General features: G+C 42.0%; 41 protein-coding genes and 1 tRNA gene (1 of these 42 running past the window's edge). 28 read left to right on the forward strand and 14 right to left on the reverse strand.

Annotated features, from left to right (window positions below):
• The coding region (locus ACFO6W_RS04055; RefSeq protein WP_379994073.1) for a helix-turn-helix domain-containing protein at positions 1 to 643 on the reverse strand (643 nt) is incomplete at its 3' end.
• A 191-nt stretch (positions 644 to 834) separates the two neighbouring features.
• Here ACFO6W_RS04055 and ACFO6W_RS04060 point away from each other — a divergent pair.
• Complete coding sequence (locus ACFO6W_RS04060) at positions 835 to 3,138, forward strand: TonB-dependent receptor (RefSeq protein ID WP_379994074.1); 2,304 nt, start codon at positions 835 to 837, stop codon at positions 3,136 to 3,138.
• A 76-nt stretch (positions 3,139 to 3,214) separates the two neighbouring features.
• Here ACFO6W_RS04060 and ACFO6W_RS04065 read toward each other — a convergent pair whose 3' ends face one another.
• Together ACFO6W_RS04065 and ACFO6W_RS04070 are read right to left on the reverse strand one after the other, a co-directional pair.
• A complete protein-coding gene (locus ACFO6W_RS04065; protein ID WP_379994125.1) occupies positions 3,215 to 4,645 on the reverse strand; it encodes a TldD/PmbA family protein in 1,431 nt (476 codons plus the stop codon).
• A complete protein-coding gene (locus tag ACFO6W_RS04070; protein ID WP_379994075.1) occupies positions 4,645 to 6,012 on the reverse strand; it encodes an MATE family efflux transporter in 1,368 nt (455 codons plus the stop codon). The genes ACFO6W_RS04065 and ACFO6W_RS04070 overlap by 1 nt, the downstream gene beginning before the upstream one ends.
• Positions 6,013 to 6,287: 275 nt before the next feature.
• Between ACFO6W_RS04070 and lysS the strand changes: the two genes are divergently transcribed.
• From lysS to ACFO6W_RS04145, 15 genes are all read left to right on the forward strand, one after another.
• Positions 6,288 to 8,033, forward strand: coding sequence for a lysine--tRNA ligase (gene lysS / locus ACFO6W_RS04075; protein WP_379994076.1), 1,746 nt, complete (start codon positions 6,288 to 6,290; stop codon positions 8,031 to 8,033).
• Between the two features lie 93 nt (positions 8,034 to 8,126).
• Positions 8,127 to 9,125: an NAD(P)H-dependent glycerol-3-phosphate dehydrogenase gene (locus tag ACFO6W_RS04080; protein WP_379994077.1), complete on the forward strand. Its 999-nt coding sequence runs from the start codon at positions 8,127 to 8,129 to the stop codon at positions 9,123 to 9,125.
• 10 nt (positions 9,126 to 9,135) lie between these two features.
• The gene (locus tag ACFO6W_RS04085) at positions 9,136 to 10,482 is read left to right on the forward strand and encodes a glucose-6-phosphate isomerase (RefSeq protein ID WP_379994078.1); all 1,347 of its coding nucleotides are present in this window, start codon (positions 9,136 to 9,138) and stop codon (positions 10,480 to 10,482) included.
• A 90-nt stretch (positions 10,483 to 10,572) separates the two neighbouring features.
• On the forward strand, positions 10,573 to 11,607 hold the full coding sequence (gene rlmN / locus ACFO6W_RS04090) for a dual-specificity RNA methyltransferase RlmN (RefSeq protein WP_379994080.1): 1,035 nt from the start codon (positions 10,573 to 10,575) through the stop codon (positions 11,605 to 11,607).
• Positions 11,597 to 12,262, forward strand: coding sequence for a hypothetical protein (locus ACFO6W_RS04095; RefSeq protein WP_379994081.1), 666 nt, complete (start codon positions 11,597 to 11,599; stop codon positions 12,260 to 12,262). The genes rlmN and ACFO6W_RS04095 overlap by 11 nt, the downstream gene beginning before the upstream one ends.
• Positions 12,263 to 12,269: 7 nt before the next feature.
• Entirely contained in the window at positions 12,270 to 13,352 is a 1,083-nt protein-coding gene (gene pdxA / locus ACFO6W_RS04100) for a 4-hydroxythreonine-4-phosphate dehydrogenase PdxA (RefSeq protein ID WP_379994082.1), read from the forward strand.
• 60 nt (positions 13,353 to 13,412) lie between these two features.
• Complete coding sequence (locus ACFO6W_RS04105) at positions 13,413 to 14,123, forward strand: sugar phosphate nucleotidyltransferase (RefSeq protein WP_379994083.1); 711 nt, start codon at positions 13,413 to 13,415, stop codon at positions 14,121 to 14,123.
• Positions 14,110 to 14,973 carry a hypothetical protein gene (locus tag ACFO6W_RS04110; protein ID WP_379994084.1) on the forward strand — a complete coding sequence of 288 codons (864 nt, stop codon included), beginning with the start codon at positions 14,110 to 14,112 and terminating at the stop codon, positions 14,971 to 14,973. Before ACFO6W_RS04105 ends, ACFO6W_RS04110 begins: the two co-directional genes overlap by 14 nt.
• 128 nt (positions 14,974 to 15,101) lie before the next feature.
• Positions 15,102 to 15,575: a phosphatidylglycerophosphatase A family protein gene (locus tag ACFO6W_RS04115; RefSeq protein ID WP_379994085.1), complete on the forward strand. Its 474-nt coding sequence runs from the start codon at positions 15,102 to 15,104 to the stop codon at positions 15,573 to 15,575.
• Entirely contained in the window at positions 15,560 to 16,117 is a 558-nt protein-coding gene (locus ACFO6W_RS04120; protein WP_379994086.1) for a GtrA family protein, read from the forward strand. Before ACFO6W_RS04115 ends, ACFO6W_RS04120 begins: the two co-directional genes overlap by 16 nt.
• 54 nt (positions 16,118 to 16,171) lie before the next feature.
• Positions 16,172 to 16,918 (forward strand): CDP-alcohol phosphatidyltransferase family protein, encoded by a 747-nt coding sequence (locus tag ACFO6W_RS04125; protein WP_379994087.1) that lies wholly within the window; start codon positions 16,172 to 16,174, stop codon positions 16,916 to 16,918.
• On the forward strand, positions 16,919 to 17,854 hold the full coding sequence (locus ACFO6W_RS04130; RefSeq protein WP_379994088.1) for a phosphoinositol dihydroceramide synthase: 936 nt from the start codon (positions 16,919 to 16,921) through the stop codon (positions 17,852 to 17,854).
• Positions 17,855 to 17,925: 71 nt separating this feature from the next.
• The gene (locus ACFO6W_RS04135; RefSeq protein WP_379994089.1) at positions 17,926 to 18,753 is read left to right on the forward strand and encodes a lysophospholipid acyltransferase family protein; all 828 of its coding nucleotides are present in this window, start codon (positions 17,926 to 17,928) and stop codon (positions 18,751 to 18,753) included.
• A gap of 493 nt (positions 18,754 to 19,246) precedes the next feature.
• On the forward strand, positions 19,247 to 19,972 hold the full coding sequence (locus ACFO6W_RS04140) for an HAD family hydrolase (protein WP_379994091.1): 726 nt from the start codon (positions 19,247 to 19,249) through the stop codon (positions 19,970 to 19,972).
• 241 nt (positions 19,973 to 20,213) lie between these two features.
• A complete protein-coding gene (locus ACFO6W_RS04145) occupies positions 20,214 to 21,509 on the forward strand; it encodes an inositol-3-phosphate synthase (protein WP_379994093.1) in 1,296 nt (431 codons plus the stop codon).
• Between the two features lie 72 nt (positions 21,510 to 21,581).
• On the opposite strand, the gene coaA is transcribed toward ACFO6W_RS04145, so the two are convergent.
• Positions 21,582 to 22,523: a type I pantothenate kinase gene (gene coaA / locus ACFO6W_RS04150; RefSeq protein WP_379994095.1), complete on the reverse strand. Its 942-nt coding sequence runs from the start codon at positions 22,521 to 22,523 to the stop codon at positions 21,582 to 21,584.
• 403 nt (positions 22,524 to 22,926) lie between these two features.
• Between coaA and ACFO6W_RS04155 the strand changes: the two genes are divergently transcribed.
• The 5 genes from ACFO6W_RS04155 to ACFO6W_RS04175 all read left to right on the forward strand — a co-directional run bounded on the left by ACFO6W_RS04155 (position 22,927) and on the right by ACFO6W_RS04175 (position 32,943).
• Complete coding sequence (locus ACFO6W_RS04155) at positions 22,927 to 24,312, forward strand: sugar porter family MFS transporter (protein WP_379994126.1); 1,386 nt, start codon at positions 22,927 to 22,929, stop codon at positions 24,310 to 24,312.
• 110 nt (positions 24,313 to 24,422) lie between these two features.
• Positions 24,423 to 27,761 (forward strand): DUF5107 domain-containing protein, encoded by a 3,339-nt coding sequence (locus ACFO6W_RS04160; RefSeq protein WP_379994096.1) that lies wholly within the window; start codon positions 24,423 to 24,425, stop codon positions 27,759 to 27,761.
• A gap of 13 nt (positions 27,762 to 27,774) precedes the next feature.
• The gene (locus tag ACFO6W_RS04165) at positions 27,775 to 29,958 is read left to right on the forward strand and encodes an alpha-galactosidase (protein ID WP_379994097.1); all 2,184 of its coding nucleotides are present in this window, start codon (positions 27,775 to 27,777) and stop codon (positions 29,956 to 29,958) included.
• 57 nt (positions 29,959 to 30,015) lie between these two features.
• The gene (locus ACFO6W_RS04170) at positions 30,016 to 31,917 is read left to right on the forward strand and encodes a glycoside hydrolase family 97 protein (protein ID WP_379994099.1); all 1,902 of its coding nucleotides are present in this window, start codon (positions 30,016 to 30,018) and stop codon (positions 31,915 to 31,917) included.
• Between the two features lie 27 nt (positions 31,918 to 31,944).
• A complete protein-coding gene (locus ACFO6W_RS04175) occupies positions 31,945 to 32,943 on the forward strand; it encodes an aldose epimerase family protein (RefSeq protein ID WP_379994101.1) in 999 nt (332 codons plus the stop codon).
• 131 nt (positions 32,944 to 33,074) lie between these two features.
• Here the strand turns inward: ACFO6W_RS04175 and trhA are convergent, their stop codons facing one another.
• A complete protein-coding gene (gene trhA / locus ACFO6W_RS04180) occupies positions 33,075 to 33,728 on the reverse strand; it encodes a PAQR family membrane homeostasis protein TrhA (protein WP_379994103.1) in 654 nt (217 codons plus the stop codon).
• Positions 33,729 to 34,030: 302 nt separating this feature from the next.
• On the opposite strand from trhA, the gene sufB reads away from it, so the two are divergent.
• Both sufB and kdsB read left to right on the forward strand, forming a co-directional pair.
• On the forward strand, positions 34,031 to 35,488 hold the full coding sequence (sufB, locus tag ACFO6W_RS04185) for a Fe-S cluster assembly protein SufB (protein WP_379994104.1): 1,458 nt from the start codon (positions 34,031 to 34,033) through the stop codon (positions 35,486 to 35,488).
• 226 nt (positions 35,489 to 35,714) lie between these two features.
• Complete coding sequence (gene kdsB, locus ACFO6W_RS04190; protein ID WP_379994105.1) at positions 35,715 to 36,467, forward strand: 3-deoxy-manno-octulosonate cytidylyltransferase; 753 nt, start codon at positions 35,715 to 35,717, stop codon at positions 36,465 to 36,467.
• 1 nt (position 36,468) lies between these two features.
• On the opposite strand, the gene ACFO6W_RS04195 is transcribed toward kdsB, so the two are convergent.
• A complete protein-coding gene (locus ACFO6W_RS04195; protein WP_379994106.1) occupies positions 36,469 to 37,368 on the reverse strand; it encodes an SMP-30/gluconolactonase/LRE family protein in 900 nt (299 codons plus the stop codon).
• Between the two features lie 233 nt (positions 37,369 to 37,601).
• Here ACFO6W_RS04195 and ACFO6W_RS04200 point away from each other — a divergent pair, with 233 nt between their 5' ends.
• On the forward strand, positions 37,602 to 38,243 hold the full coding sequence (locus ACFO6W_RS04200; RefSeq protein WP_379994108.1) for a TetR/AcrR family transcriptional regulator: 642 nt from the start codon (positions 37,602 to 37,604) through the stop codon (positions 38,241 to 38,243).
• Between the two features lie 13 nt (positions 38,244 to 38,256).
• Positions 38,257 to 42,504: an acyl-CoA dehydratase activase gene (locus tag ACFO6W_RS04205; RefSeq protein ID WP_379994109.1), complete on the forward strand. Its 4,248-nt coding sequence runs from the start codon at positions 38,257 to 38,259 to the stop codon at positions 42,502 to 42,504.
• 101 nt (positions 42,505 to 42,605) lie between these two features.
• Here ACFO6W_RS04205 and ACFO6W_RS04210 read toward each other — a convergent pair whose 3' ends face one another.
• Positions 42,606 to 43,238, reverse strand: a complete 633-nt coding sequence (locus tag ACFO6W_RS04210) for an ExbD/TolR family protein (RefSeq protein WP_379994110.1) — start codon at positions 43,236 to 43,238, stop codon at positions 42,606 to 42,608.
• A 366-nt stretch (positions 43,239 to 43,604) separates the two neighbouring features.
• Here ACFO6W_RS04210 and ACFO6W_RS04215 point away from each other — a divergent pair, with 366 nt between their 5' ends.
• On the forward strand, positions 43,605 to 45,425 hold the full coding sequence (locus ACFO6W_RS04215; RefSeq protein ID WP_379994111.1) for an LTA synthase family protein: 1,821 nt from the start codon (positions 43,605 to 43,607) through the stop codon (positions 45,423 to 45,425).
• Positions 45,426 to 45,510: 85 nt separating this feature from the next.
• Positions 45,511 to 45,582 (forward strand) — tRNA-Arg (locus tag ACFO6W_RS04220).
• 239 nt (positions 45,583 to 45,821) lie between these two features.
• On the opposite strand, the gene ACFO6W_RS04225 is transcribed toward ACFO6W_RS04220, so the two are convergent.
• The 5 genes from ACFO6W_RS04225 to ACFO6W_RS04245 all read right to left on the reverse strand — a co-directional run bounded on the left by ACFO6W_RS04225 (position 45,822) and on the right by ACFO6W_RS04245 (position 54,111).
• Positions 45,822 to 45,950, reverse strand: a complete 129-nt coding sequence (locus tag ACFO6W_RS04225) for a hypothetical protein (protein ID WP_379994112.1) — start codon at positions 45,948 to 45,950, stop codon at positions 45,822 to 45,824.
• A 688-nt stretch (positions 45,951 to 46,638) separates the two neighbouring features.
• The gene (tyrS, locus tag ACFO6W_RS04230) at positions 46,639 to 47,931 is read right to left on the reverse strand and encodes a tyrosine--tRNA ligase (protein WP_379994114.1); all 1,293 of its coding nucleotides are present in this window, start codon (positions 47,929 to 47,931) and stop codon (positions 46,639 to 46,641) included.
• A gap of 619 nt (positions 47,932 to 48,550) precedes the next feature.
• Entirely contained in the window at positions 48,551 to 51,469 is a 2,919-nt protein-coding gene (locus tag ACFO6W_RS04235) for a calcium-translocating P-type ATPase, PMCA-type (protein WP_379994115.1), read from the reverse strand.
• Positions 51,470 to 51,662: 193 nt separating this feature from the next.
• The gene (locus tag ACFO6W_RS04240) at positions 51,663 to 53,510 is read right to left on the reverse strand and encodes a 4-hydroxy-3-methylbut-2-en-1-yl diphosphate synthase (RefSeq protein WP_379994116.1); all 1,848 of its coding nucleotides are present in this window, start codon (positions 53,508 to 53,510) and stop codon (positions 51,663 to 51,665) included.
• Positions 53,511 to 53,637: 127 nt separating this feature from the next.
• Complete coding sequence (locus tag ACFO6W_RS04245; RefSeq protein WP_379994117.1) at positions 53,638 to 54,111, reverse strand: PaaI family thioesterase; 474 nt, start codon at positions 54,109 to 54,111, stop codon at positions 53,638 to 53,640.
• Between the two features lie 164 nt (positions 54,112 to 54,275).
• Between ACFO6W_RS04245 and ACFO6W_RS04250 the strand changes: the two genes are divergently transcribed.
• Entirely contained in the window at positions 54,276 to 55,463 is a 1,188-nt protein-coding gene (locus ACFO6W_RS04250; protein WP_379994118.1) for a class I SAM-dependent rRNA methyltransferase, read from the forward strand.
• A 78-nt stretch (positions 55,464 to 55,541) separates the two neighbouring features.
• Here the strand turns inward: ACFO6W_RS04250 and glyA are convergent, their stop codons facing one another.
• Together glyA and ACFO6W_RS04260 are read right to left on the reverse strand one after the other, a co-directional pair.
• Positions 55,542 to 56,822 (reverse strand): serine hydroxymethyltransferase, encoded by a 1,281-nt coding sequence (gene glyA / locus ACFO6W_RS04255; protein ID WP_291109527.1) that lies wholly within the window; start codon positions 56,820 to 56,822, stop codon positions 55,542 to 55,544.
• Between the two features lie 372 nt (positions 56,823 to 57,194).
• Positions 57,195 to 57,671, reverse strand: partial view of a cation-transporting P-type ATPase gene (locus ACFO6W_RS04260; RefSeq protein ID WP_379994119.1) — the end only. Its footprint extends 2,235 nt past the window's final position; 477 of the gene's 2,712 nt are visible here — the last part of the coding sequence; the start codon falls outside the window, past its right edge — the gene reads right to left on this strand; the stop codon is at positions 57,195 to 57,197.

The raw sequence follows: 57,671 nt of genomic DNA on the forward strand, positions 1-57,671 counted from the left end.
CAGATGGTTGAGCGACAGGCGGCTGTTCCATAGCTTGCCCTTGCTCATTTTTCACTTTTAGTTCTTCACTTTTCACTTCCGGTTCTTCACTTTTCATTTTGCCTTCCTCTTCCAGTTCCTTATCCACGGCCGCCACTACCTCCGGATTGAGCGAGCCGCCCGGACGGAAGCCGTTCCCTTTCAATATCATCAACTGACGCCTGGTCTCTTCGTCCTGTACCTCGATGACCAGCGGATGGCGTTCCGATGCAAGCAAGCGGTCTCTGTCCTTCCTCCTTTCCTCCCGGTCGAGTACGTACTTTATCGCGCGGATGCTCGGCGGGCAGAATTTCTTTTCCACTACGCGGCATTTCTCCACCTCGTTCAGCGGATCGTTCTTATCGGGGATATAGGTGACCTTCTCTTTTTTCTGCACATAGCCTTCCAGCAGTTGTTTCAGTCCGATACGTGCCGAAGCTATGATCACCTCTTCGCGGTGGTCGATGGCTTCTTCCACCGCTTCGCCGAAATCGGGCTTTGCCTTTTTCCATTCATAAAATGTCTTGCGGCTTATTTTAAATGTTTTGCATATTTCGGAGATACTGCACAAGTCCTGTTCTATCATCCTGATAATCTCCGAGGCTGTTTTTTCTTTATACTTCATAAGATACTTAAATATTAATGTTAATAATTAGTTTCTTATATAGATAAAGATGTTTGGTTCTGATAAATTTTCAGTTATGCAGAAAATGATTCAACATTAAAAAAACAACTACTTATTCACATTAATTGTAACACCCCGTTTTTTCTTCCGTCATAATAATAAAATGGATGTTATATAAATTAAGCTTAATAATGAGAAGCCCGATCATTTTATTATTTATTTTCCTCTTTAGTATTTCTTTGCAAGCGATTGATGTAAAAGGCCGTATAATAGACATAAATACAAAGAAGCCTGTCGGGTTCGTAACGATGGTATTGCTAAAGGCCGACTCCACATATATTACCGGCTGTCAGACGGATACATTGGGATTATTTGCAATGGCCGGACAATTCCAGAAACAGGATTATCTTCTGAAAGCATCCTTTCTGGGATACAGGACTGCATTTATAAAGATAAGCAACCTGTCGTCCCATCTCGATTTAGGTGATATCGAACTGACAGAGGAATCGGAAGCACTGGGCGAAGTGACAGTGACAGCTAACAGAATAATAAATAAAGTGGACAGGCAGATAATCCTCCCCGATTCGATGCAGATAAAAAGTTCTGTCAATGCTTTCGACCTGCTAAGTAATATGTCGCTAGCCCGTTTGAATATCGACCCTGTAAATCAGACAATAAAAGTAGGTAACGAAGAAGTACAACTCCGGATCAACGGTGTACGTGCCACTGTACAGGAAGTTGCCGCTCTCCGCTCGAAAGATATCCTGCGAGTGGAATATTTTGAAGACCCCGGCGTGCGTTTCGGCAACGAAAATGTAGGCGCGGTCGTAAACCTGATCGTGGACAGGCAGAAGAACTATGGCGGATATGTATCCGTAGACGGGCGCAATTCTCCTTATGTAGGATTCGGAGACGATAATATTACGTTCAAGATGAATAATAAAGCATCGGAATTCGGGCTTAATTATTATATAAATTACAGGTCTTACGATAAACGATGGACAGAGCAAAGCGAATTACTGAATTTCCCGGCAAATCCGGTCTCCCGGGAACAAAGGGGAATAGAAGCCCCTATGGAATACCAGTATCATCGCTTCAACCTGACATATAACCTGACATCCGTAGATAAATATGTGTTTAATGTGGCTTTTAAGAATCAGCTTTATAATTACGATAATACAACAGACTTCAATAACTTCTACTCCGACAGGGTTATCCCGGCTTATTCCAGCGCGAGGCGGAATGGCTTCGAGTACACTCCGGTTCTGGATATATACTATAAGCAGGAATTGAAAGATAAGCAGTCGCTGGCTGTTAATATAGTGGGTACATATATCAATTCGGACAGTGAAAGCAATTATCTGGAATCGGAGGAATCCGTGCCGCAGACAGAAATCTACAACAAGGTGGACGGTAATAAATATTCAGTTATCGGTGAAGCTGTTTATGAAAAACAGTTCGAAAACCTGACCTTTAGCGCCGGGGCGAAACATACGCAGGGGTTTGCGGATAATACATACAGAGGGAATACTGATACAAAAACGGAAATGAAAAACTCTGATTCGTATGCTTTTGCCCAGGTGCAGGGTAAGATAGCCAAAAAGCTGGGTTATACTTTAGGTCTGGGCGGTTCGCGTATCTGGTTTAAAGAGGGGGAGAATGATGCGGCATTTTATACGATACGGCCTTCCGTGCAGTTGAATTATCCGTTCAATGATAATCTGTCGGTAAAGTATTCATTTGTAGTGAGCAACAGAACCCCGTCGTTAGGACAGCTCAGCAGTGTGGAGCAACAGGTGGATGCTTATCAGCTCAGCAGGGGCAATCCGGATCTGAAACTTACCAATACATATAACAACAAGCTGATATTTAATGTAAACAAAGGAATTTTTGACATCAGCACTACACTAGGATATATGTATTTCGATAAAGTTATTGTCAATACATACAGCATAGAGGGGGATAAGATCGTGTCGTATTCAGACAATCATAAAGGGCAGCATTACTTCTACTGGTCGGGAGATATTACCGCTAAAATAATAAAGGACATCTGGACTCTGACCGGCTGGTTTGGCCTGCAACGGGATATCTTCAACGCAAACACCGGGATAAACCATACTTATAATGCTATTTATGGAGGATTCCGCTCAAATGTACTGTATAAAAATCTCAGCTTTGTTATAGGGTTGAATTCCCGCTATAAGGAATTATGGGGAGAATCTATTTACTACGGGGAAGACTGGAACTATATAGAGGCCGGATATAAACACAAAGAGGCTAAATTATCGCTGGGGATGTCATATCCGTTCAAGGATTACTGGAGTGCCGGCAGTCGAAATATCTCATCTGTAAAGCCGACAAAATCGTGGTCGTACATAAAAGAGAACGGGCATATGCTTTACCTGCGCTTTTCATGGAATATGTCTTTCGGGCGTAAGCATGAGGCAGGGAAGAAGAGCCTGGATAATGCCGATACGGATAAGGGGATATTATAAGAATTTCAAGATTTCAGGTTTCAAGATTTCAAAATTCAGGAGAATAATCTTGAAACCTGAAATCTTGAAATAACAATCATTCCCCTCCCACAGTCAGTTTACTCACCAATACCGATGGTAAACCCTGTCCGACCGGAACACCCTGCCCGTCTTTGCCGCAGGTCCATGCACCTTCGTCTATTTTCAGGTTGTTGCCTGTCATGGTGATGTCGGCCAACGCTTTCGGGCCGTTACCTATGATGTTTATATCTTTTATCGGCCGGGTCAGTTTTCCGTTCTCTATCAGGTAGCCTGTTTTTACAAAGAATGTGAAGTCCCCGGCGCCGATCTGCACCTGTCCGTTTGTGAAATTATCCACATACACACCTTGTTTTACGGATGCTATAATATCGGCTTCCGGCGTATTCCCTTCTTCCATATAAGTTACCCGCATACGTGGTAATGGCGCGTACCGGAACGATTGACGCCGCCCGTTTCCCGTCGGTTCCACACCGTAATGCTTTGCGCTGATACGGTCGTGCAGGTAACTTTCGAGAATGCCGTCCTTTACTATATATGTCTTTTGGCTCTCCACGCCTTCATCGTCAAAATTGATTGCGCCACGGGCATGTTCTATCGTGCCGTCATCCACAATGTTGATACCGGGCATACAGATCCGTTTGCCGAACCGGTCGGAAAATATGGATACATTTTTCCTGTTAAAGTCAGCTTCGAAGGTATGTCCGATGGCTTCGTGCAGCAGGATACCCGAACTTCCGGCTCCCATAACCACAGGCATTTCGCCACCTTTAGGCTTTATGGCTTCGAACATGAGGGAGGTCTGTGCTACGGCTTCCCTGGCAATCGTTTCAATTAATTCTTCGTTCAGGAACTCAAATCCTTTCCGGTAAGCACGTGAACAATAGCCGTTTTCTATTTTGCCGTCCTGCTCCATCGTACAGGAGCCCGACATGATCGACATCGGGCGGTAATCCCAGGTCAATATACCTTCCGAGTTGAAAAAAAGGATATATGATGTAGCGTCATTCAGGCTGACTGAGGCTTTGATAACACGGGGATCGAGCTCGAATATCCTGTCATTCAGTTTCTGTACAAATAATTTTTTGTCGGCTACCGATACATCGAGCCAGGGCTTTTCTATTTTATAGTAGTTATGAAAATGGCGTTCTCTTATTTCAGCCGCGTTATTTGTCCCGACAGGCATTGACGCGATACTTGCCGCTGTGCGGGCCGCTTTCAGTAAATCCTTAATGTCGGTGTTCTCCACATAGGCATATCCGGTCTGGTCGCCCGATACTACCCTTACACCCGCACCATAATCGATATTCGAAGCGGCGCGGTTTACTTCCCCGTCCCGGAGCGAGATATTATTGCTGAATGTATGTTCAAAATATATATCGGCGTAATCCCCTCCTTTGCTCAGGGCTTCGGAGACCACTTTCAGTAAGTCATTTTCCGCAACGGAGAAATGTTGCAGTATATTCTGTCTGTTTATATTATCTATCATCATAATTCTGAGGCCTCCATTTTCTTGAATTTGTTTATCTGCCATATAAACATCGCCGCGGTCAACAATGTTGACAAACTATCCGCAACGGGCAATGAGAACCAGACACCATTCAGCCGGAAGAAGTGTGGCAATATAATCAGAGCAGGGATAAGCAGAAGGAATTGGCGAGTCAGACTAAGAAAGATCGATTTCGCCGCCATCCCTATGCACTGGAAGAAATTGGTAACCACAATCTGAAAGCCCACCAATGGCAGCATCACGGTTATGATGCGCAGAGCTTTCGATGCTTCGGCAGCCAGCGGGGCAGAAGGGTTGAACGGCTGTACGATAACATTCGGCAACAGCAGTCCTATTGCGCATCCTACAATACCTATACATACCCCTACTTTAATCGTATAATTGAGGGTTTCTTTCACCCTGCTTATCCTTCTGGCTCCATAGTTATACCCCACTATCGGCTGCATACCTTGTGTAAGTCCTACCAGTACCATGATAATGATCATTACCAGGGTATTGGCAATGGCATATGCCTCTATGGCCACATTGCCGCCATACACTTTCAGCTTGTTGTTGAGCATGAATACCACGACCGACGCAGCTACCTGAATAAAGAAAGGGGACAGACCGATGCTGGCGATCGCCCATACTATCTTCGGATTCAGCCCTATGTTTTTCCTGCGCAAACGCAGCATACTGTTTTGGTTCATAAAGTGATGCATAACGAAGCATAAGCCTATGAACATGGAAATGATAGTTGCGATGGCAGCTCCTTTAATCCCCCATTCCAGTACAAATATGAATATGGGTGCAATAATGATATTCGCTATCACCCCGATCAGCATAGTGTACATTGCCTTGGTCGGATAACCCGATGCACGCATCATACTGTTGAAGTTAAAGCACATGGTAAGGAAGATGTTTCCCGGCAAATAATACAAAAGGAATTCTTTTGCATAAGGGAAGGTTTCTTCCGTGGCTCCTATCCTCATCAGTATAGGATCAAGGAACATGAATAACAATGTTACAAGTGTTCCTGTAAATAAGACAGTCATCAGGAAAGAGTTGCCTATTATTTTTTCGGCGGTTTCCTTATCGCCCCTGCCCAGACAGATAGATATGCGGCTTGCCGAGCCGGCCCCAACCAGCATACCCACGGCAGCAGTCAGGTTCATGACAGGCAGGACGATTCCCAATCCTCCGATAGCATGGTCTCCCAGATCGGGACCATGGCCGATATATATACGGTCGATGATATTGTATAGCGCGTTGACCATTGTTCCCACGATAGCCGGAAGCGCGTATTGCCAGAGTAGTTTACTTATCTTTTTATTCTCTAATTCATCTATGTTTGCGGTTTTCAACATTTTTAATCTGTTCTAATACGGTTAAGGAGTGTAGCCCTCCCATCTTTGAGGGTGCAAAGGTACAATTTATATTACTTATTTCATGTGTAATGCACGCCGATTTTATTTATACCTGTTTCTGCTTTTTTGTTAAAAAAAGTACAGCTTTCAGGTCTGGTGTCTATTAAACCGGATACAAAATGTGTATTTGTGATTATATTTTTTAACTTTGCGTGGTTATTCGCATACGAACCAATTTTTATTTTTGAAATTAAAAATCTGAAGATAGATTGATAATGAATATACTAGAATTAAGCGAACAGGAAATCTTTCGCAGACAAAGTTTAGAAGAGTTGAGAGCGTTAGGGATAGAACCGTATCCGGCAGCGCTGTATGATGTAAATGCATATTCAAAAGAGATAAAAGAAAGCTTCGAAGACGGAGCAGAACGTCGTCCGGTAACCATTGCCGGCCGTATCATGGGGCGCCGTATCATGGGTAAAGCTTCATTTGTTGAGTTGCAGGATGCGGAAGGACGCATACAGGTCTATATATCACGTGACGATTTGTGCCCGGCTGAAGATAAGGAGCTTTATAATACAGTTTTCAAGAAATTACTGGATATTGGAGACTTTATCGGCGTTAAAGGATTTGTGTTCCGTACACAAATGGGTGAAATATCGGTGCATGCCGAAGAATTGACGGTGTTAGGAAAATCGCTTCGCCCGCTTCCCGTAGTGAAGGTGAAAGACGGGGTTACCTACGACGGATTTACCGACCCGGAACAGCGTTATCGCCAGCGTTATGTCGATCTGATCGTCAACGAGGGCGTAAAAGATACATTTATCAAGCGTACAAAAGTATTCAATTCGATGCGTGAATTCCTGAACGGACACGGTTATATAGAAGTGGATACTCCGGTATTGCAAAGCATACCGGGAGGAGCTACTGCCCGCCCGTTTATTACTCATCACAATGCACTGGATATTCCATTGTATCTGCGTATCGCAAACGAACTTTACCTGAAACGTCTGATAGTCGGAGGTTTCGATGGAGTGTATGAGTTTTCCCGTAACTTCCGCAACGAAGGTATGGACAGGACGCACAACCCGGAATTTACGGTAATGGAATTCTATGCAGCATACAAGGATTACAACTGGATGATGGATTTTACCGAGCGTATGCTGGAGAAAATCTGTATGGACGTGCATGGAACTACCAAAGTGAAAATGGGTAAAAATGAGATTGATTACAAAGCGCCTTACCCGCGCGTTACTATGATAGATTCCATCAGGCATTTTACAGGTGTAGACATTAGCGGAATGGACGAGGTTCAGCTTCGCGACGTTTGCAAGCAGCTTGGAGTGGAACAGGACGAAACAATGGGTAAAGGAAAGCTGATAGATGCCATTTTCGGAGACAAATGTGAAGGTAACTATATACAACCGACATTCATTATAGACTATCCTGTGGAAATGTCGCCGCTGACAAAGAAACACCGAAATAATCCGGAGCTTACAGAACGTTTCGAACTGATGGTAAACGGCAAGGAACTTGCGAATGCTTATTCGGAGCTGAATGACCCGATAGACCAGCGCGCCCGTTTCGAAGACCAGCTGAAATTATCGGAAAAAGGAGATGACGAAGCTATGTTTATCGACCAGGATTTCTTGCGTGCGCTGGAATACGGCATGCCGCCGACAAGCGGTATCGGCATCGGTATGGACCGTCTGGTAATGTTTATGACCGGACAGGAAAGTATTCAGGAAGTGATGTTCTTCCCTCAGATGCGCCCTGAAAAAGTGGCGAAGAAAGATCCTGTGGCAAAATATACGGAACTGGGAGTTTCGGAAGAACTGGTTCCTATCCTCCAAAAAGCCGGATACCTTACTGTGGAAGCAATGAAAGATGTAAATCCGCAGAAGATAAGACAGGATTTAGGAGACATCAACAAAAAGCATAAACTGGAGTTGTCTCTGCCATCGGTAGAGGTGATTGAGGGATGGTTCACCTCCCCAACCCCTCCAAAAGGAGGGGCTTAAGCAAGCCATGAGTCATGAATATTAAAAATAAATAAAATTCCTGCTTCCTTTTCCTCCCCTTTTGGGGGAGGTTAGGAGGGGGTGGTTAAAAATATGAGTTTTCCCGGTAAAATTGCAATTTTAGGTGGTGGAACATGGGCGACCGCATTAGCCAAGATTATGCTGAATCACGAAAAGCATATCAATTGGTACATGCGCCGTCCGGAACAGATACAGGATTTTAAAAAGACAGGGCATAACCCTTCTTATTTATCGACAGTTGAATTTAACCTGGACAGAATTTCATTTTATTCGGATATTACTCAGGTTGTTGAGGATTCCGATACGCTGATCTTAGCTGTTCCGTCCCCTTTTCTTAAAAGCCATCTGGATAAACTGAAAACTAAAATAAACGGAAAGTTTATTATTTCGGCCATCAAAGGGATCATCCCACCCGAAAACCTGCTGGTTACCGATTATCTGACGCAATTCTACGATATCCCTGCCGAAAATATGGCTATCGTCGGCGGGCCTTGCCATGCTGAGGAAATAGCCTTGGAGCGTCTCACATATCCTACGATTGCTTGTCCCGATATTGAAAAAGCACGTGCCATAGCCGGAATATTCAACAACAGGTTTGTAAGGGCATCCGTATCGAACGACGTATCAGGTATCGAACTGGCGGCTGTGCTGAAAAATGTATATGCCATTGCTTCGGGTATTTGCCACGGGCTGAAATATGGAGATAATTTTCAGGCGGTGCTGGTATCGAATGCAATATCCGAGATGGAACGTTTTGTAGATATTGTATCTCCGATAGAAAGACGGATTCAGGATTCGGCATATCTCGGAGATCTATTGGTTACGTGTTATTCAAGTTTCAGCCGTAACCGTACATTCGGTTCCATGATAGGAAAGGGTTATTCCGTAAAAGCAGCTCAGATAGAGATGGAAATGATTGCCGAAGGATATTATGGTACAAAATGTATCAGGGAAATGAACGAAAAATATAATGTGAATATCCCTATTGCAGACCTGGTGTATCACGTATTATATGAAAATGCATCAGCGCGGGAGGGTGTTAAGGTATTGAGAGAACAAATATTAAAATAAATAAAGAACAATGGATAAGGTTATCAAATTAGACATTAGCAAAACTTTAGGTTTTATTAATCAGGCTGACATCGACAATCAGGCTGCTTTGGCAAAGAAATGCAATGAGGCATTGCATGATGGTTCAGGTAAAGGAAACGACTTTTTGGGTTGGCTGAACTTGCCGTCATCGATTACAGATGCTGAATTAAAAGATATAGAAGATACAGCAAAAGCATTACAGGCCAAATGCGAAGTAATTGTACTTGTCGGCATCGGCGGCAGCTACCTTGGTTCAAGGGCTGTTATCGATTCTCTGTCGAATGCCTTCGATTGGTTGCAACGCGACCGTAAAACTCCTGTAATCCTTTATGCTGGGAACAATATCGGTGAAGACTATCTGGTGGAATTACTTGCATACCTGAAAGGTAAATCTTTCGGAATCATCAATATATCCAAATCGGGAACAACAACAGAACCTGCTTTGGCTTTCCGCATCCTTAAAGCCGAACTGGAAAAAACAATAGGTAAGGACGAAGCGAAACACCGTATCGTAGCTATTACAGATGCTGCGCGTGGAGCATTGTTTACACTGGCTACAAAAGAAGGGTTTAAGAAATATGTAATCCCTGATAATGTAGGAGGACGCTATTCTGTGTTGACCCCGGTAGGTTTGCTTCCTATCGCATTAGCAGGGATCGATATCCGCCAACTGGTTGCAGGTGCTGCATATATGGAGAAAGAAACCGCTCCGGCTGTGCCTTTCGAAAAGAATATCGCAGAAGTATATGCCGTTACACGTAATGAATTATACAAAAAAGGTAAGAAAATAGAAATCCTGGCCAACTTCAACCCTAAGTTGCACTACATCGCAGAATGGTGGAAACAACTTTACGGAGAGAGCGAAGGCAAGGAAAATAAAGGTATCTTCAATGCTGCGGTTGACTTTACCGCCGACCTTCACTCTATGGGACAATGGATACAGGAAGGTGAACGTTCTATCTTCGAAACTGTTATATCAGTGGCTCAACCGAATGAAACATTGACAGTGCCTACCGATGAAGAAAATCTTGACGGATTGAACTTCCTTGCAGGTAAACGTGTGGATTTTGTAAACAAAATGGCCGAACTGGGCACGCAATTGGCCCACGTTGACGGAGGTGTACCGAACATCAAAGTGGAAATGCCTAAACTGGATGCATACAGTATCGGACAGTTGTTGTACTTCTTCGAGAAAGCATGCGGTATCAGCGGGTATATCTTAGGTGTGAATCCATTCGACCAACCGGGAGTGGAAGCATATAAGAAAAATATGTTCGCTCTCCTTGACAAACCGGGTTTTGAAAAGGATAGCGAAGCTATTAAGAAAAGATTGTAAAAAATAGTTACAAGTTACAGGTTACGAGTTACAAGACTTATGATGTCCCACTCGCTCGTAACTTGTAACTCGTAATTCGTAACTAAAGGTATGATAGAAAAAAAACACTTACTGGGTATGATCATGGATGAATTCTATGGTGTGGCAGGTGAGTGCGGTCTACCCAGATTTGCAGCAAAGCAAATCGCCGATTGGGTATACAAGAAAAGAGTAACATCGATAGACCAGATGACAAATATCTCGGTCGCAAACAGGGCTTTGTTGTCGGAAAAATACGATGTGGGAAGATATATCCCGCTCGAATTCCAGCAATCTGTAGATGGCACTGTTAAATATTTATTCAAAACGGAGAACGATAAACTTATCGAGGCCGTGATGATCCCCGAAGACGACAGGGCTACGCTTTGTGTGTCTTCACAGGTTGGTTGTAAGATGAACTGCCTGTTTTGCATGACGGGGAAACAGGGATTTAACGGCAATCTTACTGCCAATGAAATATTGAATCAGCTCTATTCGGTTCGTGAAGCCGAAGATCTGACGAATGTTGTCTTTATGGGAATGGGTGAGCCTCTGGACAACTATGAGCAATTGAAAAAGACACTCGAAATTATGACGGCCGATTATGGCATGGCCTGGAGTCCCAAACGTATAACCGTTTCCACAACCGGTGTTACGCCCAAGTTGAAACGTTTTCTGGATGAAAGTAATGCCCATCTGGCAATCAGCATCCATAGCCCGGAGAAAGAACAGCGGTTATCTATTATGCCTGCCGAGAAGGCTTTCCCTATAGCCGGGGTGATGGACTTATTAAAAGAATATGACTGGACAAAGCAACGGCGCTTGTCTTTTGAATATATAATGTTTGATAATTTCAACGATTCGCTCGTGCATGCCAAAGAACTGGCGCAGATGCTCAGGGGAATCGAATGCAGGGTAAATCTTATACGTTTCCATGCGATACCGAATGTCAATCTGAAAACATCGACAAAGGAAAAGATGGAGGCATTCAGGGATTATCTGACAAGTAAAGGTGTCACTTCGACCATACGCGCGTCGCGCGGCGAAGATATATTCGCGGCTTGCGGAATGTTGTCGACAATGAAAAGTAAAAAAAATGAGGAATAATCAGGTTGTATTTAACGGGATTCATGATGGGAAGATGACTTTGCCGAAAGACTTTGCCGTTCTTTTCCCAAAAATGACCCGGTTATTGGATAAAGCATATAAAGTAGAATTTACACTGAACGGCAATCAGCGGTTCCGGCAGTATATATGGACGCTTAACGGTGGAAGTACCATCGGCTGGCTTTGTAAGCTGGAACATTGTGTGCCCCAGGGGCGTAATATTATACCCGAGCACATTCTGCTATCCCAAAATATGGGAGGGATTGTAGAATATTGGCTCGAAGACAATACTATGGAGGCGGAGAGTTTTATAGATGCCAATCAGTTTACATTCTCGCTGGTAGATTCCACGGTTGGTATCGGAGGATGGGAACAAAACTATGCGGATGAATGTAAGTCGCAGGGCATAGAACCTATGGATACGTCCGACTTTCTGACTTTTGCTCTCGAAGCGAATGGAAATACGACCTTCTATAATTATAAAACAAAAGAAGTTTTCGTTTATTTACATGATGACTATTCCCCGTTCGCGATCACGCCTCACAAAGGCCATCCGTTATGTACGATTTATCAATACGATAAAGCCCCGACTTTTGTTGACTTTGTCGAAACCCTGGCCGGACAATGGTTGCAGGTAATACAATCTAAAAACTAAATCAACTATGATAAAAGTAGGTATAACACAAGGTGATATAAACGGGATAGGATACGAAGTTATCCTGAAAACGTTTGCAGATATCCGGATGGCAGAGATGTGCATCCCTGTTATTTACGGATCGGCAAAGGTGGCGTCCTATCATCGGAAAGCGATGGAACTGCAACCGGTTTCTTTCAATCAGATCAATAATGTGAAGGATGCGGTGGTAAACAAAGTGAATATCATCAACTGTATCAATGAAGATACTAAAATTGAAATAGGGCAATCGACCGCAATAGCAGGGGAAGCGGCATATAAATCCCTTGAAAAGGCGGTTGCGGATCTCAAAAACGGGTTGATTGACGTCCTGGTGACAGCCCCTATCAATAAACATAATATCCAGCGTGAAGATTTCCACTTTCCCGGTCATACCGAATATCTTGAAGAGCGTTTCGGCAAAGACGGGGACAAAAGCCTGATGATTCTCATCAAGGATTCGCTTCGTATTGCCCTCGTAACGGGGCATATTCCGTTGGCAGATGTCCCAAAATCGCTGACTAAAGAAAAAATAACAGATGCGGCCATGCGTTTCGAAGCCAGCCTGAAACGTGATTTCAGAATAGGCAGGCCACGTATTGCGGTATTATCCCTCAATCCGCATGCCGGAGAGAACGGCTTGCTCGGAACAGAAGAAAATGATATTATTACTCCTGCCATAAAGGAATTACAAGATAAAAAGGTACTTTGTTTTGGACCTTACCCTGCCGATGGATTTTTCGGGGCAGGTGAATTCGCCAAATTCGACGGCATACTGGCAATGTATCACGATCAGGGTTTAGCTCCTTTTAAGACCTTAGCTATGGAAGACGGTGTTAACTTTACAGCCGGATTACAGATCGTCCGTACATCTCCGGCTCACGGGACAGCCTATGGTATAGCCGGAAAGAATGAAGCATCGGAAGAATCCTTCCGTCAGGCCGTTTATATGGCCATAGATACATTCGGCAACAGGATAGAATTTGATAAGGCTCATGCAAATCCGTTGAAAAAGCTATATGTTGAAAAAGGCGGCGATAATGAAGTCCTTGATCTGACTGCTGAAGAATAAATTTTTTTACTTCCGGATTAAACCTTTTTGGCTGGCTTTAGTCAAAAAATATTAATATTTATGAATTATGCTATAATAGCGGCGGGGGAAGGCTCCAGACTGGCTCAAGAAGGTGTTACTTTGCCGAAGCCTTTGGTAAAGCTGGAAGGAAAGGAAATGATTCGCCGGTTGATTGATATTTTTCTCAGGAATGATGCATCTTCGATAAGTGTTATTGTCAATGAGGAGATGGTGCAGGTTCAGGAATATATATCCGGGCTGAAACTGGATGTGCCATTTAATATTGTGGTGAAATCTACCCCGAGTTCTATGCATAGTTTCTTTGAATTACGAAATTTTCTGAGAGATGGAAAGTTCTGCCTGACAACAGTCGATACCATTTTCCAGGAAGGGGAGTTCAGAAATTTTATACGGGCTTTTGCCTCAGATGAGGATAATGACGGAGTAATGGCTGTAACAGATTATATCGACGATGAAAAACCATTGTATGTGGAAGTTGACAGTAAAATGAATATAAAGGGATTTCCGGATCATTCGGATAATTGTAAATATATATCGGGAGGAATTTACGGACTTACTCCCAGGGCAATAGATACATTAGAATCCTGTATCGAAGCAGGGCAGTCACGGATGCGTAATTTCCAGCGGCAGCTGGTAACTGATAACCTGAATCTGAAAGCATTTCCTTTTGCTAAGATCGTTGATGTTGACCATGCAGAGGATATAAAGAAAGCGGAGCAATTTGTAAAAAATAAAGATGTCAAAAGTTAGAATCGCAGGAATCAAAAGGAATACAAAGTTCTCTCCCAACCATATTGGAAACGATGGTATGATATTCAACCTTACCGCTGAATGCCTGCGGAGCATGGGATATGAGGTGAGGGAATATACGGAATCGGAGTTTGTGTTGAGTGAAGAAAATGAGAGGTATATTTTTAATATGGCCCGTGATAGAAGCACAATCAAGAGGCTGAAACAATGCGAGAAAAACGGTGCGATAATCCTGAATCCGGGAACAAGTATCGAAAACTGTACCCGTACTACCATGACACGTTTGCTGATAGACAATAATATTCCACACCCTGAAAGTATAATCATGGATGTAACTGACGACCCTACCGGAGAACTGGAAAAAATGAATGCCGGAGCTTTTTGGGTAAAGAGAGGCGATTCACATACCATTCACCGGGAGGATGTAGCTTATGCACGTAATATAGAGGAAGCTAAATCCATTTTACAGGAATTTGCATTACGCGATATACCTAATGCCGTGATAAATGAACATCTGGTCGGAGATTTAGTGAAGTTTTATGGAGTATACGGCACGGATTTCTTTTATTGGTTCTATCCGTTCGATCTGAGCCTTACCAAATTCGGGTTGGAAGCAGTAAACGGAGATGCAAAGGAATTCCCGTTCGATTTGGATGCATTGAAAAAGACCTGTAATAAAGCGGGGGAGGTACTGAATGTAGATATATACGGCGGTGATTGTATTGTCGCAGCGGATGGTTCATTTAAGATTATAGACTTTAATGACTGGCCTAGTTTTGCTCCTTGCCGCGAAGCATCTGTTCCGTATATAGCAGAACGCATATCACAGAAAATATCGGTAAATATGTAATATCGGCAAAATACCGGCAGGGTTGCTCAGGTAGCCATTTTAAGGAATTTAAATGTAAGTAAATTATATATTTTTAACCACTTTGATATCAATGCAATTTTTGATAACTTTGTGGCTTTATTGAAGAAATGAAACAAAAGAATCTCTTTTATATAATTATCGCATCAGGCTTTGGTACGGGCTTTTCCCCGTTTGCTCCCGGCACGGCGGGCGCAGCATTAGCTACTATTATATGGATTGCCCTTTCTTTTCTCGTTTTCCCTTTTTCCTTATTTCTGATAACTATTGCATTAATCATCATATTTACAGCTCTGGGCGTCTGGTCATCAAACGTTCTTGAACCTTCATGGGGAAAAGATCCTTCCCGTATCGTAGTAGACGAAATGGTGGGAGTTTGGATAACCTTACTTGCGGCTGATGCCGGCAATGTATATCACGCGCTGATTGCATTCGCCTTGTTTAGGCTATTCGATATCTGGAAACCCCTGGGAATTCGTAAAATGGAGAATCTGAAAGGCGGATGGGGCGTAATGATGGATGATGTGCTTGCAGGAGTGTATGGCTTTATAATATTATTGGGAGGAAAATGGCTGATTGGATAAAGAAGGTCACGAAAACCGTCTCTGAAAAAGGAGGGATTTTCATGTTTGTGCGGGCGCAGTTCTCCTCACAGATATCTAGTCTGACTGACTTTACAGTAACCATATTACTCACTAATATTTTTGGCGTCTTTTATGGTAATGCGACCCTTTTCGGCAATATTTCGGGAGGAGTGGTTAATTGTATTATAAACTATAAATGGACATTCAAGGCTCAGGATAGTAAGATACGCGATGTTGCTATTAAATATGTGATGGTTTGGCTGGTCAATCTGTTCCTTAACAGAGAAGGGACGGTATTGGTGACTGAACTGGTGATGAAATGGCTTCCTATGGAGAGCCTGCCGGAGATTATAGCGAATAATGTATTCCTGATACCGAAGATAATTGTCTCGTTGATCGTCGGGTTCGGATGGAATTACAACATGCAGCGTCTCTTTGTATATAAGAACAGGGATTTCAAAAAGTATTTTAAGAAAAATACGCAAAAAGATAATAAAGAAGAAGTTATAGAATGTGAAAAGGAACATGCAGATGACATATAGAAAGGTGTTGCTGTATACGATATATATAAATCTTAAAAAAGGGGAAGGATAAAAATGAAAGCTAGAGATATTGCTCAACAGATAATTTATAAAATTATTGACCCTCTTGTCAGGGGGATGGTAAAGATTGGTATTACACCCAATTTTATTACGGCCACAGGGTTGGTACTGAATGTTGTAGCTTGTATTATTTTTATTTGCGGAGCTATGCGGGGAAAAATCTTTTTCGGGCATACCTACGGCCATGAAGGCGATTTGTCGTTTGTCGGTTGGGGGGGATTCGTTATTTTATTTGCCGGATTGTTTGACATGATGGACGGGCAGGTTGCCCGCGTCGGTAAAATGAGTTCCCGTTATGGCGCACTGTTTGATTCGGTACTCGACCGTTATAGCGAGCTGATTGTGTTGTTCGGTATTTGCTATTATCTGATCCTGCAAGGATATTTCTTTAGCTCGTTATTTGCCTTTATCGCTCTTATCGGGTCCATGATGGTAAGTTATGTGCGTGCCCGTGCCGAAGGATTAGGGATAGAATGTAAAGGAGGGTTTATGCAGCGTCCCGAGCGTGTGGTGACTATTGCTGTGGGGTGTATACTCTGCGGCTTGTTCGGATATTTCTTTCCGTATTATCGTGTCGCTGTGCCTCACAAAGAGAGTATTCCTTTGTTTGAGCCGATATTAATTATGGTGGTACCGATTGCTTTCGTCGCCGTATTTTCCAATATTACAGCTATTAACCGCCTGAGACATTGCAAAAGGGTGTTGCAGGAACAAGACAGAAAAGAAAAAGCAGGAGAATAAATGAAGTTACAGATTTCTTTGCCGACTCTGAGAGAGAGCATTATTGTTGTAGGGATAACTATCCTGTTTTCGATATTGACAAGTATATTCGTAGGATTTCGTCCTGAGCATTTTCTTTTGATCGCACTTTTTCTCTTGTTGTTTTTTGTGAATGCCAAGACCCGGAAATTAGCCGTAGGATTATTGCCGTTTCTTATATTCGGTATTTCTTACGACTGGATGCGTGTATATCCTAATTATCTGGTGAATCCGATAGATGTGGAGGGATTATATAATCTGGAAAAAGCGTTATTCGGTATTACAGTAGATGGTGCAGTACTTATTCCTTGCGAATATTTCACCCTGCATACGAGCGCAATAGCCGATTTCTTAGCCGGTATTTTTTATTTGGGCTGGGTACCTGTTCCGGTGGCATTCGGTCTATACTTATATTTCAAGAAAGACAGGGATATGTTCCTTCGCTTTGCAATGGTTTTCCTCTTTGTCAATCTGCTCGGTTTCACTTGTTATTACATTCATCCCGCTGCACCGCCATGGTATGCGATGAATTACGGGTTTGAGCCGATATTGAATACACCCGGTAATATGGCCGGATTAGTTCGTTTCGATGAACTGATAGGCTTCCCGCTGTTCAATTCCATTTACGGGCGCAATGCCAATGTATTTGCCGCGGTTCCGTCCCTGCATTCGGCATATCTGGTAGTGGTGCTGTTCTATGTAGTAAAGAAGAAATGTAACCGGGGAATATTGTCCGTTGTTTTAATATTCTTGGTTGGTATATGGTTTACAGCAGTATATACGTCTCATCATTATATTATAGATGTACTGTTAGGCATTCTTTGCGCGGTTGTGGGCATCGCATTGTTCGAATTTGTATTGATGAGGCTGGGCTGGTTTAAATCATTTTACAGCAAATATCTTAATTATATTAAGTAGTTACGAGTTACAAGTTACGGGTAGACAAGATATGAATTGTAAACTCCTGACTGATAACTGAAAAAAGGCTTATGAAAGAAAAACTGATAAGCAGGGATATGATACAGAACCTGCATCCTGTATTCAGGGGGCGTTTTGGAAATACCCTTACGAATATTGTGTTCAGTGTAGGAGGCTTAAATAAGGTAAATGCTATTTACGATGCCTCCAAACAATATACAGGTCTTGAATTTGTGAATGATATGCTCGACAAAATGGGGATCATCCGCAAGTATGAGAATTACGAGGTTCTCGATCAGTTTAAAGAAGGGCCGTTCATCACAGTTTCGAACCATCCAATAGGCCATATAGATGGAATAATAGCTATCAGTACAGTGGCAAGCAAGCGTAAGGACTACAAGATGATGGTAAACTGGATGCTGAGCCAGATAGATACTATGGACGAGCATTTTATCGGAGTCAATCCTTATGCTAAAGGAAATAAGATGAAAGATCTGAAATCGAGTCTGGGAGGAGTAAAGCAATGCCTGGAACATTTGCATGACGGACATCCGTTGGGGCTGTTTCCGGCAGGAGGTGTATCAACCAATCATCTGACTAAGACCGAAGATCGTGAATGGCAACCAACTGTTCTTAAATTGATAAAGAAAGCAAAGGTCCCGGTCATTCCTATGTATATAGATGGAAGCAATTCGTGGATATATCGTACATTAGGATTTATAAGCTGGAAAATAAGGACTGTACGTCTATTGCATGAAACGACTAACAAAAGAGGTAAGACTATTTATGTACGTTTTGGTAAACCGATCTCAGTTGAGGAGCAAGCCAAATTCACAGATATAAAAGAGTTTGGCGAATTTCTGAAAGCACAGACTTATGCTATGAAGAAGAAAAGATAATCGGACGTATTCCGGTATACATTTCGACATTAAGATATAAGAGGCTGAATTTAAAAGGACAGCCTCTTTTAACGCTTGTGAAGTAGTCCGGACTCGAATAACAAAATAAATATCAGATTATCCGCTTTATTTTCCATCTATCTTTATCTATATTATCGAACAAGTAAAAGCAACGGGATTCACTAAAAAGTAACACTCTGAAAAGACTTTAATCATGTTACCTTTGTTACCTTTTTATATAGTGTCCCTGGTGTAAATCTTTGTGTCCCTTGTGGTAAAGAGTTTTAACCACCAAGTACACGAAGGAAATCACAAAGGGCACAAAGACTAAAAAAACTGTTACTTTTGTTACCTTTTGGAGAAAGATACGAGATACTGCGCCCTAGGGCAGTTACGAGTTACGAGTAGACAAGATACGAGTTGTTAACTGCTGACTGTTTACTGTTTACTGAAATAAGTGTTACCTTTGTTACCTTTTAAGATTTGAAAAAGAATGTTGGATATAAGTAAAATAAAAGGAATAATCTTCGACTACGGAGGTACTATCGACAGCAATGGGAAACATTGGGGCGAAGTGCTTTGGGATGCATATGTGGATAATGAAGTACCTGTTTCGAAAGAACAGTTTCGTGAAGCTTATGTGTATGCCGAGCGTTATCTTGCTACACACCCTGTTATTGAAGCAGAAGATAATTTTTTTATATTACTTGGAAAAAAGATAGATTTACAGGTAAATTACTTAATAAATAAAGGCTTTTTATCCGAAAATGATAAAACAAAGGGTTATAGCCTTGCTATTTCGACACAATGTTATACCTTTGTCAGAGATTTAATAGAAAAAGAGAAGCCTTTACTCAAAATATTGAAGAGCCGTTATCCCATGGTATTGGTTTCTAACTTTTATGGAAACATACAATCTGTGCTAACTGATTTCGGCTTGTCCGGATATTTCGACGATATTATAGAATCGGCTGTAGTAGGAGTAAGGAAGCCTGATCCGGCTATATTCGGTCTGGGCGTCCAGAATCTGGATTTACCTGCTTCTTCAGTTGTGGTTATCGGGGATTCTCATTCGAAAGATATTGTGCCTGCTTCACAAAACGGGTGTCAGACTATCTGGCTCAAAGGTCAGGGGTGGGGTGACGAGGAAGAGAATGCCACGGCAAATATCATTATTTCCGACTTCATGGAGTTGAAGTCTGTTTTTCAGATAGGCTGAAAAACGCGTACTTGATTTTTGGGTAATAATATGGAGTCAGTAAGGATTCCGGTTTTAATAATGGATACCGTTTGTATGGTAGAAAAGCCCGGGTTGGGAGAATAAAATAAGACTGGTTTTCGCTGAAGCTATACTATTATATAGGATTTTGCGGAAACAGGAGATAATATCCTGAAGAAACTTGATCCAGAGTTTAAAGGATTGCTGCGGGTTGCAGTGTATTTTAATTTAATTAAAAAAAATGGGAAAAGTACAATTAAAAGAAGCCAATGGAAAACTTGGTATTCTAACAGTTGGAGTTGGTGCAGTAGCAACAACATTCATGGCAGGAACGTTGCTAACACGTAAAGGACAGGGAGTTCCTGTAGGGTCAATCACTCAATTGGCTACAATGCGCTTAGGGAAAAGAGAAGAAAACCGCTTCCCTAAAATCAAAGATGCAGTGCCTTTGGCTGATCTTAATGATGTCGTATTCGGTGGATGGGACATTTTTGAAGAAGATGCATACGAGGCTGCAAAACATGCAGATGTTTTAACAAAAGATGACTTGGACAAAGTTAAAGATGAAATGCAGGCTATCAAACCGATGAGAGCAGTATTCGATCAGGACTTTGTAAAACGTTTGCATGGTACTTGGGTAAAATCGGCTCCTACAAAGTGGGAATTGATGGAACAAGTAAAACAAGACATCGAAAACTTCAAAAAAGAAAATAATTGCGATCGCATCGTAGTTATCTGGTGCGGTAGTACAGAAGTATTCACTCCGCTGGGTGAAGTACACAAAACACTTGCAGCTTTCGAAAAAGGACTGAAGGAAAACCACAAAGACATTGCTCCTTCAAACGTTTATGCATATGCAGCAGTATCTATGGGAATACCATACATCAATGGTGCTCCTAACCTGACTGTAGACATACCTGCAATGTGGGAACTGGCAGAGAAAACTCAGACTCCGATATGCGGAAAGGACTTCAAGACTGGTCAGACAATGTTGAAGACTGTATTGTCTCCAATGTTCAAGACCCGTATGCTCGGTCTTAACGGATGGTTCTCTACAAACATTCTTGGTAACCGCGACGGTGAGGTACTGGACGATCCGGGTTCATTCAAGACAAAAGAAGAATCGAAACTTTCGGTTATCGATAACATCCTTCAACCGGAACTTTATCCTGAACTTTACGGTAATGTTTACCACAAGGTTCGTATCAACTATTATCCACCCCGCAACGACGATAAAGAAGGATGGGATAACATCGACTTGTTCGGATGGTTAGGTTACAAAATGCAGATGAAGGTAGACTTCCTTTGTAAAGACTCTATTCTTGCGGCTCCACTTTGCCTGGACCTTGTTCTGTTTACAGACCTGGCTAAACGTGCGGGAATGAGCGGTATACAAGACTGGTTATCTTTCTACTTCAAGAGTCCTATGCATGAGCCTAGCAAGGTTGCAGAGCATGACTTGTTCATCCAATATGTGAAGTTGAAAAATACACTTCGCCAGATGATTGGAGAAGAAACAGTAGATTTTATCGACTAATTCTTACCCTGGATAAAATGAGAAGGAGACATCCCTACAGATGTCTCCTTTTTTATGTAACTATAATGGTACTTATTTCCTTAGCCTCACATAGTCCACGGCATGCCCTTCTCCTTTATGTAGTATCAGACTGGCCCGTTCACGTGTAGGGAGGATGTTTTTACGCAGATTCTTGCGGTTTATTTCTCTCCAGATGGTTTTTGCGGTATTGATCGCGTTCTTGTCAGCCAGTTTGGCAAAGCTGTGAAAATACGAATCGGGATTCGTAAATGCTCCTTTCCTGAACTTCATAAAACGGGAGATATACCACTCTTCCAGTTTCTGCTCATCGGCATCCACATAGATGGAAAAATCTACAAAATCGGAAACGAAAATACGGGGTTTTTCATCCGGATAATCCATTCCGCTCTGCAATACATTCAATCCTTCCAAAATAAGTATGTCCGGCTGGTCTATGACCTGATACTCGTTAGGGATAATATCATAAATGAGATGCGAATATTTGGGTACTCTTATATTTCTTTTCCCCGCTTTCAGGTCCGTAACGAACTTCAACAGTGTCTTTATATCATATGATTGAGGGAATCCTTTCTTGAGCATAATGCCTTTTTCTTCCAATGTAGCGTTTGGATACAGAAATCCATCGGTGGTTATCAGTGATACTCGCGTATCCTCTTTCCAACGGCTAAGTAATGCCTGTAATACACGTGCAGTTGTGCTCTTGCCTACCGACACGCTACCGGCAATCCCGACAATGAAGGGAACTTTCATCGATTTCTGATTGAGAAACTTTGTCAGTACCGACTGGCGGCTGGTACGCGCATTGAAGTAATAACTCAATAAACGGGAGAGAGGCAGATAGATGTCTTCTACTTCGTCGATAGAGAGTTCGTAGTCGATGCCCTGCAGCGTCAGCAACTCTTCATATGTGAGCGTCATCGGTTCCGAGTCGCGGAGAGCAGCCCATTGATTACGGGAAAACTGAATGTAAGGACTCGAAGGAAATGCTTCCATTCTTTCAATTTTAGAATACGAATGCTACAAAGGTAGAAAAACTTACAGGTTATGAGTTATTATAACATGAGTATTTTATCTATAGGTAAAGCTTATGGCTTTGGAGTCCTTTGAAGTATTGGTATAAGTAGTAAGTAATGAGCGGTAAGAGGGAAGTAAAGAATTGGAAGCGGCAGCTTTTTCTATTGTTGTCAAACTATGTTCTGGTATTTATAATTTCCAAGGAATTAAAAAATCAGAATCAGCCCAAAACAATAATTATATATTTTACAAGAAAGCCATATGTAGTTATGCAGAGGATCAAATTGTAATATTTTACATGTATTTAAAAAATCCTTACATCTTTAGCAGGGAAGAAACCTCTAATTTTGCTTCAGTAATAATCCAATATCTAACTAACATTATAATATCCATGAAAGAGCGAAGAAAAAACTATCTTTTACTTATCACTTTTGTTTCGGCTATGGGAGGCCTTCTTTTCGGCTATGACTGGGTTGTCATCGGAGGTGCTAAACCATTTTATGAAGTATATTTTAATATTGCCGATTCCCCGGTTATGCAAGGCTGGGTAATGGGAAGTGCTATTTTAGGATGTCTTGTGGGAGTGATGGTTTCGGGAAGTTTATCCGACAGGTACGGAAGGAAGCCGCTAATGATCGTTTCTTCCCTCATATTTATTATAGCTGCTATTGGTACAGGTATTTGTAATGATCTTTCATGGTTTATAGTGTACAGGGTATTGGGGGGCATTGGCATTGGCATGGCTTCAAATCTGTCTCCGATGTATATTGCAGAGGTTTCCCCGGCAAACGTAAGGGGTAAGTTTGTGTCGGTCAATCAACTGACAATTGTAATTGGTATACTCTCGGCTCAGATTGTAAACTGGCTTATAGCAGATCCCGTGATGCCGGGTGAAGATATCCTGGCCTCCTGGAACGGGCAGATGGGATGGCGCTATATGTTTTGGACAGGAGGTGTACCCGCCGTTGTATTCTTTCTGATGCTCTTTATCTTGCCGGAGAGTCCGCGCTGGTTAAGTACCCGTAATGAATTTACCAAATCGGAAAATATATTGAACCGCATCGGGGGAAAGGCTTATGCAGAAAACGAAATTGCGACTCTCAAAGCGGCAGTTTCGGAGGTGAAAGAGAACGTAAATTATAAACTACTATTCAAAGGAAAGATGCCTAAGATATTATTGATAGGTATTGTTATTGCAGCTTTCCAGCAATGGTGTGGTATTAATGTGATATTCAACTATGCTCAGGAGATATTTTCAGCAGCCGGATACGGAGTATCCGATATATTATTCAATATAGTTGTTACAGGGGTGACTAATGTTATATTCACGATAATTGGCATGTATACGGTAGATAAACTCGGACGCAGAGCGTTACTTTTATTCGGAGCAATAGGATTGGCGCTTATCTATGCGGCTCTGGGGGCATGCTACTATCTCGAAATATCCGGCATTGCCGTATTGTCGCTCGTTATGCTGGCTATCGGTTGTTATGCAATGAGCCTGGCTCCGATTACATGGGTGGTCATTTCCGAAATATTTCCCACACGTATCAGGGGGATGGCAATGGCGGTGTCAACATTCTCTTTGTGGACAGCATGTTTTATCCTTACATATACATTCCCTCTTCTTAATAGTGGATTAGGGGCATATGGCACATTCTGGCTATATGGAATAATCTGCCTATTAGGATTTATATTTATTAAAGCAAATTTACCTGAAACGAAAGGTAAATCACTTGAAGAAATAGAGAAAGAATTAACAAAATAAATAAAGTATTTAAAGGCCTTATCTTCAGTTGCGTAAGTAGATTTGTTATTTGCGGTACAGGGGATTGAATGCTAAAATGAATCTATAATAATATAAAACTGTATTAAGAAATGGAAGAAATTACAAGCTATCTTATTCAGTCTACAATTGATGAAAAAGGAGTTGTTAAAGCATGGGCGGAAGATATTATGCTTCCTACATATGAGATAGGAGAAGAAGAGAAGAACCCTATGTTTCTCGAAAAAAGAGTCTATCAGGGTAGTTCGGGAGTCGTATATCCTTATCCTGTGGTCGAAAAAGTATCTGATGAGAAAAAAGATAAACAATATAAGGCTCTGTTTATCGAGAATGAATTTCTCAAAGTGATGATATTGCCTGAACTTGGAGGACGTATTCACATGGCTTACGACAAGGTAAAGCGACGTCACTTTGTTTATTATAATCAGGTTGTCAAGCCGGCTTTGGTTGGTCTTACTGGTCCCTGGATTTCGGGAGGAATCGAATTTAACTGGCCTCAGCACCATCGGCCGAGTACGTTTCTACCAACAGATCACCTTATAGAAGAAAGTGCCGACGGAAGCGTTACCGTATGGTGTAACGAGGTTGAACGCATGTTCCGTACAAAAGGCATGCAGGGCTTTACCCTTTATCCGGGAAAAGCATATATTGAAATCAACGTGAAAGTATATAACAGAACAGCTTTCCCTCAGACTTTTCTTTGGTGGGCAAATCCGGCTGTTGTAGTAAATGACGGTTATCATTCTGTATTTCCTGCAGATGTGCATGCGGTATTCGATCATGGTAAACGTGCCGTATCCAATTTCCCGATAGCAACAGGGGAGTATTACAAGCAGGACTATTCCGCGGGAGTGGATATTTCCAAATATAAAAATGTACCTGTTCCTACATCCTATATGGCGATTCAGTCGAAATTCGACTTCGTAGGAGGTTATGAAGAAGATGTAAAAGGTGGACTGTTGCATGTTGCCAATCACAATGTATCACCAGGAAAAAAGCAATGGACATGGGGTAACGGGGACTTCGGGCAGGCATGGGACAGAAATCTGACTGATGAAGACGGGCCGTATATCGAGCTGATGACAGGCGTTTATACCGATAACCAGCCCGACTTTGCATGGCTGCAACCGAATGAAGAAAAGTCATGGGTACAATATTTTATGCCTTATGCGGAAGTTGGCTATGTTAAGAACGCTAATAAGGATGCGATAGCTAATATCGAAATCAAAGACGGTAAGGCTAAAATAATTATTTATACAACATCAGAATTCAAAAACCTCCGTGTGCTGTTAAGGGATAAAGAAGGAGAGGTATTTATTGATGAACAAGCTAATACTTCCCCGTCAGAATATTATATAAAAGAACTGTTTGTAGGTAATATACTTCCGGAAAACCTTATATTCGAACTATATACATCAGAAGGTAGAGAATTACTGACCTATCAGGCGGATAAACCTGAAATTAAACCAATCCCCGATCCTGCAAAAGCAGCAAAAAGGCCTAAGGATATTGCATCTATCGAGCAGTTATACCTTACAGGGCTTCATCTGGAACAGTACCGTCATGCAACGTACAATCCTTTTGATTACTATATGGAAGCATTGAACCGTGAACCCGGGGATATTCGTTGCAACAATGCTATGGGATTATTGATGATACGGAGAGGGCAGTTTGCCAATGCGGAACCATTCTTGCGTAAAGCAATAGAAACTCAGACAGAGCGTAACCCGAATCCGTATGATGGGGAGCCTCATTACAATTTAGGTTGGTGTTTGCATATGCAAGGTAAAAAAGACGAAGCATACAAAGCATTCTTTAAAGCGACATGGAATGCCGCATGGCAGGATTCAGGCTATTATGCACTGGCCAGGATAGATGCGGAAAGAGGTTTATACGAAGATGCTTTGGACCGGATCGACCGTAGTCTGGTAAGGAACTGGCATAACCATAAAGCCCGTCAGTTGAAAACTTCGATTCTCAGAAAACTGGAACGTAAAGATGAAGCTATGGCTTTGATAGGAGAATCATTGAAAATAGATAAATTCAATATGGGCTGCCGTTTCGAAAAGTACCTGTTGACAAATGATTTAAATGATTTGAATGAACTTAGAACCTTAATGCGCGGGGCACCCCATCCTTATATAGAATATGCCCTCGATTTTGCAGGAGCAGGCATGTATGACGAGGCGGGCCAATTGCTGTCGTATGTTGTTACCGGTGAGGATAATGTTTATCCGATGGTGTATTATACATTAGGTTATTTTGCTTCCCAATCAGGTGATAGAGCCAAAGCGAAAGAATATTATGTGAAAGCAGCGGGGATGAATCCGGACAAGTGTTTCCCTAACCGTATAGAGGAAGTAAATATCCTTCAGGATGCGATGAAGATAAATCCTTCGGATGCTTTAGCGCCATACTATCTGGGTAACTTCTGGTATGCTTTCCGTCAATATGACGAAGCAAAAGAGTGTTGGGAGAAATCTATGCAACTGAATGATAAATTTCCGACAGTATTGCGTAACCTGGCATTGGCGTATTACAACAAATACGACAGAAAGCAGGAGGCGAGGGAATTACTGGAAAGAGCGTTTGCTTCAGACCCGTCAGACTCACGTATGTTGATGGAACTGGATCAGCTATACAAGAAAATGGGAGTTTCACATAAAGAGCGTCTTGCCCTGTTAGATAAATATCCGGCACTTGTAGCCGAACGTGACGACCTGTGTATAGAACGCATCACCTTGTATAATCACTTGGGCAGATATGCAGAAGCAAAAGACCTGATTGCATCCCGCAAATTCCATCCGTGGGAAGGCGGCGAAGGCAAAATTACCAAACAATATACGGTTTGCCGTATCGAACTGGCCAAACAGGCTATCAACAGTAAGAAGTATGACGAAGCGGTAACACTTCTTCACGAGATAGATTCTTTTCCTCACAATCTCGGAGAAGGAAAACTGACGACTGCCGAAGAAAACGATATAGATTATTATAAAGGTATTGCTTACCGTGGATTGGGTAATGAGGAAAAAGCTATATTTTTCCTCCGGAAAGCGACAGTTGGTATAGCTGAACCGCAACAGGCATTTTATTATAACGATCAGCAACCGGATAAGATATTCTATCAGGGACTGGCTTGGCTGGCACTAGGCGACACGGACAAAGCCCGCGGACGTTTTCACAAGCTGATCGATCATGGAGAGAAACATCTGTTTGATAATTGCCAAATCGATTATTTTGCTGTATCATTGCCCGATCTTGCCATATGGGAGGACGACCTGAATACACGGAATAAGATACATTGTTACTATGTTATGGGATTAGGAAACCTTGGACTTGGCAACCTGGATAAAACAAAAGAATATCTGGGTAAGGTAGTACAATTGGACGTAAATCATATCGATAGCCAGTTAATATTAAGCAGTATATAACTTATAATAGAATATGATGAATTTAAAAAAGATAATGTTTATATTGAACATATTCCTGTTTACGACAGGGATATACGCGAACGATTTTGTCCCGCTGACGACAGATAATGTATGTTTATTGCTAAAAGTGAATGACCGTAACAAACTGGAACAGGTTTATTTTGGAAAGAAGATCAGTCAGATAAGTGAACTGGAAACTCTTGCTCCGGGAAATTTCAGCGCTTACTCTACCTTCGGAACAAATCATGTATTTGAAGCCGCATTGAGAGTTACGCATGCTGATGGTAATACCTCCACTGAACTGTCCTATGTGTCTTCAAAAGTTGAAAATAAATCCGGTAATATTATCCATACTATTATCTCCATGAAAGATGATTATTATGGCCTTTATGTAGATTTACACTATAATGCTTATCAGAAAGAAGATATTATTGAACAATGGACAGAGATAAAGAATAACGAAAATAAGAGTATTATGCTGGCAAATTTTGCGTCTTCCGATCTGTCTTTCTTTTCGCAGAAGTATTATATAAGCCAGTTCCACGGTGATTGGTCGGAAGAGATGAATATATCGGAAGACGAATTATCTGCGGGAATTAAAGTAATTGACTCCAAGCTTGGTGTACGGACAAACCAATATACACATCCATGCTTCCTGTTGGCGTTGGACAAACCGGCAGAGGAACAGAGTGGGGAAGTGATTGGAGGAACGTTGGCCTGGCCGGGTAATTTCCAGTTCAGTTTTGAAGTAGACAATGCAAAAAAACTGCGTATCCTGTCAGGGGCCAATCCTTATGCTTCTACTTATACACTGGAGAAAGGGCAGGTGTTTAAAACTCCGGCACTGCTCTATACCTACAGCAATGAGGGTACCGGGAAGATATCCCGCAATTTTCATCGCTGGGCAAGGCAATATGGTATAAAGAACGGCAATAAGGAAAGAAGTATTTTACTCAATAACTGGGAAGCTACATATTTTGATTTTGATGAGGCTAAACTGACTCAGATTATAGATGATGCCTCAAAAATGGGTTTTGAACTATTCCTCCTTGATGATGGCTGGTTCGGGAATAAATATCCCAGAAATGGGGACAATGCCGGTCTTGGCGACTGGCAGACAAATAAGAAGAAGTTACCGAGGGGAATACCATATCTTATAGAAGAGTGTAAAAAAAGAAACCTGAAGTTTGGGATATGGATAGAGCCCGAAATGGTAAATCCCAACAGTGAATTGTATGAAAAACACCCTGACTGGGTTATTGCGCAGCCACACAGGGAGAGAACGCTCCAGCGTAACCAGCTGATACTCGATATGAGCAATCCCGCAGTGAAGGATTTTGTATTCAATACTATAGATAATATATTGCAAGACAATCCGGGAATCGATTATGTAAAATGGGATTGCAACCGTTTTGTCCATAATCCGGGTTCATCGTATCTGTTTGCAGGTAAACAGTCTCATCTGTGGATTGACTATACCCGCGCGCTACTGGAAGTAATGGAAAAAGTAAGTGCTAAATATCCGGATGTAACATTTATGGCATGTTCGGGCGGCGGCGGCCGTATCGACTATGGATCGATGAGGTATTTTGATGAATATTGGATCAGTGACAACAATGATCCGTTGCAACGTATATTCACTCAATGGGGAACACAATATTTCTTCCCGGCTATAGGCCTTGCCAGTCATGTGGCAGTATCCCCCAATCATATATCGGGGCGAAGTACCCCTCTTAAATTCCGTTTCGATGTAGCTATGTCTGCAAAATTAGGAATGGATTTACAGCCGGTACAGATGACCGAAGACGAAAAAGCTTTTTCCAGAAATGCGATAGAAACATATAAGAAAATCAGGAAGACGGTATTAATGGGAGATCTTTATCGTATATTGTCGCCATATAAGGGCAACCGCACTGCATATATGTATGTGTCGGAAGATAAAGATGAAGCTATCCTGTTCAATTTCCTTGTAAGGAAAGAAGTCAAATCGAATCAACAAACTATTCTTTTACAGGGTCTTGACCCCAATAAGAAATATATCATAAAGGAAGTGAATAAAGACCCTGACGACTGGTCAAGGGTATCGGCGTATGAAGGTAAGGTGTTCAGTGGCGAATACCTGATGACTGCCGGAATGACTTTTGGAATGTATAATGAATATGAAAGCGTAGTACTTCAGTTAAATAGCGTAGAATAACAAATGAAACATATATTGGCAATTTTATTATGTTTATCTCATTTATTTTCAGTTAACGTGTCTGGAATAGAGGTCGTATCGCCTGATTCACACCTGAAAGTAAAGATAGATATCAAAGATGCGATCACTTACCAGGTATTTTTCAAGGGGAAGGAGATCATCGCAACCTCTGACATTGGTTTTCAACTGCAGGGAGAAGATCTTATGAAAAATCCCCGCGTAAAGAATACAATAAGAAGTTCCGCAGATGAAACTATACAACCTCTGTATGGAAAATTTAAGTCGTTGCAAGAGAAATATAATGAAGTAAGGCTTGATTTTCAGAAAGGGTATTCTTTAATATTCAGAGCTTACAATGAAGGTGTGGCATACCGTTTTGCAGCCGGACTGGATAAAGAGATGATTGTCAGTAATGAAATATTCAATGTCAATATTCTTAATGATCCGGCTGTTATATATCCCGAAACAGACAATTATACTGCATGGGAGTTGATGTATGTCGACTATGCGTCCCAATCGTCTATCAGAGACGGGAAAAAAGCCATAACCCCGGTTCTCTTTTCTATGCCTGGCAATGTCAAGGTGGTAATTGCTGAATCGGATGTAAGGGATTATCCCGGCATGTATCTGAAAAAAGGCGAAAAAGGGTTTTATGCCGATTTTGCCCAATATCCTGATAGTACAGCTTTGGGTAGCTGGGGATTTGTTTCCGTCGTACAACGAACCCGGGATTATATCGCCAAGATCAAAGGTCGACGCGATCTGCCCTGGCGTGTAATGATCGTCACCGATAATGATAAAGACCTGTTGACAAACGAATTGATCTATAAACTTGCAACACCTCAGTCATTAACTGATGTTTCGTGGATAAAACCGGGAAAGGCCGCCTGGGAATGGTGGCACGATGCCCTGCTGCCCGGTGTGGATATCCCGTCGGGAATGGATAACCGGAATACAGTTCTATATAAGTATTATATAGATTTTGCAGCCGAAAATAATCTGGAATACCTGATGATAGATGCCGGCTGGTCCGATATCTTCGATTTGTCGAAAGTGAATCCGAAAGTAGATATTCGGGAGATTATCGATTATGGTAAAAAGAAAAATGTAGGTGTATTTCTTTGGTGTGTGGCAATGGCGTTGACTGATAAAGCTGATGAATATCTGAAAATGGTTCATGATTGGGGGGCTGTGGGTATTAAGGTGGATTTTTTTGATCGTGATGACCAGTTGGCGATGGAGTGGTATGAAACGATTGCCCGTAAAGCGGCAGAATACAAACTGATGGTAAACTTTCATGGATGCAGTAAACCTACCGGAATGCAACGCATGTACCCTAATATTGTGAACTATGAGGCAGTAAGAGGCGGTGAATGTTCCAAATGGGATTTGACCGCTAATCCGAAGCATCATGTGACAATACCTTTCACCCGGATGCTGGGAGGCGCGCTTGATTATACTCCGGGTGCATTACGGAATTGTTCTCCCCAGTTGTTCCGGCCTGTCGATCCGGGATTGCCCTCGGCTCAGGGCACACGTTGCCATGAGTTGTCGATGTTTGTGCTCTATGATCAGTATTTTGCGATGCTCTGCGATTCCCCCTCCGAATATCGTAAAGACCCTGTTATCCTGAAGTTCCTTTCCAAAGTTCCTGTGGTATTTGACAATACCAAGGTACTGGATGCTAAGGTCGGAGAATATGCCCTCGTTGCAAAACAAAAGGGGAAAGACTGGTATGTAGGAGGTATGACCGATTGGACGGCAAGGAGTTTTACGGTTGATTTCTCATTCTTGCCAAAAAACGGGAAATACATGGCAGAGATATATCGCGATGGTGACGATGCCAGTTTATGGGCTACACACTATATTTATGAAGAAAAAGAAGTGGATGCGAGTTCCATACAAACATTTGCCGTATCGGCTGGCGGAGGATTGGTAATGAGGATTTACAAGAAGTAAGAATGTGGTAATAGATGTATTATGATTATGGTAGCAAGACAAAAGCCAATTATAAATCAGGGTAAAGAGGTTAAGTTGTTTCGTATAACGAACTCTTCAGGGGCTTATGTTGAAGTAATGAATTATGGCGCTACAATTGTTTCGGTTGTCGTACCCGGCAAGGACGGCTTGTTAGGGAATGTTGTTTTGAAATATGATGATATCACGGATTATTTCACGGATGAGTTTTATATTGGATGCACTGTAGGACGTTATGCTAATCGTATATCAAAGGCTCGATTCCCATTGAACGGAAAGACATATCATGTAGATAAAAATGACGGTATGAATTCCAATCATGGGGGCTTTAATGGGCTGAATAAGAAAGTGTTTGACTGCAATATTATGGGAGATAAGGTTGAGTTTATCTCCGAAAGCAGTGATGGGGAAGGCGGTTTTCCCGGAAATCTCAGGTTATCCGTCATATATGCTTTTTCCGAAGATAATGAGTTGGATATAGTTTACAGGGCTGTTTCGGATAAGGCTACTCCTGTGAGTTTTACCAATCATAGTTACTTTAATCTGGATAGTACAGCAGAAGGAGATGTATCTGCCCATAAGTTACGAATAGATACAGGCAACATCCTCGAAATGGATAATACTTTTTTGCCTACAGGAAAGATTCTTGCTGTAGACGGCTCCGCCTTTGACTTTCGCCTGCCTGGTATTATAAGAGAAAAAATGAAAGCGAAGAACGACAACCTGAAAGGGTATAATGCTTTCTATATAAAGGAGAAAAGGGGTATGGTCGATCCTTTCGCTACTGTGAGTAGCCAAGTGTCGGGCCGGCAAATGGATGTATATACAACTATGCCCGGAATTATGCTCTATACAGGCGATTTCCTGTCGGGCAGGTTCATGCCGATGGGAGGGTTGTGCATCGAAGCTCAGTATTATCCGGATGGTGTAAATCATCCATATTTTGTTTCCAATATATTAAAACCATTTGAAGAACAAACAGATATGGTCAGGTATCATTTTCGGTAACAGGATGTTCCTTTCAATTCCCGGATGTGGATACATATTCCTTTCCGGGCGGATTATCCGGATCATATATGCCCTTCGCTCAGTTACGGGTAAATAAGACAAGCGTTTTTAACTGCAAAAAGGGATACTTTTTACAACAGGAGATAGACTGCAATCATATGGCAGGCGCTTCCTCCCAATACAAAGAAATGGAAAACAGTGTGCATGTATTTCTTCTTTGTCCAGGAATAAAACAGTGCGCCAACGATGTAGGAAACCCCTCCTGCTATAAGCAGATAAAAGGATTCGATGCGTCCGTCGGCAGATAATACGTCTGCCAGAGGTTTGAAAGCTACGAGTATGGCGCAACCCATTAATACAAAACAGATGGTTTCGAGGTTGCTATGGTCTTTTAGTCTGGCAAAGCTAAGTATCAGTCCGGCTATAGCAGCTAACCAGATGAAAATAAAAAGCGACCATCCCCATGCGCCCTCATTGCGCAGTACCAGGAGAGTGAATGGAACATATGTGCCGGCTATGTGCAGGTAGATAGCTGCATGGTCGCATTTGCGGAGCATACTTTTTCTTTTGCCGTGTTTACAGCCATGATACCATGTAGATGTGATGTATGATGCCATCATGCCGGAAAGGTAAATGATAACGCCGCCGATAGCCCACCCGCTACCGTTTTCGATGGCTGCGGCAAGGAGGATATATCCGCCGGTGATACCGAGCAGAATACCTATCGCATGTGACATGCTGTTGGCTATTTCTTCCTCTTTTGTATAGAATTTACTTCTCTCCACTTTGTCTTGGATTACAGAATACAAAAGTACGGATAAAGTTTCTAAGAAGTTGTCAGAATTATACCGGAATAAATAAAAATAAGTTTTTAATACCTTTGCCTGCCTGCTTTAATAATATTATACAAAAAACGGAGGAGTCCTTATAAAAATGAAAAAGGATAAACAAAAGCCTGTTATATCTGTTCTATGAGTGATGCAAAATATTTATATATGTATTTTAAGTGCGTGGAATATCGTATCTTTGCAAACTGAAAGAGCTAACAGCCCGATAGCCGGACTATGGGCTTAACAATAAATTACTCATGCAAGAAACTCAAGATAAGATTTTAGAAGATGTTACCTCCGGTGATTATAAATACGGATTTGTAACAGACATAGAAACAGAGGTTATTCCGGTAGGACTCAATGAGGACGTTGTCCGTCTGATTTCGGCAAAGAAGAACGAGCCCACATGGCTGCTAGAATTCCGCCTGAAAGCATACCGTCACTGGCTGACAATGGACATGCCTGATTGGGCACACCTGAATATTCCTCCGATAGATTACCAAAGCATCAGCTACTTTGCCGCGCCGAAAAAGAAAGACGGTCCGAAGAGCCTCGATGAGGTAGATCCCGAACTGTTGAAGACATTCGACAAACTGGGGGTTCCTCTTCACGAACGTGAAATACTCGCAGGTGTAACGGGTATGGCTGTAGATGCGGTAGTGGATAGTGTTTCTGTAAAAACCACATTCAAAGAAGTATTGGGCGAAAAAGGGATTATATTCTGCTCGTTCAGTGAAGCAGTGCAGGAACATCCCGAGCTGGTGAAGAAATACCTCGGGTCAGTAGTACCATATCGTGATAATTTTTTCGCGACACTCAATTCGGCCGTATTCAGCGACGGGTCGTTCGTGTATATTCCCAAAGGCGTCCGCTGCCCGATGGAGTTGTCGACATATTTCCGCATCAATGCTGCTAATACGGGCCAGTTTGAACGCACGCTGATTGTTGCCGACGATGATTCGTATGTGAGTTACCTCGAAGGCTGTACAGCACCTATGCGTGACGAAAACCAGCTACATGCGGCTATTGTGGAGATTATCGCTCTCGACCATGCCGAAGTGAAATACTCGACTGTGCAGAACTGGTATCCGGGCGATAAGGAAGGCAAAGGTGGTATTTACAACTTCGTTACTAAACGGGGTGTTTGTAAAGGCCGTGGTTCTAAGATATCGTGGACGCAGGTGGAAACCGGCTCGGCCGTAACATGGAAATATCCTTCATGTATCCTTGCGGGGGATGATTCCATCGGTGAGTTCTATTCGGTAGCCGTAACGAACAATTTTCAGCAGGCCGATACAGGAACGAAAATGATTCATATAGGTAAGAATACCCGGAGCCGTATCGTATCGAAAGGTATTTCGGCAGGGCAAAGCCAGAATTCGTATCGTGGACTGGTAAAGGTATCTCCGAAAGCGGAAGGCGCCCGTAACCACTCACAATGCGACAGCTTATTGCTGGGCGATAAATGCGGTGCCCATACATTCCCATACTCGGATATTGCCAATCCAAGCGCAATTATCGAGCATGAGGCTACAACGTCGAAGATCAGTGAAGACCAGATATTATACTGTAATCAACGAGGTATCGGGACAGAAGAAGCTGTCGGGCTGATTGTAAACGGATATGCAAAAGAAGTGATGCAAAACCTGCCTATGGAGTTTGCAGTAGAAGCCCAAAAGCTATTGCAGATAAGCCTGGAAGGCAGCGTGGGATAAACTGATATTATTCTACGGAATCTAAATATAAGAGACAGCTGATATGGCTGTCTTTTTTTTGTGGAGAATATTCTATGAAATGTATTTTTCAGGGATAACTTTATCTATACATACGGAATGCTGCTATTTTATCAAGAGGCAGTAAATAATATTTTACAGATTCTTATTGGTAATTAATAACAAGTTTATTTCTTAAATTTGTATATTATTATATGATAAATTCAATATGAAATTTATAGCTATTATTCCCGCGCGCTACGCCTCTACCCGCTTTCCGGGAAAACCTCTCGCCGATATGGGCGGGAAACCGATGATACAACGTGTCTACGAGCAGGTAAAGAAGGCTGTTGAAGATGTATGGGTGGCTACGGACGATTCGCGTATTTTCGAAACGGTGGAATCTTTCGGAGGCAAAGCCGTAATGACATCACCGGATCATAAAAGCGGTACGGACCGGATACAAGAGGCGTATGCTAAAATAGGCGGAGGGTTTGATGTGATAATCAATGTGCAAGGTGATGAGCCGTTTATTCAGCCCGGACAGATTGAAGCGCTTAAAAACTGCTTCGATAGTAAAGAGGTTGAACTGGCAACTTTGGTAAAACCATTTAAAAAGGAAGATGGTTTCGATGTGCTGTTTAATCCCAATTCGCCTAAAGTAGTTATAAATAAGATGGATGAAGCGATCTACTTCAGCCGTTCCATTGTTCCTTATATCCGGGACGTACATCATACCGAATGGCCGGGTAGGCATACTTTTTATAAGCACATTGGTATGTATGCTTACCGCTCCGATATTCTGAATGAAATAACCGGATTGCCCCAATCTTCATTAGAGAAAGCGGAATCGTTGGAGCAGCTTCGCTGGATAGAAAACGGATATCGCATTCGTGTGGGATATACAGATGTGGAGACCATCGGCATAGATACGCCGGAAGACATGGAGAAAGCGCTGGCTTTCCTTCATAACAGGGGATGAGCTATCTGACGCCCTTTACATTCATCCGCAAACTATATAAATACCGGGAGGCCGTAATAAAGAGGGTTTTCATATCCTTGCCTCCGAAACAGACGTTTGCTGTCCAGTTTGCTTCCACAGGAATATGTTCTATCTGTTTTCCTTCAGGGTTGAAGACTGTGACACCCTGCCCAGTCAGGTAAATATTCCCTTCTCTGTCTATGGTCATTCCATCCGAACCTAACGAAGTGAAGAGTTTCTTATTTGCAAGAGAACCATCGGGAAGGATGTCATAAACATATGTTTTATTTGCCCCGATATCAGCAATATATAATTGTTTCCCGTCAGGAGTGCCGATTATTCCGTTTGGCTTTTTCAAATCTGTGGCAACCTTTATTACACTGTCGCGATCGGGAGAAAGGAAATACACATATTCACCCTCCTGCTGCATTCCGGGGTTCCTGGTCCAGTAATCGCGCTTATACAGAGGATCGGTAAAATAGATGCCGCCGGCGGGGTGCACCCATAGGTCGTTCGGGCCATTTAGTTTATAACCATTGAAGTCAGCGACCAGAACCGTGTGATTGCCATTCATATCGATGCTCCATAATTCATTATCCATATCGGAGCACGAAAGCAGATTTCCGTTCCGGTCGAAATAAAGGCCATTTGCCCGTCCGGTATTTTCCATGAATGTGGATAGCCGGCCATCTGTCGACCATATTAGGATCTTGTCGTTTGGCTGGTCTGTGAAATATATATTTCCTTTTTTATCTACGGCAGGCCCTTCGGTAAAGCTGAAGCCATCGGCCAGTTTCTCTGCTTTTGCTTCAGGGGCAATGAGTGTCTTCGGCTTCTGGGCAAAGGCCGAAGAACCGAATGAAATGAGTAAGAGGAGAAGGACGGTTTTACTTGTTATCATACTTGGTAAATATTCTCAGATGCTGAAATGTAATATCTGTTGCAATTAAGTCATTTTTCTTGGAATAATAGATAGAAGATGGAGAAAGAGTTGTTACCTGTCATTTGAATAAGTAATGAATATGACGATTTTTAAGGTGTAAATTATTGTATTAAAATACTATTGAATACTTAAACACTTGTTTAGTCCGATAATCTTTTTTATTTTTGCGATTAAACGATCGTTTAGAACACATGTTTAATAATGAAGATTCTTCGGAAGTAAGGAAACGTATCCTGAAAGAAGCACAAGTGCTTTTTATCAAAAACGGCTTTAAGGGAACCAGTGTCAGGGATATAGCGAAAGCATCGGGCACAAATGTGGCCATGGTAAATTATTACTTCCAATCGAAGTATAATTTATTTGAGATCATATTTGAAGATGCCCTCGATGTATTCACTAAAAGAATATTTGAGACGGTGACATCCGACCTTCCTTTTTTTGAATTAATAGAAACATGGATTCATACCTACTATGAAATCCTTTTCGAATATCCGCAAATCGCGGCGTTTATACTGAATGAAGTAAGCCTTAATCCGGCCGGTCTGACTAATCGGATTAAAGCCCGTAATCCATATATATCTTTCAGTAAGGTTGAGGAACGCATAGAAGAAGAGATCAAAAAAGGTACGATAAGAGAGACTCCGGCCGCCGATTTTTTACTGAATATATTATCGCTGTGTATGTTCCCTTTTATGTTTGGAAATCTGGCTATGACATTGATGGAAATTCCCCGGAATATATATGATGAGCTGATTGCCAATCATGAGAAATACGTAATAGAATTTACGATAAACGCATTGAAACCGTGCGATGGAGAGTTCAAAAAAAACTAAACTACATTATAATATGAATAAAAGACAACAATATAAAATGGGAGTTGACGTAGGTTCGACAACTGTGAAGATTGTCGTTTTGGATAATAATAAGCAAATTATACACAAGTCCTATTGTCGCCACCAGGCTAATATACAACAAACTCTTGTAGCTGAACTGCAAAAGGTAGTTGAATTATATCCCGGTACCGCATTCAATATCAATATCTCAGGCTCTGCCGGTATGGGTATCGGAGAGCGTGTAGGAATACCGTTTGTACAGGAAGTAGTTGCAGCTGTTGAGGTAGTAAAGAATGTTTATCCTGCCGCCCATACGCTCATCGATTTGGGTGGAGAAGACGCCAAGATGGTGTTCTTTAGTGAAGGCCGTCATCCGGATATCCGTATGAATGGAAGTTGTGCCGGAGGTACAGGCGCTTTTATCGACCAGATGGCCAGTCTGATGAACATACCGGTAAATGAACTGGGCGAAAAGGCTTTGACTTATGATAAAATATACCCTATTGCATCCCGTTGCGGTGTTTTTGCTAAAACAGATGTGCAGAACCTGATAAGTCGTAATATACCTGTTTCGGATATTTCCGCTTCTATTTTGCATGCCGTGGCCTTGCAGTCGGTTACGACTCTTTCCCGTGGATGTGATGTTGTGCCCAAAGTGATCTGTATCGGCGGGCCGTTGACATTTATCCCTGCACTTCGAAATTCTTTCCGCGACGTATTAAAGATTGAAACTACGGATATTATTGTACCTGAGAATGGGGAATATTTCCCTGCCTGGGGTGCAGCCTTATATGAAGAAGACGGTGTGAAGGCTTTTGACCTGAACAGTCTGATAGAAAAACTGAACGAGTCCACATCGTCCAACCACAGTGAGGCATTACCGGCTCTGTTCAAAGACGAACTGGAGTATATAGAATGGGACGCTAACCGCAATGTAAAGGCTTTGCAGTTTAAAGCATTGGGTGACGAAAAGTATGTAGAATGCTTCTTAGGTATAGACTCAGGTTCCACAACCTCGAAAGTTGTAATAATGGATACTGATGCGAATATTATCTATAAATTTTACGGAAATAACGAAGGTAACCCTCTCAAGAAAGTGATGGAAGGGTTGGAGTTGTTCTATAAAGAAGCTGAAGAAAAAGGTGTTACGGTTAAATTCCTATCTTCCGCAGCTACCGGGTATGGTGAAGACCTGATGAAGTCTGCACTCGGGCTTGATTATGGCATAGTGGAGACTATTGCCCATCTTTCCGGAGCACAGTATGTGGACCCTGATGTATCGTTTGTCCTCGATATCGGCGGTCAGGATATAAAATCGATATTTATCAGTAACGGGCTGATATCAAATATAGAACTGAACGAAGCATGTTCGGCCGGTTGCGGTTCATTCCTGCAGAATTTTGCGACCACAATGAATATGGAGTTGGCAGATTTTACCCGTGCTGCCTGCCTTGCCAGATATCCGAGCGATTTGGGATCACGCTGCACAGTCTTTATGAACTCGAAGGTGAAGCAGTCGCTTCGCGAGAATGCAGGAAATGATGATATCGCTGCGGGACTGGCTTATTCGGTGGTAAAGAATTGCCTGTTTAAAGTATTGAAAATATCCAATCTGAACCAGTTGGGCGATCATATTGTAGTGCAGGGCGGAACATTCCGCAACGATGCTGTTTACCGTGCACTGGAATTGTTGTCGGGTAAAACAGTAAGCTCTACCGATCATCCCGAACTGATGGGCGCTTTGGGTGCCGCGCTCTATTCTCAACGCTTGTGGCAGAAAGGCCATGCCCAAACGGCTTTTGCAGGGGAGGAGGCTCTGTTCGATGTAAACTCGATAGACTCGAAAGAATTAACCTGTAAAGGTTGTACAAATCTCTGCTCGGTACTTCGTTTCAAATTCAATAACGGAAATATCAGTTATGCAGGCAACAAGTGTGAGAAAGTATTTTACAACAGGAGCAATGACCGGAAAGAAGGTTACAATGCCTTTGACAAGAAAAACGAGATACTTTTCGCACGTCCGGTTAATGCAGGCAATATAGAAAAAGGAAAGACCATAGGTATTCCGCGTGTACTGAATATGTTCGACAATTATCCGTTCTGGCATACATTGTTATCAGAGTGCGGATTTAATGTACGTTTATCGCCCGAATCTACATTTCCACTTTATCAGAAAGGGGTAGGAGGTGTGATGTCCGATAACATATGCTTCCCTGCCAAACTGGTGCACGGTCATATACTTGCTTTGATAGAACAGAAAGTGGACAGGATATTTTATCCGATAGTACCAAAGGAAGAAAAGGAATTCGGACAGGCCTCCAATTCATTCAACTGTCCTGTTGTCAGCGGTTATCCGGATGTGATTCAAAGCTCAATTGATCCTTCGGGCCGTCATGGTATCCCATTCGATGAGCCTGTGATCACTTTCAGTAAAGATAAAGCTCTGGCTAAAGGTTGTTACAATTATTTGTCAGGTCTAGGTGTATCCAGATCTGTTTTTGAAAAAGCCTTCCTAAAAGCCATGGAAGTAAAGACCGGATTGAAACAGGAATTGTATGGCTACCAGAAAGAACTTCTGGACAAGGCTCTTGAAACTGGAGAACTGGTCTTCGTGGTAGCGGGCAGGCCGTATCATACGGACCCCCTGATACATCAGAAAGTAGGACAAATACTCTCCGACCTCGGGGTTATCGTACTGACGGATGATGTTTTTCGCAAGCCCGAAAGTCATGGTTTCGGGAAGCTGAATATCATATCCCAGTGGTCATATCCTAACCGCGTGGTACAGGCTGCTATGGAAGTAGCGAAATTACCGCAGAATGTACAATTGATACAGCTGAATTCGTTCGGTTGTGGCCCCGATTCATTCTTTATGGATGAGACACGGGATATACTGAAGGCTGTTGGTAAAAATATAACAGTGCTTCGGATAGATGAAATTGCCAGTCCGGGTTCTATCCGTTTGCGTCTCCGTTCCCTGGTAGAATCGCTGAAAGCCGTGAAGTCTTTTGATGTAACTGCCACGGAGGGATACAAGGGCTATTCTGTTCCTTACAAAAAGGCGAAGGATGGGAACAAGACAATCCTTATCCCATGGCTATGTGATTTTATATCTCCGTTTGCTCCTGCATTGGGTGAAATATTAGGATTAAAGGTAGAAAATCTGCCTAAATCGAATAAACTATCCGCCGACCTGGGTTTGATGTATGGCAATAATGAAGTTTGTTATCCTTCCACCCTTGTTCTGGGGGATATCATCAGCACCCTGCAATCCGGGAATTACGATGTAAAGGATGTTGTTCTGGCAATAACCCAAACCGGAGGGCAATGCCGTGCGACTAATTATATAGCGCAAATCAAGACCGGACTGCAAAATGCCGGGTTTAATGATATTCCTGTCATCGCTTTAAGTTCGGGAGATACCTATCAGAACGGAGAAAGCGAATTTACCCTTGAATGGAAAAAGATAGCTAAACTGGCTGTACCATTAGTGCTCTATGGCGACGGTTTGCAACAGATGCATGGATCTATATCTGTTCGCGAAAAGAAAGAAGGATCTTCACAGGAAGTATTTGATTTCTATATTGAAAGAGGTATAGATGCGGTCCGGGCAAAAGATGTGAAGACGTTGTTCCGCCTGCTGAAAGAAGCTGTTGAGGATTTCAATAATGTGGCGATTTATGATAAGGAATATTCGAAAGTAGGCCTTATCGGGGAAATCTTTGTGAAGTATAATAATTACGCGCAGGCAAATATATCGGAGTGGCTTCGCTCTAAGAATGTAGAAGTTTCCACACCTCCGCTTCTCGACTTCCTGATGCAGTTCTTTGTGAACAGTAAGGTGAATGTAGAGAATGGATTGGCTGAGGAAACTATTTTCTCAAAAACGTTGAAACCACTGATCTGGTGGTATATAAACGGCAAGGTGAGAAAATCGGAAAAAATACTGGGCAAATTCAAATTCTATGAAGCCTCAGAATCTATATACGCTAAAGCGGAAGCGGCATCCGAAGTGCTGAATCTTTCCAATCAGTTTGGAGAAGGCTGGTTGATACCGGGCGAGATTGCCCATTATGCCCGCAAGGGAGTGAATAAAGTGGTGTGTTTGCAGCCATTCGGTTGTATTGCGAATCATATTGTAGCCAAAGGAGTGGAAAAGCGTATAAAGGAAATTTATCCGAATATGAATATACTGTATCTGGATATTGATGGCGGTATAGCTGAAGTGAACTTACAGAACCGCCTGCACTTTATGATTTAGAAGGAAAATAATGTGTCAATAATTTAATGTGCTAATATGCCAATGTGCCAATGACGCAAGCGACAATAAGACATTGGCACATTGGCATATTGTCTCATTAATTATTTTGGTCTCTCGGCCATTGCGGTCAGCGCTCCCTTTTGTTTCAGGTTTTCCATCAGGAAGCTATCTCCTTCTTGCAGGTCTACGATAGTGTATTTATCCACCCCGCATATCTGCATCTCGTCGAGGGCATCAACAAGGTTTTTATAATTAGAGTCCTTAGTTGCCTTGATAACGACATTCAGTCCTTCATCAGATTTCTTTGCTTCAGAGATCAGGCTTTTCAGCTGATTTTCGTTTATTTCTTTTCTGTAATACTTCCTTTTCAAATCCTGGATTTTGGATGCAACAAAGCTGTTCCGTTCCAGAAGCATCTGACGTAAACCTTTATAATCGGTTTCTTTCAGCGATGTATAGTCATCGTAATTGGCAACGTCTGCATAATAGTAGATCTTGTCCTGTTCGCCCAGGATAACGGTAACAGATTTTGATCCGGGTATTTTTATCTCCCCTTTTTTTGCAGGCATCGCGATATCCATTACTTGTGGTATGCTGAGGGTGGTGCAAAACATGAAAAATGTAATAAGGAGCATATTCATATCCACCATCGGGGTGAAATCCACCCTTAAAGTTCTCCGTTGAGGTTTTCCTTTCTTATCATTTCCTCTGCTGTTTGTATCTATATTAGCCATAATATTTGATTTTTTAAAGATTGAACTTCTATTTTTACTTAATAGAGCAATATTGTGTTGAAATTTCATAAAAGGATCGTACTTTTTTCCGATAAATTTTATCTTTGTGTTTTGTAAGCGGTCAATAACAACTTTTTAGACGGGAAGTAAAGCCGTTTGTAACGTATATAGGAAATCTTTATCTATATAGGAGGTACTAATTGTATTCTTCAATATAAGGTCGAATAATTTAATAACCAGAGATAAGCGTGACAGTGGTAAGAATAGAGAAAAAAGTGTAACTTTTGTAACTTTTTTTTAACTATCGGGTAGCGTGCAATTATCAGCTAACTTTAACAATAATATATAATTATATAACCTAAACTAATGAAAAATAGGATATTACTTCTTGTCGCTATATTTGTATATTTTATATTTATATTTTGTTTAGAGAAGCTGGCTTTTATGTTGATGTATTCTGCTACCGCAGGAGGAATCACATCTTCTGAAATATTTCAAGTGCTGTATCATGGCTTACCGCTCGATATGTCTATGAGCGGATACCTTACGGCCATTCCTGCACTTATGCTTATTTTTTCTATCTGGATCAAACCTAAATTCATAGCCTGGGTATTGAATGTGTATTTTGGGATAATTCTTTCACTGGTAGTAATTATAGCAGTGGTTGACCTTATTATATATCCGTATTGGGGTTTCCATTTCGATTCCACAGTATTCCTTTATTTACAAAAACCGAAGGAAACTTTTGCAAGCGCTTCTGCTCTCGAAATTATCATCGGATTTTTAGCTGCGATAGTGTTTAGCCTGATTGTATATATTGGTTATGTAGCCATAATCCGTAAGCAGGTATTGAAATTGACCGTACCTAAATCTATATGGAAAGCCTGCCTGATAATGATAGTTTTGACTGCGGCTTTATTCTTACCAATACGAGGCGGGGTAACCGTTTCTACAATGAATGTGGGGAAGGCCTATTTCAGTGATAGCATGTTCCTTAATCATGCTGCAATTAATCCTCAGTTCAATTTAATGTATTCTTTCTTCAAATCGGATAACTTCGGTTCGCAATACCAGTTCTATGAAAATCCGGAAGCAGTGGCTATTTTTGATGCGTTAATGACACAACCGCCTACAGACAGTATTCCGCAGTTACTGAATACCGACCGGCCCAACATAATATTGTTTATTCTGGAGAGTTTCTCTGCTGAAGCGGCTTTGGATTCTGTTATTGCACCTAATATGAGCCGTTTTGCAAAAGAGGGTATCTTGTTTGATAATTTTTATGCAAATAGTTTCAGGACCGACAGGGGGTTGGTTTCTGTACTCAGTGGTTATCCGGCCCATCCAACAGTAGCCATTATGAAGTATCCGCAAAAAACAGAGAATCTGCCTACTATTCCAAAGACATTAAAGCAGGAGGGCTATAATAATCTTTCTTTCTATTATGGGGGTGATGCTGATTTTGCAAATATGCGGTCTTATTTTATAGGGGCGTGTGGAATAAAAGAAGTTGTTTCGGATAAGGACTTTCCGTTAAATGAACGTATGACCAAATGGGGTGCGCCTGATAAGTTTCTTATAGACAGGGTATATAAAGATTTAACTACAAAAAAGCAAGAGACTCCGTTTATGAAGACGGTGCTGACCCTCAGTAGCCACGAACCGTTTGATGTACCTGTGTATAAATTTGAAGAGCCTTTTCTGAATGCAGTATCATATACAGACGAATGCCTGGGTGACTTTGTAAAGCGGCTGAAAACAACTGATTTATGGAATAATACACTACTTATATTTATCGCGGATCATGCGATGCAGTCATATCCCGAAGGGCTGAGTAATAGCGATCCTAAAAGATTTCATATACCTATGCTTTGGCTGGGTGGAGCTGTGAAGAAACCGGAAGTTGTATCCGATTTCGGTTCACAGAATGATCTTGCTGCTACTTTACTTTCTCAGTTGAAATTGAAATATACCGATTTTAAATTTAGTACAGATATGATGAACCCGGATAGTAACAAATTCGCTTTTTACTCTTATGTAAACGGTTTTTGTATGACCGATTCTACCGGAACGCTTACATATGACAATGACAGACAGGAGATTATTCGCCAGTCTGGGAATCCGGGATTGGAAAAGAAAGCAAAAGCGTTTTTCCAGAATATGTATATGGATTTAGGAGAGAGGTAAAGTTTCAGTCTCGTTTGTGAATTGTTTTTACAAGTTATAATATAAAAGCTGAGAATATTTTTATATTTTTGTGTCGCCAATCAATGGCCCTGTAGTTTAATGGATAAAATAAAGGATTCCGGTTCCTTAGCTGTGGGTTCGATTCCCGCCAGGGTCACAGAGTATTGAAAAGATAGGCTGTGTATCAATCAGATATGCAGCTTTATTTATTTAAGGAGAGATATTCCGAATTCCATTTTTAAATACATTAGTTTCCCGATCAATCCAATGAACATGATTCCCGCCTCCGATACCTCTCCTGAATCCGGTAATTACACCGGATTTGTTCCTCACGGGCTTTATTATATCAGTGAAGTCCTCATTTATTAAATGTCGGATAAGCCGGATTATTTAGGTCTAATTCAGTTTTTTATTGGGAGAATCAATAATTTTTTGGAGTTTTGCTTTACTTATCGCATTTGCAACAATGCCTGCGGTAACTCCAATAATAAAAGATATTAAAATACTCATAAATGAATTTTTCATCTAGTTTTTCACTTAAAGCAATATAAATAACATCATTCTTAAGTCTGAATATATTATTTTTTCGTATTCGGTGTTAAACTTTACGCAATTATATAATCATATCCCATAAATCGACTGATAAAGTGATTAATTAAATCCATATTGAAAAATTTAACAGAATAATAATAAACGTTCAATTATATTGATCGTTTTGCGTGACTCGGCATAATCAAAATGAATTTTGCGTCTGCTTTCGCGACTTAAAACGTTCTATTGTTTTCAGTATAACTCCTATCCTTATCTATTTTCGAAAGTTTTTAACTCATACCCGTCGCGCCCTACCGGGCTTATTCTTTTTGCATTGCCTAGCAGGAAGCAAAAACGCTTTAGCACTCCGCTTCATAGGCTGCCCCGTAAGATAAAAAGACGAAACGGGAACAACTTAGCCGAAGCATAGGCGAGGCTAAAACTCGCAGAAAGATTGTATATTCGAATTAGAAGATAGGCTCAAACACATTCTCTGTCTGGAATTATATTTTATTCTTTAAGAGTGAGGCAAAAAAACAATAAGCCGCAACTATCTGATAGTTATGGCTTATTTCGTTGTCTCACTAGGACTCGAACCTAGACAGGCAGAACCAGAATCTGCAGTGCTACCATTACACCATGAGACAGTATTACTTTTGCGACTACAAAAGTAATAATAATTTTATTTAGCCACTAACAGGAAGTAATTTTTCTTTCCTTTTTGTGCAATAATATATTTTCCGGCGATTAGATGAGCATGACTGATGATATCATCGAAGTTCTCCAGCTTCTCTTTATTTATCATTACCCCGCCTGCCTGTACAGTTTTGCGCATTTCTCCTTTCGATGGAAATACAGATGCACTTTCGGTCAGCAAATCTACAGCTTTAATTCCGGCAGCCAGCTCATCTTTGGACATGTCAAATGTCGGAACACCTTCAAATACCTGTAGGAATGTCTCTTCATCCAGCTTTTTCAAAGCATCGGCAGTGGCATTACCAAACAAAATATTGGATGCCTCAACAGCCTGCTCATAATCTTCTTCGGAGTGGACCATAACAGTAACTTCCTTAGCCAGGCGCTTTTGCAGTGGGCGCAAATGTGCCGCAGTTTTTTGTTCTGCAACCAGTGCTTCTATTTCTTCTTTGCTGAGAGCTGTGAATATCTTGATATATTTCTCTGCATCTTCATCACTTACATTCAGCCAGAACTGGTAGAATTTGTAAGGAGAAGTATATTTTCTTTCGAGCCATACGTTACCCGATTCGGTCTTGCCGAACTTAGTTCCGTCTGCTTTTGTTATCAGCGGGCAAACAAGGGCAAAAGCCTCGCCGGCAGCCTTACGGCGTATAAGTTCCGTTCCTGTGGTGATATTTCCCCATTGGTCGGAACCGCCCATTTGAATGCGGCAACCTAATGTTTCGTATAAGTGGAGATAGTCGTATGCCTGCATCAGTTGATATGAAAACTCTGTAAACGACATGCCTTCCGAAGCTTCCCCGCTCAGGCGTTTCTTTACAGAATCCTTGGCCATCATATAGTTTACGGTAATGTGCTTTCCTATGTCGCGGATAAAATTCAGAAATGAGAAGTCTTTCATCCAGTCATAGTTGTTTACCAACAATGCCGCATTCGGCTTGTCAGACTCGAAATCGAGAAACTTGGCTAACTGCTTCTTAATCGATTCCTGATTGTGGCGAAGAGTAGCTTCGTCCAGCAGGTTACGTTCGGCCGACTTCATAGAAGGGTCTCCGATCATACCTGTTGCTCCGCCTACAAGAGCGATAGGACGATGCCCTGCACGCTGGAAATGTTTCAATATCATCACACTCACAAGGTGCCCGATATGCAACGAATCGGCAGTAGGGTCGATACCCACATAACCCGAAGTAAGTTCCTTTTGCAGTTGTTCTTCCGTACCCGGCATGATCTCCTGTATCATACCTCTCCATCTTAGTTCTTCAACAAAATTCATCGAATTAGTTTATTAATTGTAACTTTTTTAGTTAGTGTGCAAAAGTACGACCTTTTTCGAAAAGAAAAAACATATACCTTTATTTTAATGTGCCAATCCTATTAGAAACCTGAAGATTCGAAGATTTACAAATCCTCTTTTACTCACTGCTTAGAACTGATTTTTTGTTAAAAAGTAACAAAGGTAACATATATCAGTTAACAGTAATCAGTAAACAGTATCGTGGTTTGTCATGCTGAGAGAAACGAAGCATCTCGTCAGATAGCAGTTAACAACTTGTAACTCGTAACTGCCTAGGGCGAAGTAACTTGTAACTATTAAAAAAGGTAACAGTATTTACAGTCATCAGTTAACAGTCATCAGTCAACAACTCGTAAGATGTAAAACTTTGCGCCTTTGCGTCTTTGCGTGAAACAAAACAAAACGCCAGTCAACTTTGTAACCCGTAACTGCCCGCAGGGCGCAAAAATAACATTCGCCGAAGCCAAGGCGAGGCAAACCCGTAACTTAAAAACGATTTAGGCGGCCCGTTCAATATATCAAAGAACCCTGTAAACTGATTGCAATTACAATCAGTTTACAGGGTATAGATAAAGTTATTCTTAAATATTCCGTATTCTTACTTCTTTTTAAATAAGCGAACCAACTCCCCTATCCAAAGTACAAACGAAGTGCCGCCTATTATAATACCCCAGTCCTGTATAGTCAAAGGCATGGTACGGAATACTTCACCGCCGAAAGTCACTATTAATATCTGGCCTATAAGTATTATCAGCGCTACCATCTCAAATCCGGCGCTTTTATTTAAACCTGCAAAAGCAGATTTGCCTGTGGCGTATGCTTTTGCATTAAACATATTCCAGAATTGTAACAATACAAATACAGTGAAGAAATAGGATAAGAAATATCCGTTTCTGTCCGCTTCAGGTACATAACTAAAGAATGAATTGAGATGTTCCGGAGAAGAAAAATAATACATCATTCCCAACAACAGTATGACAAACAGGATGCCTGTGGTCAGAATATGTTTCCCGATAGAACTGGTTATAATAAAATCACTGTTCTTTCTTGGTTTACTGTTCATTACATTCGGATCGGGAGGGAGAGAGGCCAGAGCCCCGGCAGCGAATGTATCCATTATCAGATTCACCCAGAGCATCTGTGTTACTGTCAATGGTAACTCCTGACCGAATATAGAACCCAGGAATACGATTAATAAGGCAGCCACATTGATTGTCAACTGGAACAATATAAACCGCTGGATATTTTTGTAGAGCGAACGCCCCCACATTACGGCTGTAGCAATACTGCTGAACGAGTCGTCGAGAAGGGTTATATCGCTTGCCTCTTTGGCTACGGATGTTCCCGAACCCATCGACAGGCCTACATCAGCATAGTTGAGGGCGGGAGCATCGTTTGTTCCGTCGCCGGTAACAGCGACAATCTCGTTTCTTTGTTTCAGTAAATGAACGAGACGTTGTTTATCCGTAGGACGGGCACGGCACATTATTTTCAGGTCTTTTACCCTTTCATATGCTTCGTCATCAGGAAGATTTTCGAAATCGATACCGCCTATTATATTCAGGTCTGTATCCTCCTCATCTTTCCAGATTCCGATCTGACGCCCTATTTCTTTTGCGGTGCCATAAGTATCCCCTGTCACTATCTTAACTCCGATACCCGCATTCAGACAGCGCTCTACAGCTCCCGGCACATCGGTACGCACAGGGTCGGAAATACCCGCGATACCCAAGAATATTAAATCGCCTGAAGCCAGTCCTTCAACAGACTGATTGTTTCCTTCTTCAACATATTTATATGCAAACCCAAGCGTACGCATTGCCTGATTCTGGTACTGGAGTAGCTGTTCGTCTACTATATCCTTAAATTCCTCCACAGGAGCTTGTCCGTTTATGCCTGCTACATGTTTACTTTTTGCAAAGACGACTTCCGGCGCACCTTTTACATAAAGTACCTTTCTTTTCAGTTTCGGAGAATCGACAAGAGTCGCCATGAATTTCCGCTCGGTAGAGAACGGCAACTGATCCAGTACCTCTTCCTTATTGCGGATATTGCTATATAATATCTTGCTTTTGTTCAGCCATAATAAGAGCGCCCCTTCGGTAGGATTGCCCAATGCAGATACTTTTTCTTTATTTGAAAAATCGAGGAATGCTGTTGAATTTACCGATATATTCCCAATCACCAGCCTGCTCACTTCACTGTCTGTCAGGTTTTGATCTGCCACTCCGTAGAAATTTGTACTTGCTACCTGCATCTGGTTCTGGGTGAGCGTACCTGTTTTATCTGTACAAATAACAGTAGTGGCGCCCATCGTTTCCACTGCATGCATTTTACGCACAAGGTTATTCATCTTCAACATACGACGCATGCTCAGTGCCAGACTGAGCGTAACGCTCATCGGCAGACCTTCCGGCACCGCCACTACAACCAGCGTAACAGCCACCATAAACGCCTGAAGTATATTCGCTGCCACATCGATGCTGATCCATGAGTCATCATCCAGAGGATTTACCCCGAAGATATATCCCGAAAAAGCTAAAACGACAGTAACCAATGCCCCTGTAAGCAGCCACCTCAGCCAACTGCCTCTGGCTACGGCTTTCGGCAGTTTAATATCTTTTCCTGCAAGTTCAAGGCCGTCATATATAATAGGCAGCCATACTTTTACCATTGCTATGGCCACACCTATCATAACTGCTCCGAGGAGGCCGAGTTCGCCAAGTGAGACATATACAGTAGGGTCGTTGAATATATTTTTTATAAAGAGGACGGCAAAGGTAAGCATAGCCAATATAAGCCCTATAACCCCTATAAATTTGGCAAGGGAATCCAGTTGCCGGTTCAGAGGTGTTTCCCCTTCTACCTTTTCCGTGGATTTTTCTGCAACCTTACCGAATTCGGTGGCATCACCCACACGGGCTACTTCGAAAACTCCGTGTCCGTTTATTACTTTCGTGCCCCGGAGTACCCAGTTGGATGGGTAAGTCACACCCTCTTCGAAATGGTCGGGATCTATTGTTTTGTCTATACTAAGTTCTCCCGTAAGACAGGATTCGTCTATTTGCATGGATACGGCGTCGAACAGTTCTCCGTCGGCAGGAACTTCATTTCCCATTTCCAGGAACACGATGTCTCCTACCACAATATCTTTCTTAGGTACCTGCCGGATATTACCGTTACGCATCACGGTTATCATATCCTCATCATTTACCTGATTGAGTACATCGAATTTTTTATTGGCATCCATCTCGAACCAGAAAGATACTCCGGTAGCCAGCAGGATGGCGCAGAATATACCGATGGTTTCGATATATTCGTTGTGTATGATGGATATTCCCAGAGAGAGAAACGCTGCTATAAGCAGGATGCGGATAATAGGGTCTTCAAACTTTTGCAGGAAAAGCTTCCATAAAGGTTCCTTTTTAGGAGGAGTGAGTATATTCGCTCCGTGCTTTTGCCTGCTTTCTTTTACCTGACTGTCTGTAAGCCCCGTGTAATTCTTTTTTCCTTCCATTATTCTATTAATAAATATACTTCTTTAACAATAAGCAGTTTGTTCTTGTTTAAAAAAAGGGATAAAGTTAATGTTATCAGAGTACAAATATAACACCGGCCTGTTAATTAATTGTTACGATCATTAAGGCGTTCTTAAGAAAGTAAAGGAGCAGGTTTTTCTGAAATCCTGCTCCTTTAGTGCTTTATAACGATCAATTCTCCGGCTCCATCCAGTCGCCATTATCTTTGATGAGCTGGACAAGCCTTTCCACAGCCTCTTCCGAAGCAATATTCTTTTCTATCAGATGTTTCTTTTTATAAAGGGAAATTTTCCCTTTCTCAGCCCCGACATAACCGTAATCGGCATCCGCCATCTCTCCCGGTCCGTTAACGATGCAGCCCATAACACCTATTTTTAAGTGTTTAAGATGTGAGGTAGCTCCTTTTACCAGTGCAACAGTTGTTTGCAGGTCGAATAATGTACGTCCGCAGCTAGGGCAGGATATATATTCGGTTTTACTTGTACGGATGCGCGATGCCTGTAAGATTCCGAACATGTACGCATCTATATTTTTCAATGAAATGTTTCCTTTGTTTTCGAGCATAATACCGTTGCCGAAGCCGTCGAGATAAAGAGTACCGAAATCAGTCGCGGCTTTTATCTGCAGATCTTCCGTTTCATTCTCTTCATATCTGCGGTTGGGTATTACGGGAGTATCACAATCATTATTCATCAGGGTATGTATAAATGCGCGCTGTTCTCCTACACCGTTGATATGATTAGTAGTGAGAATAATAACAATGGATCTGTCTGTTTTCAGCAAAGAGATGATATTATTATCCAGTTCTGGATATGAAAGGCGCAGGAACTTGATTGCCGCATCATTGCCCCTTATCTTTTCCCAATTCGGTTTATCGAACAGTGGGTATGTATTCTTTTCCCCTTTCCATCCGTCTAAATCTATAATAGAAGGTATTGCACGTGGAGCGCTAAGGGGTAACTCTTTCCCGACATACAGATAATCGGGCAGGAAGTGGACGTTAAATTCAAAGTTGCCTTGCGAACGGTCTGAAATGACAACAGGCAGGCTATCGCCTCCAATATTACCTACCGTATATGTTTCCCTGCGGTCGGTAGAGAATGGAGAAAATTTATCGCTTGGGGCAGCTATTATTTCCGGATGATTTTCTTTCTGTTTGATATATGCAACAAGTTTTCGCGCCACAGGTACCTCATATTCCGGATCTTCGCTCAGGGACACACGGATGGTATCGCCGATACCGTCGGAAAGAAGTGAACCGATACCTACAGCCGATTTTATGCGCCCGTCTTCACCATCTCCCGCTTCGGTTACTCCAAGATGCAGAGGAAAGTTGAGACCTTCTTTTTCCATACGGGCAATAAGTAAGCGGACAGCTTTTGACATGACTACCGTATTGGAAGTCTTCATGGAAATTACAATATCCCTGAATCCTTCGGCGATGCAAATATGAAGGAACTCCATGCATGACTCCACCATGCCTTCGGGAGTGTCACCATAACGGCTCATAATACGGTCGGATAATGAACCGTGATTTACCCCGATGCGGATAGCTGTTTTGTGTTCTTTACATATATCAAGCAGAGGAATGAGTTTCGCCCGTATTTTCTCTATTTCCTGTGCATATTCTTCATCTGTATATTCGAATGTTTCGAAAGTTTTTACCCTGTCAACAAAATTTCCCGGATTGATTCGCACTTTCTCCACAATCTTTGCGGCAGCTTCAGCTGCACGCGGATTGAAGTGTATATCGGCAATCAGCGGAGTGTTGTATCCCTGCGCCCTTACCACTTCTTTTATATTCCTGAGATTCTCGGCTTCGCGTACTCCCTGTGCGGTGAGGCGTACATAGTCAGCCCCGGCCTTCACAATTCTTATAACTTGTGCTGCACTGGCTTCGGTATCGTTGGTGTTAGTGTTCGTCATCGACTGAATCCGTACAGGATTGCTGCCTCCGAGGGGAGTGTCGCCGATCCTGGTTTCGGAAGACAAACGCCTTTTATAATTGAAATAATTCATATCTGAATTTTTTTAGTTGTAATCAAAAAATATAACAAAGATAGAGTTTTTTTGTTGTGTTAAATCTGATAGCTGCTACATTGGCAAATACTATAGATAAACTACAATCATAAAAATAATTAAGAAATCATTCATCCTCCGTCTTGCATCCGCAAAAATGAAATTGCTCCATTGCCTGTTCTTGGCTCACAATGAAATAGACCATATCGGCACGCGCGCATAATTCGTTTTTTGAGTTATATATTTCAGCTTCGAGGAATACGGCATTTCGTTTCTGGTCTTTTATTCTTCCGCGGATTGTCAACAAGGGTTCATTGGTAGGTATACTCTTTATAAATCTGGCTTCGAGACGGGAGGTCACTCCTGTCGTCTGTAATTTACGGATGATAATCCAACCGCCGATTTCATCCATCAGGGTGCTTTGTATTCCACCATGAAGCGTGTTTAGCCAGCCTTGCATATACTTGTTTGGCTTCCAATGTGCAACTATATCATCTCCGTCTTCATAGAACTCCATATGGAGCCCTGACGGGTTAGCGGGCGAACAGGCAAAGCACATATAACCGTCCAGTCCTTCCCAAGGATTTATTATCTTTTTCATAGACACAAAGGAAATGATTCGGAATGTAGATAACAAGAAAAGATTGCATAAAAAGCTCTAAAGAGTCAGCCTGTCTTCTGATATATACAATACAGATAAACTTTATCTTTGAAAATAAAGTTGTAATTTTGTGCCGCTTCAACTCATCGCTGGAGCATCATGATATGGATTATAAGATAATAAAGCTAAAACCCAAGAAAGAAGAATCTTTGAGACGCTTTCACCCGTGGATATTTTCGGGAGCAGTACAAAAAAAAGATAATGACCTGACCGAAGGAGAGGTGGTTGCCGTCTATACAGCCAGTAACGAATTTATAGCCGTTGGGCATTATCAGGTCGGAAGTATCGAGGTCCGCGTCCTGTCTTTCGAAGAGGAAGAGATCAATCCTGATTTCTGGAAAAAGCGATTGAACTCCGCTTTGGAGCTGAGAAAATCGATAGGATTGCTGTCAGCAGATAATAATTCATACCGTCTTGTTCATGGCGAGGGTGATGGTCTTCCCGGGCTGATTATAGACATATATGCGGAGACTGCTGTCATACAGTCGCACTCTGTGGGTATGCACGAATCGCGGATGATGATCTGTGACGCGTTAAAGGCCGTAATGGGAACGACGTTGAAGAATATATACTATAAGTCTGAAACGACATTGCCATATAAAGCCAATCTGGGAGCGGAAAACGAATATCTTTTCGGAGGTAAGGATGTAGCCGAAATCGCTTCTGAAAACGGTTTGAAATTCTATCCCGACTGGGTAAAGGGACAAAAAACCGGTTTCTTTGTCGATCAGCGGGATAACAGGGCCTTACTGGAGCGCTATGCCAAAGACCGTTCGGTACTGAATATGTTTTGTTATACAGGCGGATTTTCGTTCTATGCCATGCGTGGAAACGCAAAGCTGGTGCATTCAGTCGATAGTTCCTCCAAAGCCGTGATGCTGACGAATAAGAATGTGGAGATTAACTTCCCGGATGATAAACGGCATGAGGCTTACGCAGAAGATGCATTCAAGTATCTCGGCAACATTAATAAAGGTGATTATGACCTGATAATACTTGATCCTCCTGCCTTTGCGAAACACCGTGGAGCGATCAAGAACGCGTTACAGGGATATAAACGCCTGAATGCCGTCGCCTTTGATAAGATAGCCCCGGGAGGAATTGTCTTTACCTTCTCCTGCTCGCAGGTAATAACTAAAGAGGCGTTTCGCCTGGCTGTATTCAGTGCGGCTGCCATGTCCGGCAGAAAAGTGCGGATACTGCATCAGTTGAGCCAACCAGCCGACCATCCGATCAATATATATCATCCGGAAGGGGAATACCTAAAAGGTTTGGTATTGTATGTGGAATAAATGATGACAAGACATATAAGAAATATAAAGGAGCCGGTTTATAGCCGGCTCCTTTATGTATATAATGATTGTTTCTTATTACCAGGCAAATAACGGATATTCTTTCATGATTGAATTTACCTTTTCACGGACGGCTTTTACTGTCTGTCCGTTTTCCGGATTTGAAAGAACAGTATCTATCATTTCCACGATCTCAGCCATCAGCGGTTCTTTCGCACCACGTGTAGTGATGGCAGGTGTACCGAAACGAAGTCCCGAAGTAAGGAAAGGACTACGGCTATCGAACGGAACCATGTTCTTATTCGTTGTGATATCCGCTTCTACAAGCGCTTTTTCAGCCAGCTTACCGGTCAGTTCGGGGAATTTAGGACGAAGGTCTATTAGCATAGAGTGATTATCCGTACCACCGGATACCACCTTATATCCTTTGTCTATAAATGCCTGAGCCATAGCGGCAGCATTTTTCTTCACCTGTGTCTGATATACTTTATATGAAGGGTCGAGTGCCTCTGCAAACGAAACGGCCTTAGCGGCAATAACGTGTTCCAGCGGACCACCCTGTATTCCCGGGAATACCGCAGAATCCAGCAAAGCGGACATCATACGTACTTCGCCTTTAGGCGTTTTCTTACCCCATGGATTTTCAAAATCTTTGCCCAGCATGATTGCTCCGCCACGAGGCCCACGAAGGGTCTTATGGGTGGTGGTAGTCACTATATGGGCATGAGGCAGCGGATTATTCAGTAATCCGGCGGCAACAAGCCCGGCAGGATGTGCCATATCTACCATAAAAATTGCGCCTACTTCATCAGCTATTTTACGGATTCGAGCATAATCCCAATCACGGGAATAAGCCGAGGCTCCGGCGATGATTACTTTCGGTTTTTCGGTACGGGCAACCTGTTCCATCTGTTCGTAGTCTACCTGTTCCGTATCCTGACGCACATTGTATTCAAGTGCGTGGAACATTAGTCCGGAAAAGTTTACGGGTGAACCGTGCGAAAGGTGACCGCCATGTGACAGGTTCAGTCCCAGAAACTTATCTCCGGCCTGCATACAGGCCAGGAAAACTGCCGCATTGGCCTGCGCCCCCGAATGAGGTTGCACATTAGCCCATTCTGCACCGAATATTTCTTTCAAACGGTCGATGGCTAGCTGTTCGCTAAGGTCTACAATTTCACACCCCCCATAATATCTTTTCCCCGGATAGCCTTCTGCATATTTGTTGGTAAGGCATGAACCCATAGCCTCCATTACCTGTTGGCTGACAAAGTTTTCCGATGCGATCAGTTCGATTCCTTTCAGTTGTCGTTGATACTCTCTTTCGATAATATCAAAAATGGCTGTGTCTCTTTTCATAAGCAAATGAAATTTTTATGAGGTGAAAAATTAAGGTCGCAGACCTGTTTATATTTTTGTAAGTGCAGGAAAAATACCGAAATAATACCTGCGTTTATTGTTTATAGTTTTAACGAGCACAAAGGTAACAAAAGTAACAGGAAACAATTAAGAATAAAGAATGAAAAATCCAAACATATTCTTAATTTAAATCGCTGCCTATAGATTACGCGCTATGCAAGGCATATATTTCCATAGAGGGCTGTAGGTATAATGCAGGCAGGCTTTAAGTTTTTGAACTCCGTCTATACGGTTTACATACAAACAAATGGTATGTCCACACAGAAGACAGGCTCTTTAATTCTGCTTTGTACCTTATATTTTATACGCGGTTTAAGACTTATTCGTTTTTATCCGTTTTCCGTCAATTAGTCTCATAATCCACTTTTCGATTTCTACTATTATGAAAATAATAAAACCAAAAACGAAAGGATATATCCAAAAATGAAGGGGAAGTCTAACGGTGCCGAATACTTCGTTCATAAACGGAATGTATGTTATTGATAATTGCAATAAGATAAGTAAGCCCGAAACTACGAATACTGCTTTGTTGCCGAAAAAGTCTCCATAGAAAGCAGACTGGCGGATACTACGGCTATTATACAGGTGAAACATTTGGGTAATTACGATCGTTTGTATTGTTACCGTTCTTACAATATCTTCGCTTACGCCATTATTCAACAGATACAGGTTCAATAGTAATGTACCTCCCCCAATAAGCACAGATACGAATAAGATACGCCATATAAAGTATCCGTTTAATAACGGGGTACGGGGAGAGCGCGGCCGTTGTTTCATTGTATCCGGCTC

The sequence above is a fragment of the Dysgonomonas termitidis genome (assembly GCF_042654545.1).
GTDB classification, from domain to species: Bacteria; Bacteroidota; Bacteroidia; order Bacteroidales; family Dysgonomonadaceae; genus Dysgonomonas; species Dysgonomonas termitidis.

Bases quoted from the DNA above. Each gene is read 5' to 3' on its own strand.
- ACFO6W_RS04060 (WP_379994074.1), top strand. From the start codon at position 835: ATGAGAAGCCCGATCATTTTATTATTTATTTTCCTCTTTAGTATTTCT.
- ACFO6W_RS04065 (WP_379994125.1), bottom strand. From the start codon at position 4,645: ATGATAGATAATATAAACAGACAGAATATACTGCAACATTTCTCCGTT.
- ACFO6W_RS04070 (WP_379994075.1), bottom strand. From the start codon at position 6,012: ATGTTGAAAACCGCAAACATAGATGAATTAGAGAATAAAAAGATAAGT.
- lysS (WP_379994076.1), top strand. From the start codon at position 6,288: ATGAATATACTAGAATTAAGCGAACAGGAAATCTTTCGCAGACAAAGT.
- ACFO6W_RS04080 (WP_379994077.1), top strand. From the start codon at position 8,127: ATGAGTTTTCCCGGTAAAATTGCAATTTTAGGTGGTGGAACATGGGCG.
- ACFO6W_RS04085 (WP_379994078.1), top strand. From the start codon at position 9,136: ATGGATAAGGTTATCAAATTAGACATTAGCAAAACTTTAGGTTTTATT.
- rlmN (WP_379994080.1), top strand. From the start codon at position 10,573: ATGATAGAAAAAAAACACTTACTGGGTATGATCATGGATGAATTCTAT.
- ACFO6W_RS04095 (WP_379994081.1), top strand. From the start codon at position 11,597: ATGAGGAATAATCAGGTTGTATTTAACGGGATTCATGATGGGAAGATG.
- pdxA (WP_379994082.1), top strand. From the start codon at position 12,270: ATGATAAAAGTAGGTATAACACAAGGTGATATAAACGGGATAGGATAC.
- ACFO6W_RS04105 (WP_379994083.1), top strand. From the start codon at position 13,413: ATGAATTATGCTATAATAGCGGCGGGGGAAGGCTCCAGACTGGCTCAA.
- ACFO6W_RS04110 (WP_379994084.1), top strand. From the start codon at position 14,110: ATGTCAAAAGTTAGAATCGCAGGAATCAAAAGGAATACAAAGTTCTCT.
- ACFO6W_RS04115 (WP_379994085.1), top strand. From the start codon at position 15,102: ATGAAACAAAAGAATCTCTTTTATATAATTATCGCATCAGGCTTTGGT.
- ACFO6W_RS04120 (WP_379994086.1), top strand. From the start codon at position 15,560: ATGGCTGATTGGATAAAGAAGGTCACGAAAACCGTCTCTGAAAAAGGA.
- ACFO6W_RS04125 (WP_379994087.1), top strand. From the start codon at position 16,172: ATGAAAGCTAGAGATATTGCTCAACAGATAATTTATAAAATTATTGAC.
- ACFO6W_RS04130 (WP_379994088.1), top strand. From the start codon at position 16,919: ATGAAGTTACAGATTTCTTTGCCGACTCTGAGAGAGAGCATTATTGTT.
- ACFO6W_RS04135 (WP_379994089.1), top strand. From the start codon at position 17,926: ATGAAAGAAAAACTGATAAGCAGGGATATGATACAGAACCTGCATCCT.
- ACFO6W_RS04140 (WP_379994091.1), top strand. From the start codon at position 19,247: ATGTTGGATATAAGTAAAATAAAAGGAATAATCTTCGACTACGGAGGT.
- ACFO6W_RS04145 (WP_379994093.1), top strand. From the start codon at position 20,214: ATGGGAAAAGTACAATTAAAAGAAGCCAATGGAAAACTTGGTATTCTA.
- coaA (WP_379994095.1), bottom strand. From the start codon at position 22,523: ATGGAAGCATTTCCTTCGAGTCCTTACATTCAGTTTTCCCGTAATCAA.
- ACFO6W_RS04160 (WP_379994096.1), top strand. From the start codon at position 24,423: ATGGAAGAAATTACAAGCTATCTTATTCAGTCTACAATTGATGAAAAA.
- ACFO6W_RS04165 (WP_379994097.1), top strand. From the start codon at position 27,775: ATGATGAATTTAAAAAAGATAATGTTTATATTGAACATATTCCTGTTT.
- ACFO6W_RS04175 (WP_379994101.1), top strand. From the start codon at position 31,945: ATGGTAGCAAGACAAAAGCCAATTATAAATCAGGGTAAAGAGGTTAAG.
- sufB (WP_379994104.1), top strand. From the start codon at position 34,031: ATGCAAGAAACTCAAGATAAGATTTTAGAAGATGTTACCTCCGGTGAT.
- kdsB (WP_379994105.1), top strand. From the start codon at position 35,715: ATGAAATTTATAGCTATTATTCCCGCGCGCTACGCCTCTACCCGCTTT.
- ACFO6W_RS04195 (WP_379994106.1), bottom strand. From the start codon at position 37,368: ATGATAACAAGTAAAACCGTCCTTCTCCTCTTACTCATTTCATTCGGT.
- ACFO6W_RS04200 (WP_379994108.1), top strand. From the start codon at position 37,602: ATGTTTAATAATGAAGATTCTTCGGAAGTAAGGAAACGTATCCTGAAA.
- ACFO6W_RS04205 (WP_379994109.1), top strand. From the start codon at position 38,257: ATGAATAAAAGACAACAATATAAAATGGGAGTTGACGTAGGTTCGACA.
- ACFO6W_RS04210 (WP_379994110.1), bottom strand. From the start codon at position 43,238: ATGGCTAATATAGATACAAACAGCAGAGGAAATGATAAGAAAGGAAAA.
- ACFO6W_RS04215 (WP_379994111.1), top strand. From the start codon at position 43,605: ATGAAAAATAGGATATTACTTCTTGTCGCTATATTTGTATATTTTATA.
- ACFO6W_RS04225 (WP_379994112.1), bottom strand. From the start codon at position 45,950: ATGAAAAATTCATTTATGAGTATTTTAATATCTTTTATTATTGGAGTT.
- tyrS (WP_379994114.1), bottom strand. From the start codon at position 47,931: ATGAATTTTGTTGAAGAACTAAGATGGAGAGGTATGATACAGGAGATC.
- ACFO6W_RS04235 (WP_379994115.1), bottom strand. From the start codon at position 51,469: ATGGAAGGAAAAAAGAATTACACGGGGCTTACAGACAGTCAGGTAAAA.
- ACFO6W_RS04240 (WP_379994116.1), bottom strand. From the start codon at position 53,510: ATGAATTATTTCAATTATAAAAGGCGTTTGTCTTCCGAAACCAGGATC.
- ACFO6W_RS04245 (WP_379994117.1), bottom strand. From the start codon at position 54,111: ATGAAAAAGATAATAAATCCTTGGGAAGGACTGGACGGTTATATGTGC.
- ACFO6W_RS04250 (WP_379994118.1), top strand. From the start codon at position 54,276: ATGGATTATAAGATAATAAAGCTAAAACCCAAGAAAGAAGAATCTTTG.
- glyA (WP_291109527.1), bottom strand. From the start codon at position 56,822: ATGAAAAGAGACACAGCCATTTTTGATATTATCGAAAGAGAGTATCAA.